This window comes from Kitasatospora sp. NPDC033851, from assembly GCF_055576085.1.
In genome coordinates this window covers 1-57,158 of record NZ_JBVIRL010000021.1, presented here as the reverse complement: position 1 = coordinate 57,158, position 57,158 = coordinate 1, and the positions used below count along the sequence as shown (strand labels likewise).

General features: G+C 73.6%; 43 protein-coding genes and 3 pseudogenes (1 of these 46 running past the window's edge). 14 read left to right on the top strand and 32 right to left on the bottom strand.

Features of this window, described 5'->3' with window-relative positions; genetic code table 11:
* The 7 genes and pseudogenes from ACZ51D_RS32090 to ACZ51D_RS32060 form a co-directional block, all read right to left on the bottom strand.
* On the bottom strand, positions 1–611 hold the 5' portion of the coding sequence (locus ACZ51D_RS32090; RefSeq protein WP_465664250.1) for a maleate cis-trans isomerase family protein. Its footprint begins 148 nt before the window's first position; the window shows 611 of its 759 coding nt (coding positions 1–611); it begins with the start codon at positions 609–611; its stop codon lies beyond the left edge, outside the window.
* Positions 612–627: 16 nt separating this feature from the next.
* Positions 628–1,521 (bottom strand): fumarylacetoacetate hydrolase family protein, encoded by an 894-nt coding sequence (locus ACZ51D_RS32085; RefSeq protein ID WP_465623358.1) that lies wholly within the window; start codon positions 1,519–1,521, stop codon positions 628–630.
* A gap of 17 nt (positions 1,522–1,538) precedes the next feature.
* Complete coding sequence (locus ACZ51D_RS32080) at positions 1,539–2,693, bottom strand: cupin domain-containing protein (RefSeq protein WP_465623360.1); 1,155 nt, start codon at positions 2,691–2,693, stop codon at positions 1,539–1,541.
* Positions 2,690–3,661 carry a carbon-nitrogen hydrolase family protein gene (locus tag ACZ51D_RS32075; protein WP_360503240.1) on the bottom strand — a complete coding sequence of 324 codons (972 nt, stop codon included), beginning with the start codon at positions 3,659–3,661 and terminating at the stop codon, positions 2,690–2,692. The genes ACZ51D_RS32080 and ACZ51D_RS32075 overlap by 4 nt, the downstream gene beginning before the upstream one ends.
* A gap of 9 nt (positions 3,662–3,670) precedes the next feature.
* Entirely contained in the window at positions 3,671–6,097 is a 2,427-nt protein-coding gene (locus ACZ51D_RS32070; protein WP_465664249.1) for an oxidoreductase, read from the bottom strand.
* A pseudogene (locus tag ACZ51D_RS32065) lies at positions 6,094–6,438 on the bottom strand (acyl-CoA thioesterase); the annotation flags it as partial. The pseudogene ACZ51D_RS32065 and the gene ACZ51D_RS32070, both read right to left, overlap by 4 nt.
* Before the next feature lie 72 nt (positions 6,439–6,510).
* Positions 6,511–8,121, bottom strand: a pseudogene (locus tag ACZ51D_RS32060) (AMP-binding protein); the annotation flags it as partial.
* A 249-nt stretch (positions 8,122–8,370) separates the two neighbouring features.
* Between ACZ51D_RS32060 and ACZ51D_RS32055 the strand changes: the two are divergent.
* Complete coding sequence (locus ACZ51D_RS32055) at positions 8,371–9,678, top strand: sensor histidine kinase (RefSeq protein WP_465664248.1); 1,308 nt, start codon at positions 8,371–8,373, stop codon at positions 9,676–9,678.
* Positions 9,663–10,310, top strand: a complete 648-nt coding sequence (locus tag ACZ51D_RS32050; protein WP_360503245.1) for a response regulator transcription factor — start codon at positions 9,663–9,665, stop codon at positions 10,308–10,310. Before ACZ51D_RS32055 ends, ACZ51D_RS32050 begins: the two co-directional genes overlap by 16 nt.
* Positions 10,311–10,349: 39 nt before the next feature.
* Here ACZ51D_RS32050 and ACZ51D_RS32045 read toward each other — a convergent pair whose 3' ends face one another.
* The 4 genes from ACZ51D_RS32045 to ACZ51D_RS32030 form a co-directional block, all read right to left on the bottom strand.
* Positions 10,350–11,381, bottom strand: a complete 1,032-nt coding sequence (locus tag ACZ51D_RS32045; protein ID WP_465664247.1) for a hypothetical protein — start codon at positions 11,379–11,381, stop codon at positions 10,350–10,352.
* Positions 11,382–11,670: 289 nt separating this feature from the next.
* Positions 11,671–12,993 (bottom strand): hypothetical protein, encoded by a 1,323-nt coding sequence (locus ACZ51D_RS32040; RefSeq protein ID WP_465623368.1) that lies wholly within the window; start codon positions 12,991–12,993, stop codon positions 11,671–11,673.
* A gap of 153 nt (positions 12,994–13,146) precedes the next feature.
* Positions 13,147–13,644 carry a GNAT family N-acetyltransferase gene (locus ACZ51D_RS32035; protein WP_465664246.1) on the bottom strand — a complete coding sequence of 166 codons (498 nt, stop codon included), beginning with the start codon at positions 13,642–13,644 and terminating at the stop codon, positions 13,147–13,149.
* A complete protein-coding gene (locus ACZ51D_RS32030; RefSeq protein ID WP_465664245.1) occupies positions 13,641–15,050 on the bottom strand; it encodes a DUF6271 family protein in 1,410 nt (469 codons plus the stop codon). Before ACZ51D_RS32030 ends, ACZ51D_RS32035 begins: the two co-directional genes overlap by 4 nt.
* Positions 15,051–15,411: 361 nt before the next feature.
* On the opposite strand from ACZ51D_RS32030, the gene ACZ51D_RS32025 reads away from it, so the two are divergent.
* From ACZ51D_RS32025 to ACZ51D_RS31995, 7 genes are all read left to right on the top strand, one after another.
* On the top strand, positions 15,412–16,596 hold the full coding sequence (locus tag ACZ51D_RS32025; RefSeq protein ID WP_465664244.1) for a peptidoglycan-binding protein: 1,185 nt from the start codon (positions 15,412–15,414) through the stop codon (positions 16,594–16,596).
* Between the two features lie 334 nt (positions 16,597–16,930).
* Positions 16,931–17,440, top strand: coding sequence for a DUF2269 domain-containing protein (locus tag ACZ51D_RS32020; protein WP_465664243.1), 510 nt, complete (start codon positions 16,931–16,933; stop codon positions 17,438–17,440).
* Positions 17,441–17,550: 110 nt separating this feature from the next.
* Positions 17,551–18,579, top strand: a complete 1,029-nt coding sequence (locus tag ACZ51D_RS32015; RefSeq protein ID WP_465664282.1) for an LLM class flavin-dependent oxidoreductase — start codon at positions 17,551–17,553, stop codon at positions 18,577–18,579.
* 670 nt (positions 18,580–19,249) lie between these two features.
* Positions 19,250–19,633: a hypothetical protein gene (locus tag ACZ51D_RS32010; protein ID WP_465664242.1), complete on the top strand. Its 384-nt coding sequence runs from the start codon at positions 19,250–19,252 to the stop codon at positions 19,631–19,633.
* 139 nt (positions 19,634–19,772) lie between these two features.
* Entirely contained in the window at positions 19,773–20,849 is a 1,077-nt protein-coding gene (locus ACZ51D_RS32005; RefSeq protein WP_465664241.1) for a hypothetical protein, read from the top strand.
* Positions 20,850–20,931: 82 nt separating this feature from the next.
* Positions 20,932–21,327: a roadblock/LC7 domain-containing protein gene (locus tag ACZ51D_RS32000; RefSeq protein ID WP_360503266.1), complete on the top strand. Its 396-nt coding sequence runs from the start codon at positions 20,932–20,934 to the stop codon at positions 21,325–21,327.
* 88 nt (positions 21,328–21,415) lie between these two features.
* Positions 21,416–21,790 carry a hypothetical protein gene (locus tag ACZ51D_RS31995; RefSeq protein ID WP_189917531.1) on the top strand — a complete coding sequence of 125 codons (375 nt, stop codon included), beginning with the start codon at positions 21,416–21,418 and terminating at the stop codon, positions 21,788–21,790.
* A gap of 36 nt (positions 21,791–21,826) precedes the next feature.
* Here the strand turns inward: ACZ51D_RS31995 and ACZ51D_RS31990 are convergent, their stop codons facing one another.
* From ACZ51D_RS31990 to ACZ51D_RS31955, 8 genes and pseudogenes are all read right to left on the bottom strand, one after another.
* Positions 21,827–22,270 (bottom strand): DUF6188 family protein, encoded by a 444-nt coding sequence (locus ACZ51D_RS31990; RefSeq protein ID WP_465623377.1) that lies wholly within the window; start codon positions 22,268–22,270, stop codon positions 21,827–21,829.
* 171 nt (positions 22,271–22,441) lie between these two features.
* Complete coding sequence (locus tag ACZ51D_RS31985; protein ID WP_465664240.1) at positions 22,442–23,572, bottom strand: NUDIX hydrolase; 1,131 nt, start codon at positions 23,570–23,572, stop codon at positions 22,442–22,444.
* Between the two features lie 146 nt (positions 23,573–23,718).
* Complete coding sequence (locus ACZ51D_RS31980) at positions 23,719–24,603, bottom strand: SGNH/GDSL hydrolase family protein (RefSeq protein ID WP_465664239.1); 885 nt, start codon at positions 24,601–24,603, stop codon at positions 23,719–23,721.
* On the bottom strand, positions 24,578–25,774 hold the full coding sequence (locus ACZ51D_RS31975) for a glycosyltransferase (RefSeq protein WP_465664238.1): 1,197 nt from the start codon (positions 25,772–25,774) through the stop codon (positions 24,578–24,580). The genes ACZ51D_RS31980 and ACZ51D_RS31975 overlap by 26 nt, the downstream gene beginning before the upstream one ends.
* Entirely contained in the window at positions 25,771–27,084 is a 1,314-nt protein-coding gene (locus tag ACZ51D_RS31970; RefSeq protein ID WP_465664237.1) for a glycosyltransferase family 4 protein, read from the bottom strand. Before ACZ51D_RS31970 ends, ACZ51D_RS31975 begins: the two co-directional genes overlap by 4 nt.
* A gap of 134 nt (positions 27,085–27,218) precedes the next feature.
* On the bottom strand, positions 27,219–27,407 hold the full coding sequence (locus ACZ51D_RS31965; protein WP_360503282.1) for a YegP family protein: 189 nt from the start codon (positions 27,405–27,407) through the stop codon (positions 27,219–27,221).
* Positions 27,408–27,589: 182 nt separating this feature from the next.
* Positions 27,590–27,869: pseudogene (locus ACZ51D_RS31960) on the bottom strand (hypothetical protein); the annotation flags it as partial.
* 196 nt (positions 27,870–28,065) lie between these two features.
* Positions 28,066–29,448: an amino acid permease gene (locus tag ACZ51D_RS31955; protein WP_465664236.1), complete on the bottom strand. Its 1,383-nt coding sequence runs from the start codon at positions 29,446–29,448 to the stop codon at positions 28,066–28,068.
* 461 nt (positions 29,449–29,909) lie between these two features.
* On the opposite strand from ACZ51D_RS31955, the gene ACZ51D_RS31950 reads away from it, so the two are divergent.
* On the top strand, positions 29,910–30,143 hold the full coding sequence (locus ACZ51D_RS31950) for a hypothetical protein (RefSeq protein WP_360503287.1): 234 nt from the start codon (positions 29,910–29,912) through the stop codon (positions 30,141–30,143).
* Between the two features lie 115 nt (positions 30,144–30,258).
* On the opposite strand, the gene ACZ51D_RS31945 is transcribed toward ACZ51D_RS31950, so the two are convergent.
* Together ACZ51D_RS31945 and ACZ51D_RS31940 are read right to left on the bottom strand one after the other, a co-directional pair.
* On the bottom strand, positions 30,259–32,355 hold the full coding sequence (locus ACZ51D_RS31945) for an MMPL family transporter (RefSeq protein ID WP_465623384.1): 2,097 nt from the start codon (positions 32,353–32,355) through the stop codon (positions 30,259–30,261).
* Between the two features lie 172 nt (positions 32,356–32,527).
* On the bottom strand, positions 32,528–33,469 hold the full coding sequence (locus tag ACZ51D_RS31940) for a deoxyribonuclease IV (protein ID WP_465623385.1): 942 nt from the start codon (positions 33,467–33,469) through the stop codon (positions 32,528–32,530).
* 200 nt (positions 33,470–33,669) lie between these two features.
* On the opposite strand from ACZ51D_RS31940, the gene ACZ51D_RS31935 reads away from it, so the two are divergent.
* From ACZ51D_RS31935 to ACZ51D_RS31925, 3 genes are all read left to right on the top strand, one after another.
* Positions 33,670–35,046 (top strand): cytochrome P450 family protein, encoded by a 1,377-nt coding sequence (locus ACZ51D_RS31935; protein ID WP_465664235.1) that lies wholly within the window; start codon positions 33,670–33,672, stop codon positions 35,044–35,046.
* Between the two features lie 372 nt (positions 35,047–35,418).
* Positions 35,419–36,501, top strand: a complete 1,083-nt coding sequence (locus ACZ51D_RS31930) for a right-handed parallel beta-helix repeat-containing protein (protein WP_465664234.1) — start codon at positions 35,419–35,421, stop codon at positions 36,499–36,501.
* Positions 36,502–36,563: 62 nt separating this feature from the next.
* On the top strand, positions 36,564–37,598 hold the full coding sequence (locus ACZ51D_RS31925; protein WP_465664233.1) for a methyltransferase: 1,035 nt from the start codon (positions 36,564–36,566) through the stop codon (positions 37,596–37,598).
* 153 nt (positions 37,599–37,751) lie between these two features.
* Here ACZ51D_RS31925 and ACZ51D_RS31920 read toward each other — a convergent pair whose 3' ends face one another.
* The 9 genes from ACZ51D_RS31920 to ACZ51D_RS31880 form a co-directional block, all read right to left on the bottom strand.
* Positions 37,752–38,441, bottom strand: a complete 690-nt coding sequence (locus ACZ51D_RS31920; protein WP_465664232.1) for a class F sortase — start codon at positions 38,439–38,441, stop codon at positions 37,752–37,754.
* A 105-nt stretch (positions 38,442–38,546) separates the two neighbouring features.
* Positions 38,547–38,972, bottom strand: a complete 426-nt coding sequence (locus ACZ51D_RS31915; RefSeq protein ID WP_360503305.1) for a hypothetical protein — start codon at positions 38,970–38,972, stop codon at positions 38,547–38,549.
* Positions 38,973–39,294: 322 nt separating this feature from the next.
* Positions 39,295–39,624, bottom strand: a complete 330-nt coding sequence (locus ACZ51D_RS31910; RefSeq protein WP_360503308.1) for a TcmI family type II polyketide cyclase — start codon at positions 39,622–39,624, stop codon at positions 39,295–39,297.
* A complete protein-coding gene (locus ACZ51D_RS31905) occupies positions 39,621–40,076 on the bottom strand; it encodes an SRPBCC family protein (protein WP_465623392.1) in 456 nt (151 codons plus the stop codon). The genes ACZ51D_RS31910 and ACZ51D_RS31905 overlap by 4 nt, the downstream gene beginning before the upstream one ends.
* A gap of 1 nt (position 40,077) precedes the next feature.
* Positions 40,078–40,338 carry an acyl carrier protein gene (locus tag ACZ51D_RS31900; RefSeq protein ID WP_360503352.1) on the bottom strand — a complete coding sequence of 87 codons (261 nt, stop codon included), beginning with the start codon at positions 40,336–40,338 and terminating at the stop codon, positions 40,078–40,080.
* Between the two features lie 46 nt (positions 40,339–40,384).
* A complete protein-coding gene (locus ACZ51D_RS31895; protein ID WP_465623393.1) occupies positions 40,385–41,626 on the bottom strand; it encodes a beta-ketoacyl synthase N-terminal-like domain-containing protein in 1,242 nt (413 codons plus the stop codon).
* A 5-nt stretch (positions 41,627–41,631) separates the two neighbouring features.
* The gene (locus tag ACZ51D_RS31890) at positions 41,632–42,888 is read right to left on the bottom strand and encodes a beta-ketoacyl-[acyl-carrier-protein] synthase family protein (protein WP_465623395.1); all 1,257 of its coding nucleotides are present in this window, start codon (positions 42,886–42,888) and stop codon (positions 41,632–41,634) included.
* On the bottom strand, positions 42,885–43,310 hold the full coding sequence (locus ACZ51D_RS31885; protein ID WP_360503320.1) for a cupin domain-containing protein: 426 nt from the start codon (positions 43,308–43,310) through the stop codon (positions 42,885–42,887). Before ACZ51D_RS31885 ends, ACZ51D_RS31890 begins: the two co-directional genes overlap by 4 nt.
* A gap of 39 nt (positions 43,311–43,349) precedes the next feature.
* Complete coding sequence (locus tag ACZ51D_RS31880; RefSeq protein ID WP_360503323.1) at positions 43,350–44,525, bottom strand: SchA/CurD-like domain-containing protein; 1,176 nt, start codon at positions 44,523–44,525, stop codon at positions 43,350–43,352.
* Between the two features lie 207 nt (positions 44,526–44,732).
* Between ACZ51D_RS31880 and ACZ51D_RS31875 the strand changes: the two genes are divergently transcribed.
* Positions 44,733–46,454, top strand: a complete 1,722-nt coding sequence (locus tag ACZ51D_RS31875) for an FAD-dependent oxidoreductase (RefSeq protein WP_465664231.1) — start codon at positions 44,733–44,735, stop codon at positions 46,452–46,454.
* A gap of 64 nt (positions 46,455–46,518) precedes the next feature.
* Here the strand turns inward: ACZ51D_RS31875 and ACZ51D_RS31870 are convergent, their stop codons facing one another.
* Both ACZ51D_RS31870 and ACZ51D_RS31865 read right to left on the bottom strand, forming a co-directional pair.
* On the bottom strand, positions 46,519–48,180 hold the full coding sequence (locus ACZ51D_RS31870) for an APC family permease (RefSeq protein ID WP_465623398.1): 1,662 nt from the start codon (positions 48,178–48,180) through the stop codon (positions 46,519–46,521).
* 362 nt (positions 48,181–48,542) lie between these two features.
* On the bottom strand, positions 48,543–57,158 hold an 8,616-nt coding region (locus tag ACZ51D_RS31865; RefSeq protein WP_465664230.1), incomplete at its 5' end, for an amino acid adenylation domain-containing protein.

Here is a 57,158-nt window from a genome sequence, read left to right as displayed (position 1 = left end):
GACAACGAGGGCATCTGCACGCATGCCGAGAGCACCACGGCGTCCGCCTCGGCGTACGCGAGACCGCGGGCGATCGCGGGCAGCCGGGCCGGGTCGTGGGCGGCCACGTCCAGGTTGTCGGCGATCTCCAGGGCGGCGTGGTCGAGCACCTCGATGCTCTCCTCGGCGAGGTAGTCGACCACCGTCCGGGCCAGCGGCCGCAGGTACGGGGTGACCATCGCGACCTTCTTGGCGCCGAGCGTCCGCAGCCCGGCGACGAGGGCCCCGGCGCTGGTGACCACGGGCGCGGGCGCGCCGTTCTCCACCGTGCGCCGGTGCAGCCGCTGCTCGGCCTCGCGGTGGTAGCCGGGGCCGGTGGCCATCACGGCGACCAGGCAGGCGTAGCCGATCACGTCCACCCGGGCGTCCGAGAGCTCGGCGGCGCAGCGGTCGGACTCGCCGTCCATGGCGCGCAGTTGCTCGGGGGTGACCCTGGTCATCCGCATCCGGCTGGAGTGGAAGGTGAACCGCTCGGGGGCGACCGCCTCGCGGGCCCGCAGCAGGGCGGGGACCTCGGTTTCCATGGTGACGTTGGAGCTCGGGACGATCTGGCCGATCCGGTACGTCGGCATCAGCGGGGCGCTCCTCTCAGCGGGCGTCGATCACGGGGTTGGCGAGCGTGCCGATCCGTTCGATGGTGGCCTCGACCAGGTCGCCGGGCTGCAGGAACTGCGGCGGCACCATGCCGGCGCCGACGCCCGAGGGGGAGCCGGTGGCGATCACGTCGCCCGGTTCCAGGGTGACGCCGGAGGAGATGTCGGCGATCAGCCGGGCGATGCCGAACAGCATGTGGCGGGTGTTGGAGTCCTGCCGCGGTTCGCCGTTGACCTTCAGCGAGAGGTCGAGCCGCTGCGGGTCGGGGATCTCGTCGGCGGTCACCACGGCCGGGCCGAAGGGCGCGTAGCTGTCCTGGCCCTTGGAGAAGAACCACTGCCCGGAGCGGCGCTGGTCGCGGGCGCTGATGTCGTTGACGATGCTGTAGCCGAACACGTGCCGCAGGGCGTCCCGTTCGGCGACCTGGAAGGCGGGTTCGCCGATCACCACCGCGAGTTCGCACTCCCAGTCGAGCTGCTTGGTGAGGCTCGCGTTGTGCCGGATCGGCTGGCCCGGGCCGGTGACGGCGGTCGACGGCTTGCTGAACAGCACCGGGCGGTCGGGCAGTTCGCGGTCGGTGTCCAGGGTGCGGTGCGACTCGGCGACGTGTTCCACGTAGTTGAGGCCCACGCCGACGATCTTGCCGGGGCGCAGCGGCGCGCGCAGCGACACCTCGGCGAGCGGCCGGGTGTCCGGCGCCCCGGCGATCAGCTCGCGCGCGGTGGCCAGCGCCGGCGCCCCGGCGCGGATCAACCCGAGGAGGTCGCCCGGCAGTTCGGCCCCGGCGGCGGTGGCGAGGGCGGTGAGGTCGGCGACCTTGTCCCCGGCGAGCAGTGCGCCGAGGCGCGGGGTGTCGTCGCCGTCCGCGCAGTAGGTCAGCAGGTGCATGGTGGTGGGTCTCCTGGTCAGGTGGCGGGGGTGGTGGGCTGGTGCCCGTCGTGGTCCGGGTAGGCCTCCTCGCGGTGCAGGCCGAGCGAGTGCGTCACCGGGAAGTCGTTGAAGGAGAACAGGCAGGCGTCCTCGCCTTGATCGAGGTTCGCGTGCTCGTGCCAGGCCCAGGACGGGACGACGAAGATGTCCCCCTGCTGCCATTCGAAGCGCTGTCCGGCGATCACCGAGACGCCGCGCCCCTTGGCCGCCGTGTAGACCACCGAGCCGGTGTGCCGGTGGGCGCGGGTGGCCTGGCCGGGACGCAGCAGCTGCAGGTGGGCGGCCATGGTCGGCATCACCGAGCCGCCGGTGACCGGGTTGGTGTACTCCATGATGACGCCGTCGTACGGCGATCCCTCGCTGGCGCGGGCGAGTTGGCACAGCGCGTGGTAGCTGGGCTCCCAGGGCCAGCCGAGCAGCGGCGAGTAGGGCCGGGTCCACTTCTCGGCGCCGTACGGCAGCAGGTTGCCGCCGTGGCTGAGCAGTGAGGAGTTCACCACCGGGCCGGGGCGCTGGTACAGCTCGGGGTGGACCTCGTAGAAGTTGGCGTCGAGGGTGTTGACCAGCGGGATGTCCAGACCGTCCTGCCAGATCACCGGGGCGTCGTCGGCCTCGTTGCCGTGCTCGTGCCAGGTGTTGTTGGGGGTGATCGCGAAGTCGCGCGGGCCGACCTTGAGCTTCTGGCCGTCCACGATGGTCCAGGCACCGGTGCCCTCGTGGACGAAGCGCAGCGCGGAGGCCTGGTGGCGGTGCGCGGTCATCGCCTCGCCGGGGCCCATGATCTGCAGGCCGGTGTACAACAGGCCGACGGCGGCGCTCAGTTCGCGGCGTCCGGGGTTCACCAGCATCACCACCCGGCGGCCGGCGTCGTCGCCCTTCACCAGGGGCAGCGCCTTGCGCACCAGTGGGCGCAGGTCCGCGTAGCGCCAGAGCACCGGGACGGACTTCGGCTGCGGGTACCAGGGCTCGATCTCGTTCGCCACGGTCCACAGCGCGCCGGCCTCGTGCTTGGCCAACTCCTCGTAGTAGGCGAGAAGTTCCGGGCTGTCGGTGACCCTCGCGCGGCCGATCCGGTCGTCGTCGTAGCTGTTGTCGCGGCCGTCGTTCCGGTCGTCGTCGTGGCTGGTCATGACTCCTCCTCGGGGAACACCAGGGGCCGCAGCGGGCGGTCGTTCACGTGCAGCCGGAAGACGTCGAAGCGGTTGTAGTGGCCGACGATGTCGTGCATCTGCTTGGGTTGGATGCAGCGGCCGAGGTCGATCTCGGCGTAGACGATGCCCTCCTCGTCCACCAGCGGCTCGGTGACGGCACGCCCGTCCGGGCCGAAGATCCCGGACAGCGCGCTGCGCGGGCGGGCGAGCTGCTTGCGGACCTGCTGGTCGTCGCCGGCGATCAGGTCGACGATCTCGGGCGAGACGGTGGAGCAGGAGACCACCGTGAACAGCTTGCCCTCGAAGCAGTGCGCGGCGGCGCGCACCGCGATCGCCTCCGCCATGTCGTAGTCCTCGGGGCCGACCGGCAGGGCGATGTAGCAGGCGGCGTGGACGAGTTCACCCTGGGCCAGCAGGGCGAAGCGGGCGAGGGTGTTGGTGTTCTCGCCGCAGGCGAGCGCGCCGAGCGGGCCGACGGTGGTGGGATGGACCTTCAGGGTGCTGCCGTCGCCCTGGGTCCAGGTCAGCTTCTCGGCCCAGGTCGGCACCAGCTTGCGGTGGACGCTGAGCAGTTCGCCGTCCGAGTCGATGATCAGCAGGGTGTTGTAGAGCGCCCCGAGGCTGTGCCGGCCGCGCTCGTTGACGCCGATCACCAGCACCACGCCGGCCTGCCGGGCGGCGGCGCGCAGGGTGTCGACGTACGGGCCGGGGACGTCCACGGCGGCGCGGTACAGGCGCTCGTACCAGGGCGAGCCCTGCACCGGGTTCATCGTCCAGTTCCAGTACGGGTAGCCGGGCACGAAGACCTCGGGGAAGACCACCAGCTCGGCGCCGTGGCCGGCCGCCTCCTGGATCAGCGCGACGGCCTTGTCGACGGTGGCGGCCGGGTCCAGGTAGACGGGGGCGGCCTGGACGGCGGCGGCGGTGAAGCGGGGCAGATGGGGCATGGGTCCTCGTCACTCCTCGGGCGGGGCCGGCAGCCACCGGCGGTGGACGGGGGCGGGCGGCTCGCGCAGCAGGTGCAGCCGTGGGGCGACCCGGTCGGCGCCCGGGCCGGGCGGTTTGCGGCTGCCCGCCCGCCAGGGCTCGGGCCAGCGGGCGCCCGGCCCGGTGTAGCCCTGCTCGGCGGCGGCGTGCAGCGTCCAGAGCGGGTCGTACAGCTGGGCCCGGCCGACCGCGACCAGGTCGGCCCGCCCGGCCAGCAGGACGGAGTTGGCGTCGTCGGGCCCGGAGATCGCGCCGACCGCGACGGTCGGCAGGCCGGTGGCGGCGCGGACCAGCTCGGCGAAGGGCGTCTGGTAGCCGCGCCCGTACGGCGGCCGCTGGTGCGCCACGACCTCGCCGGTGGAGACGTCCACCGCGTCCGCCCCGGCCTCGGCCAGCGCGCGGCAGATCGCCACGGCCTCGGCCTCGGTGGTGCCGCCGGGCGCCCAGTCGCTCGCCGAGATCCGCACCAGCAGCGGTTGCCCGGCCGGCCAGGCGGCGCGCACCGCCGTGAGCACCTCCAGCGGCAGCCGCAGCCGGTGGGCGAGCGGGCCGCCGTAGCGGTCGGTGCGGTGGTTGGTGAGCGGGGAGAGGAAGGAGGAGACGAGGTGCCCGTGGCCGAACTGCAGCTCCAGCACGTCGAACCCGGCCCGCGCGGCGCGCTCGGCGGCGGCCGCGAAGTCGGCTGTGATGGCCGCCAGTTGGATGTCGTTGGCCTCGTGCGGCACCGGGCTGTCGGCGTCCCACGGGATCGGCGAGGCGGCCGTCAGCGGCCGACCTTCGACGAGCGGGCGCCCGATGCCGTCCGGCCCGGGGACGGTGGTGGCGCCCCGGCGTCCGGCGTGGGTCAGCTGGATGCCGAGCGGGGTGTCGCTCACCGCCCGTACGGCGCGGAGGAGTTCGCGCCAGGCGGCCTCCTGGCGGTCGGTCCACAGGCCCGGGCAGCGGTCGGTGGTCCGGCCCTCGGGGCTGACCGCGGTCATCCCGGCGAGGACCAGCCCCGCGCCGCCGAGCGCGTGCCCGGTCAGCTGGGCCCGGTCGAAGACGCTGGGCAGGGCGTCGGGGGAGGTGAAGGTCGCGAGCGGCGGCACCACGACGCGGTTGCGCAGCTCCAAGGCGCCCAGCTTCAGCGGCCGGAACATCGGCGGCACCCCGGGCGAGCCGCCGAAGGCGGTGTCCACGGCGTCCACGAAGGCGGCGTCGCGGGCCCGGAGGTTGCCGTAGGTGACCCGGCGGCTTCGGGTGAGCAGGTTGAAGGCGAACTGGTCGATGCCCTGTCCGGTGCGCCGCCCGACGGTCTCGAACCACTCCAGGCTGGCCTGCGCGGCGCGCTGGGTGGACTCCACCACGGGGCGACGCTCGGCCTCGTAGGCCGCCAACGCCTCTTCGGGGGAAGGGTTTTCGCTCAGCGCGGCGGCCAGGGCGAGGGCGTCCTCCAACGCCAGCTTGGTGCCCGAGCCGATCGAGAAGTGCGCGGAGTGCGCGGCGTCGCCGAGCAGCACCACGTTGCGGTGGTGCCAACTCGCGTTCCGCACCGTGGTGAAGCGGATCCAGCGGGAGGCGTTGGGGATCAGCCGGTGGCCGTCCAGGTGGCCGGCGAGCAGCTCCGCGCAGCGCCGCACGCTCTCCGTGTCGCTCTCGCCACGCGCGAACTCCCGGGCGGCGAAGGCCTCGAAGCCGGCGCGGCGCCAGGCGTCCTCGGCGATCTCGACGATGAAGGTGGAGCGGGTCGCGCTGTACGGGTAGGCGTGCACCTGCAGTACGCCGAAGTCGTACTGCTCGACGATGAAGGTGAACGCCTCGAAGACCTTGTCGGTGGCGAGCCAGATGTAGCGGCAGCGCCGCTCGTCCGACTCGGGGCGGAAGGCGTCCGGGTAGGCCGCCCGGGTGCCGGAGTGGATGCCGTCGGCGGCCACCACCAGGTCGTACTCGGCGGCGAGCCGCTCGACGGGCGGGGCGGGCGTGCGGTAGCGCACGTCCACCGCCAGCTCGGCGCAGCGCTGTTGCAGGATGGCGCGCAGCCGGTTGCGGTCCAGGGCGGCGAAGCCGTGGCCGCCGCTGGTGCGGACCCGGCCCGCGTAGCGGATGTCGATGTCGCTCCAGCGGGCGAACTCGGCGCTGATCGCGGCGAAGACCTGCGGGTCGGCCTGGGCGATGCCGTCCAGGGTCTCGTCGGAGAAGACCACGCCGAAGCCGAACTCGTCCTCCCGGCCGTCCCGTTCGAAGACGGTGATCTCCCGGTCCGGCGCCAGCTGCTTGGCCAGGGCGGCGAAGTAGAGCCCGCCGGGGCCGGCGCCGATCACCGCGATCCGGCGCGCCCGGGTGCCGGTACCTGTGTCGGGGCCGGGGCCGGGGCCGGGGCTGGTGTCGGGGCCGGGGCTGGGGCCGGTGCCGCTCATGCGACCACCTCCGGCTGCTGCGGCCCCGCCTCGGTCAGCGCCCGGCGCACCCGGTCGGGCCACGGTTCGGCGCCCTTGCTGTGCGGCGCGGCGTGCACCACCGACATCCTCCCGCTCGCGGCCAGGCCCTGCGGGCCGTGCACCTCGAAGGCGTAGTGCAGCGAGGAGCCGCCGACCCGGACCACCCGCAGCTCGGTGCGGACCACGTCCCCGAACCAGAGCCGCTCGCGGTAGTCGGCCTCGAAGTGCACCCGGGGGATCCGCCCGAACAGCTCCGCCAGCCCGAGCCGGCGCAGCAGGGCCGCCTCCGCCGCCTCGGCCCAGCGCTGCACGGCGGAGAAGTGGTAGTGCCCGGCCGCGTCGGTGTCGGACCACTCGACCCGGCGCTCGATCGCGACGCTGGCCGGGGCGAGCGAGGCCCGCCGCCGCAGTTCGGCGCGGTGCAGCTTGCCGGTCGCGGTGCGCGGCAGCCCGGTGACGAACTCCACCACCCGCGGGTACTTGTACGGCGCGATGGTGCGCTTGACGTGCTCCTGGAGGGCACGCACCGTGTCCGGCCCGGCCGGGACGCCCGTGCGCAGCACCACGTACGCCGTGACCACGCTGCCGCGCCGCTCGTCGGGCGTGCCGACCACCGCGCAGTCGGCCACGTCGGGGTGGGCGGCGAGCGCCTGCTCGACCTCGGGCCCGGCGATGTTGTAACCGGCTGAGACGATCATGTCGTCGTTGCGCGCCTGGTACCAGAAGTAGCCGTCCCGGTCACGGACGTAGGTGTCGCCGGTGAGGTTCCAGCCGTCCCGGACGTAGCTCAGCTGGCGCTCGTCGTCCAGGTAGCGGCAGCCGGTCGGGCCCTTGACGGCGAGCAGCCCGGGTTCGCCGTCCGGCACCGGACGGCCCTGTTCGTCCAGTATCGCGGCGCGGTAGCCGGGGACGGGCCGACCGGTGGAGCCGGGGCGGATGGACTCGTCGGCGGCCGAGATGAACACGTGCAGCAGTTCGGTGGCGCCGATCCCGTCGATCAGCCGCTGCCCGGTGGCCGCGTGGAAGGCCCGCCAGACGGCGGCGGGCAACGGCTCGCCCGCCGAGACGCAGCGCCGCACCCCGGCCAGCCGGTCGGCCAGCCCGGCGGCCAGGATCGCCCGGTAGGCGGTCGGCGCGGTGAACAGCACGCTGACCCGGTGCTGCCGGACCTGCTCGGCCAACTGTTCGGGTGTGGCCTGCTCCAGCAGCAGGCCGGCGGCGCCGGCTCGCAGCGGGAAGACCAGCAGGCCGCCGAGGCCGAAGGTGAAGCCGAGCGGCGGGGTGCCGGCGAAGAGGTCGTCGGGGGTGGGGTGGAGCAGGTGGCGGGAGAAGGTGTCGGCGTTGGCGAGCACGTCGCGGTGGAAGTGCAGGGTGGCCTTGGGCCGGCCGGTGGTGCCGGAGGTGAAGGCGATCAGGGCGACGTCGTCGGCGGCGGTCGGGACGGCGGCGAAGCCGGGCGGCTTGGCGGCGCAGCGGGCGGTGAGGTCCTCGGGTCCGCTGCCGCCGTAGGCGACGATCCGCAGGCCGGGGGTCCGCGCTTGCCGCAGCTCGGCCAGGAAGCGGTGGTCGCACAGGGCGAGGACGGGTTTCGCGATGCCGGTCAGTTCGGTCAGTTCGGTGGCGCGCAGCAGCGGCATGGTGGTCACGACCACCCCGCCGGCCTTCAGTACGCCGAGCCAACAGGCGGCCAGCCATGGGGTGTTGGGGCCGCGCAGCAGCACCCGGTTGCCGGTGGCGAGGCCGAGGTCCTCGGTCAGCAGGCGGGCGATCCGGTCGGCGTGGTCGCGCAGTTCGCCGTAGGACCACTGCTCGGTGGGGGTGAGCAGGCAACGGCGGTCGGGTCCGAGGCGGTCGATGGTGTCGTCGAGCAGGGCGGAGGCGCAGTTCAGGCGATCCGGGTAGGCCAACTCCGGGAGTTCGAAGAGGAGTTCGGGCCACTGCTCGAAGGGCGGGAGGTGGTCTCGACAGTATGTGTCCACGTGCGCTGAGGGAGAGAGCTCCATGGGCGGGCACCTCATCGTGCGAGCGGGAGTGAGGCCAGTATGGCGCGTTGGTGACGCCAGTCAAGAGAGCGATACATGCATTCGGGCGACGGGCCCTGCCGATGGTGGCGGTGCGGGGCCTGAACGTGCGGAGGTGAGGGGCTGGACGTACGGAGGGGTGGGCCTGGGCGTACTCCTGCGCTGACCAGCACATCCGGGGCTCCGGTCGGTGCAGAGTGGGAGCATTCGAACGGAGGTCGAGGAGCGGGGATGCTGAGACAGCTGGCTTCATGGGGTGCACGCGTCGGTGTGGGGTTCGCCCGGGCGTGCGCGGTGGCGGTCGTCACCCTGCTGATCCCGGCGGTGTGGGCCGCCGCCGTGGCGCTGGGGATCCGGTGGGGGCCGGCGAACCCGTGGTCGTGGCTGCTGCCGGTGGTGCTGGTGGGCACCGGCACGCTCGCCCTCGCCCCTCCGGTCTGCCGGGCCGTCCGCTTCCTGGTCGAGCGGTGGACCGGCACGGCCGTCCCCGCCGGCTACCGGGAGCCCGGGCCGGTCACCCGGATGTCCACCGGCTACTGGTGGAACGGGCACTCCTACGAGCGCAGCCGCCGGGACGCCGTGCTTGACCAGGCGTGGCGTACCTGGTGGGGCGACCCGGCCACCTGGCGCGACCTGCGCTTCACCGGCATCGCGCCGTTCACCGCCGGCCTGGCCGCGGCCGTCCCGTCGGCCGGGGTGGCCGCGGCGGTCCTCGGGTCGGCCCGGCCGGAGCCCCTGGCCCGCCTGGTCGGGGCGCTCGCCGCGGTCGCGGCCGTCGCCTCCGCCCCGTACGCCTGGCGGCTGGTCGAGCCGGTGGCGGTCCGCTTCCTCGGCCCGTCCGCCGCGATGCTGCTGGCCGAGCGGGTAGACGAGCTGACCGCCCAGCGGGCGGACGCGACGGTCGCCCAGGCTGCCGAGATCCGCCGGATCGAACGGGACCTGCACGACGGGGCGCAGGCGGGCCTGGTCGCGCTCGGGCTCTCCCTCGCCACCGCCGAGAAGCTGATGGAGACGAACCCGGAGCGGGCCAGGGCCCTGATGCGGGCGGCGCGGGCCGGCGCCGCGAGCTCGCTGGCCGAACTGCGCGACCTGGTCCGGGGGATCAACCCGCCGGTGCTGACCGAGCGCGGCCTGGTCGCCGCCGTCCACGCGCTCGCCCTCAACAGCCCGCTCGACGTGGCCGTCACCGTGGCCGGCGCCGCCGTCGGCGCTGCGACCGGCACCTTGTCCGGCACCGCCGACCGGCCGTTCCGGTGGGAACCGCCGATCGAGTCCGCCGTCTACTTCGGGATCGCCGAACTGCTCGCCAACGCCACCAAACACGCCCGGGCGACGGCCGTGCGGATCGACATCGCCCCCAACGAGACCGGCATCGTCGTCGATGTCGAGGACGACGGCCGCGGCGGAGCCGTGCCGCGCGAGGGCGGACTCGCGGGCCTGCGCCGCCGACTCGCGGTGTTCGACGGCACCCTGGAGATCACCAGCCCCGAGGGCGGGCCGACGCGTGCGACGATGATGGTGCCATGCGAATCGTCGTAGCCGAGGACCTCTACCTGCTCCGGGACGGAATGGTCCACCTCCTGGAGGCCTACGGGCACCAGGTGGTGGCCACGGCCGCCACCGGCCCCGAAACCCTCGACGCCCTGCTGACCCACCGTCCGGACGCCGCCGTCGTCGACGTGCGCATGCCGCCGACCCAGTCGGACGAGGGCCTGCAGGCGGCCCTCGCCGCACGCCGGGAGGTACCCGGACTGCCGGTGCTGATCCTCTCCCAGCACGTCGAGCAGCTGTACGCCCGCGAGCTGCTGGCCGACGGCACGGGCGGCATCGGCTACTTCCTCAAGGAGAGCGTGTTCGACGGCGAGCAGTTCGTCGACGCCCTGGAGCGGGTCGCCAAGGGCGGCACGGCCATGGACCCGGCCGTCATCGCCGCGCTGGTCTCCTCCGCCCCCTCGAACCGGCGGCTCGACCGGCTCACCGAGCGCGAGCTGGAGGTGCTCGGCCTGATGGCGGAAGGGCTGTCCAACCAGGCCATCGCGCAGCGGCTGTTCCTCAGCGACAGCGCGATCAGCAAGTACACCACCTCGATGTTCGGCAAGCTCGGGCTCATCGACGACGAGAACGGCAACCGGCGGGTCCTCGCGGTCCTCGCGTACCTCAACAAGCCGTGAAACGAGCCGTGAAACAAGCCGTGAAACAAGCCCTGACCGTCAGGTGGTTGCGGTCTGTGCGGCCGCGTCCGGGGTGTGGCCGTCCTGCGCCTGCCGGGCGCGATCGGCCAGCAGCCGGGCGAACATCGTGAGCCAGGGTGCGGTGACGGCGGCACCCGGCCCGTTGTCGTGCACCGTGAGCACCACGCCGCCGACCCGGACCAGCGCCACCGCCGCCGACGAACCGCGCGTCCGGACGGCGCTCTGGTCGCCGATCCGGGGGAGGGCCATAGCCCCCGAATCCTCGCCGGCGGTGCGGTCGAGCGTCGTGTCGAAGGCCCGGGCGGCGGCCTCGGGGGAGACGAAGGTGACCGCGGTGAACTCCACACTCTGGATGTCCGCCGCACTGAACCGCACGGTGGCGTAGGCAAGTTGCTGATCACAGGAGTCCGGCAGCAGACACGGCACCTCGCCGTTCGTACCCGACCCCGACTCCGGCCCGCTCTGCACCTGCCACCCGCTCGGCATCGCCCGCGCGTCGGGCAGCACGCCCTGCACCAGCGCCGGGTCGCGCAACGGCTGTGCGGCGTGCGCCAGACCGGGCCCGCCCGGCTTCAGCAGCGGGCGCGAGCCCAGGTGGATGCCGATTGCGACCAGGGCGGCGATCAGCACCAGCGCCAGGGCCACCACGATCCCGGCGCTGCCACGGCGCGCGGCGAGGGCCTGGGCCCGGGCGTCCGCCGGGCCGACCCGCAGCTGGACGGTCGTCGGGCCCGTCGTCGGCGGCGCGGTGGGCGGCCCGGTCCGCAACTGGACGGTGCTCGGCCCGGTCCGCAGCTGGACGGTCGACGGATCGGCGGGCCGCCCCAGCCCGGTCGTCGTCAGGTACTGCGCGAACGCCTCGTCGGAGGCCAGCAGATGGGCGACCGCGGCGGTCAGCTGCGCCCGCGCCCCCACGTCCTTCGGGCTCGCCTCGGCCGAGGCCAGTGCCCGCGCCCCCTCCGGCACCATCCGCAGCCGCGCCCGCACCACGTCCGCCACTGCCTGGTGCGGCCCGCCGACCAGCAGCGCCTCCACGACATCGGGTACCATCCCGCGGCCGTCCCCCATGGCAACTCCCCTTGCCGGACCAGTCGTTGCCTCCACGATCCCGGACCGGCCGGTACTTCGTACGCCCGCCGAAACGGAATGGAGACGCAACTGCAACCGCTCCCGGACGATGACGGGGCCGGTGGGGCGGGTGTGGTGCGTGGGGCACGGTGAACGGGGCCGTGGTGCGTGGCGGCGCGGACCGGCCGCCGTGGCCGCCTCGGCTACCGTCCGCCGGAGGAGCGCCGCCGACGCGGACCGGCAGGGCAGGGCGGCTTCGCGGGCGTCCCCGTCACCGGGGGATGACGGCCAGGGCGGCGATGACCTCCGGCGGCAGGGCCGGGTTGCTCGCGGCGGCTTCGGCGGTGCGGGGGTCGGGCGAGGCCAGGCAGCGGGTGAGGGCCTCGGGGCCGGCCTGGGGGTGGGCCGCGATGGCGCGCAGGGCCTTGACCGGTACCGGTTCGGTGGTGGCGATGCGGTCGAGCAGGGCGGTCGGGGTGTCCGGGTTGGCGGCCACGGCGGTGGCGACCTTGGTGCCGAACCGGTCGAGCAGGGCGGCGAGTTGCGCGGGCCTGAGGCCGGGGTGCGGGGCGACGGCCTTCGCCACCGCGGCGTCCGGGTCGGCGGCGAGCGCGTCCCGTACGGAGGCGGGCAGGTCGCGGTGCCGGGCGACGAGCATCCGCACCCGGGGCTCCGAGGAGCCTGCGAGGTGGGCGAGTTCGGCCGGATCGGCGGTGGCGATCCGGGGGAGCAGGGCCGGCCCGATCCGGACGGCGACGGCGAGCCGCTCGAGCAGGTCGAGCGGTATCCGCGGGTGGAAGGCCAGCCGTCGTCGCACGTCGTAGCCGTCGTCGGTGGCGAGCCGGTGCATCAGCGGCAGGTCGATGCCGGGGTTCTCGGCGAGGTTGCCCCGGATCCAGGGGGTGGGGTCCTCGGCGAGCCGGTGGTAGGTCTCCGCGGACAGCCCCGGGTGCTCGGAGAGCTGGCACCGGACCGACAGGTGGTCGTCGACGTGCCGGGCGGCCGCAGCGCCCGGCGTCGCGGGGTTGCCCGCCGCCTGGCCGCGGACCCGGTCGTCGGCGTCGGCCAGCAGCGCCGTCAGCAGCTCCGGCGGCGCGGCCTCGTTCGCCGCGACCCACCGTCGCACCTCGGCCTCCGGGTGTCCCGCGAGCCGGGCCGACAGGTCGGACCGCAGGGTGTGGCGACCGAACTCGGCCAGCACGTCGGTCTCCTCGTCCTCCGCGAGGAGGTCGGCCACCTCGTCCGGGAGGCCGGGACACGAACCGAGCCGCATCCGGACGTACGGGTCCGGGTCCCGGACCAGCTGCCGCGCCCAGGCCGGATCCCCGCGACCTTCGTCCAGCAGGGCGAGCGCGACGGCCGGCCGGGCGACCGGATCGATGTCCTCCGCGCGCAGCTGCCCGCCGTAGGCGAGCCGGACGGCGGCGTCCTCGTCGCGTTCGGCGAGCCGTCGGACCTGCTCCGGCGCGAGGTCGGCCCGGTCCGCGAGAGCACAGGCCAGCTCCTCGTCGGCGTCGGTGGCGCGGATGAGGTACCCGAGGAGGTCGCGGGGCAGCGCGGGGTTGAGGGCGACGGCGTACAGCAGGGGCGGCATCCGGGCATTGTGCCCGCTGCCAGGCCGGTCCGCCGCCGATTTCCGGCGGACCCGGCCTGGGGCGGTCGGCCCCCGCCGGGGTGCGGTCAGGCCGTCGGAAGCCGTCGGGGGCCGTCGGGGGCCGTCGGGGGCCGTCGGGGGCCGGCGGGGGGCTCAGGCCACCGGCATGGACATGTACACCGCCCGCCGCCCGTAGCTCGCCGGCACCCCCACCTCCCGGTGCGCCCGGTAGCCGAGCAGCCGCAGCAGGATGTCCGCCCCGCGCACCGCGACCATCGAGATCCGCTCGAACCCCTGCTCGCTCGCCTGCTCCCGGAAGTGCCGCATGAACCCCAGCGCGACGTCCCGCCCGCGCAGGTCCTCGGCGATCACCAGGTCGTGTACGTGCAGGTTTCCCGACTCGTACACCGCCTCCTCCGACCGGCGGAGGTCCGGGCAGCGCAGCGGCGGGTACGGCAGGCTCAGCAGGTAGCCGCGCACGACGCCGCGCTCCTCCAGCACGAAGCAGGTGTCGGGCGAGCTGCGGGCCCGGGACTGCAACGCCTCCCGGCCCTCGGACAGGCCGTCGGCCGCGTAGGCGGCGTGTTCCAGGTCGACCACGGCGTCCCAGTCCTGCTCGGCCAGCAGCCGGATCCGGAGATCCTCGCTCACTCGGCCGGCCCCTCCGCGCCGGCGCCGATGCCCTCCGCGCGGGCGCCGATCCCTTCTGCACCGCCGCCGATGCCCTCCATGCGGGCGCCGATCCCTTCTGCACCGCCGCCGATGCCCTCCGCGCGGGCGGCGGCCACCAGCGCCGCCCAGGCTTCCATCAGCACCGCCCACCGCTCGGCGTCCTCCTGTGCCTCGTCCAGGAGCTGCCGGCGCCGCCCGGCCACCACGTCCGCGAGCTCGGCGTACTTGCCGCCCAGCTTGCGGTAGGAGCGGTCCAGGACGTCCAGGCAGTGCTCGTTCCCGGCCCGGTCCCAGTCGACGCTGCCCCGCACCAGGCCGAGGATCGGCTCGACCTTCAGCCCGTGCCGCTCGTCCAGCATCCCGCGGCCGAGGTCGATCATCCCGCCGTAGACCGGGTACAGGTACAGCATCGAGAGCAGGAACTTGACGAACCGCATCTGGTAGGAGACGAAGCCGGCGCCGGTGCGGCGCTCGGACGTGTAGTAGTTGACGATGTGGCGGTTGTGGGTGACGCCGGGCAGCCGGGAGTGGACCATGGCGTGCAGCAGGGCGTAGTCGCTGCCGATGGTCTCGATCGAGGGCAGCAGCGGCAGCACCTCGTAGGCCCGGTGGTCCAGGGCGATGTTGCACATGTAGACGTCCCAGATGTCGGGCACGCCGAGGACGGAGTGGTCGGTGCCGAACGGCTCGGCGCCGGCGCCCTTGAAGGAGACGTCCACCATCGCGTCCCGGTCCTCCTCCGACCACACCGGCGGGGTCCACAGGCGCACCACGTCGCGGTAGACGGCCGGGTCCAGCTCGTGGATCTCGCTGATGTCCACGTTGAGTTCGCCGATGAAGGAGCCGCTGACCAGCATCACCGGCTTGTCCGCGTCGGCCGGGTCGAGTTCGGAGCGGGACACGCCGGCCGCCGCCTCGCCGGCCGGCCGGCCGATCGAGAGCAACTCGTGGTGGATCGGGAAGACCTTCCGGCCGTCGAGCTCCTGGAAGTCGGCGTCGTCGTTGCGCAGGTGCGCCGAGGTGCAGCCCAGGGCGGCCGCGCCCAGGAACAGCCGGTTGACGCAGGAACCGTACGCGACGGCCTGCGGGAGCATCAGGTCGAGCAGCAGCTCCGGGTCGGGGGCACCGGAGCGCTCGGCCACCCGGCGCAGGAACTCCCGCTGCTGCGCCTCGCCGAGGTGGTGGACGACCACGCTGGGGGTGGGTGCGAGTGCGCTGACGGCGCCCGCGTTCTCCGCGAATCCGGCGGCGTCGGTGGTGTCGAGGATGAGCAGGTGCACCTCGACGTCGAAGGTGGCGACGGCGTAGGCCGCCTCCTCGGCGAGGTCCGCGATGGTGGCGGCGCAGGGGCGCATGGTGGGCAGGGCGAGGCAGACTCTTTGCATGGCGCGGGTGTCTCCGTCGGATCGTCAGATTCGGTGTCACGGAAGCGAGTTGGGCGCACAGGGAGGCCCTGGGGCGGGCTTCGACCGGTCCGTCGGACTACCGTGGACTAGACCATTTGTGATGTCAACGATTGACAGCCGGGCCTCGGCGGGGTGGAATGCGCCCTCCTCGCGCGGCCGCGGGCCCGGCAGCGTGTCCGGGCCCGCGGCTCGCACGCGAGAGCGAAATCCCCTCGCCGAGTCGAACGGCCGGGCGAGTGTGGGCGGTTCAATGCCGCGTATTGAGCCGTCGGGGTCAATCCGGACCGCCGATGTGCCGATACCGGAAGCGATGTCCTCATGCCGTTGGGAGGAGACCGCAATGCCCGACCCGTGGCTGCCCGGTGCCGAGGTCCACGACCTCGGCGACCACGCGCCGACCGACCAGCAGTACCCGCCGAAGGCCATCGCGCACATCACCTGGGACCGCAACGCGACCGCCGCCGCGCCGCAGGACTGGTGCTCCTACGAGGACCTGGTGAACTACTTCACCGGCAGCGGCGCCGGCGACGCGCCGCACCTGGTCTGGGACCCGTTCAGCGGCCGGACGGCGCAGCTGTTCCCCGCCGACTCCCGCTCGAAGAGCCTGCTCAGCCCGACCGGGAGCCCGACCCGCACCAACCGGGCCGGCCGCGTGGTGATCCAGATCGAGGCGGTGTTCTTCCCCTACTGCCGCTACGGCGGAAAGGTCTACCCGCGGCTGGTCGACACCCCGTGCGCGGGCTGGGACCGGATCCACGCCTGGATCGCCTCCTGGGGCGTCCCCGACGCGTGGCCGATGGGACGCCCGGTCGACTTCTCCGGCCACCGCGACGAGCACGTGTGGGAGACCTGCGGCGGCTGGTACGCGCACGCCCACGTACCGTTCAACGACCACACCGACCCCGGATCCTGGCCCGACCTCACGGCCGGCCCCGGCTCCCCGGACACCCCGCCCTCGCAGCAGCACCCGGTGCCCCCGGCCCGCTACCAGGTCTCCATCAACGGCCTGCCGTACGGCTACGGCGCCCAGGGCTACCAGGTGACGGTGGTCGGGCGGGCGCTCGTCTCGCGCGGCTTCGGCGCCCACTACCACTCCGGCCCCGGGCCGACCTGGACGGACGCGGACACCGAGAACTACGCGGACTACCAGGTGAGTCTGGGCTACTCCGGCCAGGCGGCGGACGGCGTCCCCGGCGAGGGCTCGCTGAACCGGCTGCTCGGCTACATCCCCGGGCAGCGGTCGGTGTCGGTCGCCCACGTGGTCTCCGCCGCGCGGACCGACCCGGGCGCCGAGCAGGGCCACCGGACGTACGGGGCCGAGGTGGCGATCGTGGAGCAGGCGCTGGTGGACGAGGGACTGCTCGAACAGCGCTGGGCGGACGGCTCGTTCGGCAGCCGTACGGTCACCGCGTACGCGGCCTGGCAGCGGCGCTGCGGGTACGAGGCGGGCGCGGCGGACGGCATTCCCGGACAGGCCTCGCTCCACCGGCTGGGCGCGGCGCAGGGCTTCGCGGTGACCGACTGAGCGACGCGGTTCTCCGGGGGTGGTACTCCTGGGGAAGGTGTGTCGGCGCGTCCGGACGAGGGAGCGTACTCGCCCGGGAGTAGCCGAGGTTACTTCCGTCGTCAGATGCCCGATGAGGGGCGGGCGGGAGAGTCTGGGGCCGTTCGCGTGGCCAGACTCGAAGGAGGTATCCGTGCGCTCGTCCAGCGGAGTCAACGGCGCCGGCGGAGCATCCGGCGGCGGGGCCGCCGGATCCAACCGGGTCGTCGGAGCTGTCGCGACGCCCGAACCGGTCCCCGGTGGCAGGCGGCGATCGGCGGATCGCCGCCTGCCACCGAGGGCGCGCAAGCCTCTGGTGGTCCTGCACGTCGTCGCCTCGGTGAGCTGGCTGGCACTGATGCTCTGCCTGCTCACCCTGGCGGTGACGGCGCTGACGACCGGGGACGCCGACCGACTGCGCACCGCCTACCGGGCGATGGGCATGCTCGGCGACGCGCTGGTGCTGCCGCTCAGCCTGCTCACCTTCCTGAGCGGGGTGGCGCTCGGGCTCGGCACGTCCTGGGGCCTGTTCCGCTACTACTGGGTGAGCACCAAGTTCTGGCTGACGCTCGCGGCGATGGCGGCCTCGGTCTTCGCCCTCACCGCCCGGCTGCACGATGCGGTGCGCGTGGTGGACGCGCACCCGTACGGCCCGATCCCGGCGGCGGCGCTCGGCTTCGTCCGCTACAACACGGTGATCGTCCCGGCGGTCGCCCTGTCGCTCTACCTGGTGAACGTCATCCTGTCGGTGTACAAGCCCTGGGGTCGCCGTCGCGCCGCCGTCGCGGGTGCGCGTCAGGGCCGAATACCGGGGGCGGGCGCCTGAGTCGCGGGCCGACGGGTCGCCTGAGCCACGGGCCGCCGACTCCGGGCTCCGGGCTCCGGGGCCCGGCCCGGCGGGAATGCCCGCCAGGTGGGCGCGCGTTGTCCAGCCATGTGACCAGTGCTACGCCCGCCGTCAGGCTCTCCGTGCTCGACCGCTCCCGCACCCGACAGGGCGAGGAGTCGGCCAGGGCGCTGCGGGACACGGTGGACTTCGCCCGCGAGGCCGAGCGGCTCGGATACCACCGGTTCTGGGTCTCCGAGCACCACGGCGTGCCGGGGGTGGCCGGTTCGGCGCCTACCGTGCTCGCCGCGGCGGTGGCGTCGGCCACCTCGCGGATCCGGGTCGGCACCGGCGGGGTGATGCTGCCCAACCACCGGCCCATGGTGGTGGCCGAGCAGTTCGGGGTGCTCGCCGCGCTGTTCCCCGGCCGGATCGACATGGGCCTCGGCCGCTCGGTGGGGTTCACCGACGGTGTCCGGCGGGCGCTCGGGCGGGAGAAGGGCGCGGCGGACGACTTCGGCGCCCAGCTGGCCGAGCTGCTCGGCTACTTCGACGGCTCACAGCAGGTGCACCGCGATGTCCACGCCCGGCCCGCCGAGGGCCTGCACGTGCCGGCCTTCGTGCTGGCCACCGGCGCGGGCGTCGACCTGGCCGCCGACGCCGGGCTGCCGCTGGTCATCGCCGCCGCGCGCGGGGACGACCGGATGCTCGCGGCGATCGACCGCTACCGTGCCCGGTTCCGCCCCTCCGCGCGGGCCGCCGAGCCGTACGTGGTGGTCGCGGGGACGGTCGCGGTCGCCGAAACCGCCGAGCGGGCCCACGAGCTGTTGGTCCCGGAGGCCTGGTCCGGCGCGTACTCCCGCACCCACGGCGAGTTCCCGCCGCTGGCCCCCGCCGACGAGATCCGCGCCCGGTCGATGACGGCGCGGGAGCGCGCCGCGTACGAGCAGTCGCTCAAGGGCCACATCGCGGGCACTCCGGAGCAGGCCGCCGCCGAGCTGGCCGCGCTGGTGGAGCGCAGCGGCGCGGACGAGTTCCTGGTCACCACCAGTACCTACGACCGCACCGCGCTGCTCGACTCCTACCGCCTGCTCGCCGAGGCGGTCGGCCAGGCCCGAACCGGGATGCACGATTTCTGACCAGGCGTGATGACCTGCTACTGTTCTTCTCGTCGAGAGGAAGTGATCTTCCGGAGAGCGAAACTCTCGAGCAGGCGTCAGCGGTGCTACCAGAGCACGTCCTACTTTCAGTAGGAAGAGTCCGTGCAACCCGGGCCTGGCGCTCCACCCGAAGGGGCCCGTTCCGTCCAACGGAACGGGCCCCTTCGTCATGTGCGGTACTCATGACTCTCGCCATGTGCGGTACTCATGACTCTCGCCATGAGCGTTCCTCATGACTCTCGCCATGAGCGTTCCTCATGACTCTCGCCATGAGCGTTTCTCATCACCTTCGCCATGAGCGTTCCTCATGGCCGGGGCCGCATGTGTTCGCTTCTCGTGGATGTCCCTTTATCGCACTTCGGGGCTCGAAACCCTCCGTGGCGGCCTGGTATCGGCCAAGGTCCCGTGCCAGGTGGCCGAGGAATGCCGCTTCCGAACGATCGACCGGCCAGCGGGTATGCCCATCGGGCAGGTCTGACGCATCGTCATACCTTGGCCGGAACTGGCCGCTAATGATGTGAATATGCCATTGGAATGTTCGTCATACGGAATCCGGCAGTAGCCTTCCGTGTCGAACCTGCCACTGCTGGTGGCGATCCGGCCGGTGCCGCGCAGCGCCCGGCCGCCCAGACCCCGCGAAGGAGCCGGTGTGCCGGGTATCGACGAATGCCTATCCGGAGCGATGGCGATCGCCGGAGCACGCGCCGCGAGCCTCGTCGACTGGAGTAGCGGGCTCGCCCTCGGCAGCCTCGGAGGCAGCCCGACGGGCGAACACGAGACCTCCGCCGCCGAGGCAACGGACCTCGTGCGAGCGGCTGTTGAGAGCCAGACCTTCACGGTGGCGGAGGACCGGCGATCCCCGCTGGAGGACATCATCGTCACGGCCGGCCGCAGCTACCACCTGATCCGCTTCATCGACACGGTCTTCGACAGCCGGCTCGTCCTGCACCTCTGGCTGGACCGTACGGAGGGCAACCTCGCCGTCGCCCGCTTCCGCCTCCAGGCGCTGGCCGAGGAACTGGTGCTGGGGTGAACTCGACGTCCGTGACACCCGATCCGCGCCGGCCGCCCGTCGCATTTCGGCCGCCGGCCCGCCCTTCTGCCACCCCCGGAGCCGCCCCCAGGGCTGTGCCCGGAGCCGTTCCCGGAGCCGTTTCCCGGCGGTGGACCGCGTGACCGCCGCCACCGGCACCGCCCCGCCCCCGGAGTGCGCCGCGCCGACGACCCCGGGCGAGGCGCTCGCCCTGCTCGCCGACCGCCGCGCCACTGGCACCCTGCACGGCCCGCTCGGCACCCTCCACCTCGTCGACGGCCAGGTGGTCGGCGCCGAGTCCCCCAGGGCGCCCGGTCTGGCCGACCTGCTCACCGGCTGCGGCCGGATCACCCCCGAGGGCTGGGCGGAGCTCCTCCACGTCCACGGCCCGCGGGCACGGGTCGGGGACGTGCTGGTCGAACGCCGGCTGCTCACCCGGGGAGAGCTCGAACTCGGCCACCTGGGAACGCTGTTCGACGCCGCCTTCTTCGTCCTCGCCGATCCGGGCGGCGGCCTGTGGCGGTTCGAGTCCGACGCCCGGCACTGGCTCGGAACGGTCGCGACGGTCGATCCGGACCGGCTCCGCCGCGAGGTCGAACGCCGACGCCGGCTCCTCGACCGGATCTGGCCCTGGGCGCAGCTCGACACCGCGCCGGTCCGCCCGGTCGAGCACAACCGCCGACCGTCCCACCGCCCGCCCGGCCGTCGGAGCCGCGAGCTGCTCGACCACGCCGACGGTCGAAGAACCCCGGCGGACCTGGCCCGCCTGCTCGGCCGCTCCGGCTTCGGTGTCACGGCGGACATCCGCCGCCTGGCCGCCGCCGGACTGCTCGACGCACTGGGGCCTGCCGCACCACCGCACACCACTGCGCCGCCGGCCGTCGTACCGCATGCCACCGCGCCGCCGGCTGCGGGCCCTGCCGCCACGAGCGGGAGGCCGCCCGGCGGCCTGCACCGCCGGATCCCCGGCGCCACCCTGCGCGGTGTCACGGCGACCGGTGCTCCAGCCGCCGACGCAGCCCAGGTCGGCACTCCGTCCGCCGTGCCGACCGGCCCTCCGTTCGCCGCCCAGGTCGTCGCCCCGATCGCTCCGATCGCCGCTCACGCCCGCCCCGAACGCCAGCCCACCCCGGCAGCGGCCCACCCGCTGACCGTCCCCGACCCGGACATCGCGCTGCTGACCCGGGTCCGAGACCTTCTGGAGGCCCGACTTTGACCCACTCCCCGCCCGCGACCCCGTCGTTCCGGCCATGAGGCGGGCGCTCAAGCAGCGTGTCGGAAGGAGACAACTGATCGCCTTGGAGACCGAGCTGCTCGCCGAACTGCGTGCCTGCAAGCACCGCGTCCCGCACCTCGCGGGCGGCCTGGTGGCCAGCGTGGACGGCCTGCTCGTCGCGCACGACACCCATGGGGTCGAACCCTCCGGCCTGGCCGCGATGACGGCGGCCTCGCTCTCGCTGGCCCAACGGCTCGCCGACACCACCGGCCAGGGCGAGTTCCGGGAGTCGCTGGTGCGTGGCGAGTACGGCTACGTGGCCACCTACGCGGCCGGCGGCAGCTGCGTGCTGACCCTGCTGGCGCACCCGGACGTCAACGTCGGCCGCCTCCACCTGGAGGCCCGTCGCAGCGCCCAGCGCATCGCCGGGCTGCTCAACGACACCCTCCTGCCCAAGGACCCGCGCGACGCGGGCTGACCCGAACCGCCCACGCCACCACCTCGCCACCCCCCGACCTCACGACTTCACCACCCCACAGCCCAGCCACCGAAAGGGAGTTACCCAGATGACCGACGCAGCCGGCGCGCTCAAGCAGGCCATGACCAGCATCGAGGGCGCCATCGGCGCCGCCCTGGTCGACTACAACAGCGGCATGGCGCTCGCCACCCTCGACGGCCCCGGCGGCCTGGACCTCAACGTGGCCGCGGCCGGAAACACCGACGTGGTCCGCGCCAAGATGCGCACCATGGACATGCTCGGGCTGCAGGACGGGATCGAGGACATCCTGATCACCCTGTCCAGCCAGTACCACCTGATCCGTCCGCTCACCGGCCGCACCGGCAAGGGCCTGTTCCTCTACCTCGCCCTGGACAAGGCCCGCGCCAACCTGGCCATGGCCCGCCACCAGCTCGTCAAGATCGAGGCCGACCTCGAGGTCTGACACCCACCGGGCACCGGAGGAGTCCCCGGCGGCGGCTCAGGCCCCGCCGGGCTCCGTCCCCCGCGTCCCCTGGGTCCCCTGCGTCGCGGGCGGCTCGGTCCATCGGACCTCGCCGCCCGGCAGTGCCGCACACGCCACACCCCCGGCGGTCAGCACGCTCCATGGCGCCAGCTGCGCGTGCGGTGGGACGGACAGCGCACCGCCCCCGGCGAAGCCCAGCTCGAGTCCGCCGGCCAGGGTGATCCGGGCGGAGTCGACGGTCCGCCCGACCAGCGCCAGTAGCGCGGTGCTCGGCTGGAAGGTCAGTGCCGGGAAGTAGTGCCCGACCTCCTCCGGCGCGGCGAACGACGGCGCCGCGAAGCGGAATTCGTGCGCCACCCGGACGGTCACCTCGCCGTCCAGCAGCAGGTTCAGCCGCCCGCCCCCGCTGACCGACTCCACCCGACGGCCGGCCAGCACCTCCGTGATCGCGTTCTGCATACCCCCAGTCTGTCCCAACCGGCCTGTCCCAACCGGCCTGTCCCAACCGATCTTGTCCCGACCGGGTCGCAGCCCAGGCACCTGCCCGTCCGCCATCCAGCAGCCCGGACGGCCGGCCGCCCGCAGCCCGCCGGCCGCTCGCTGCCCGTCTGCTCGCTGCCCGTCTGCCCGCTATCCGGCGGCCCGGCCGCGCACCAGCTCGACCGGTCCGCCCGTCCCCTCCCGGGCGGCCAGGGCCCCGGCCGTACGGTCCCAGGACGGTCCGCTCAGCAGGGCCCGTGCCTCGGCCGGACCGCAGAGCCGCCACTCCACCAGCTCCGCCTCCTGCAGCACGATCGAATCGAGCATCCCGTCGGTCACCGTGCCCCCGTCGTAGACGTACACCAGCACGGCGGTGTCCCGGCCAGTCGCCGGGTCCGCCCCGGGGTCGGCGGCCGCTCCGGGCTGCCAGTCCAGTGCCAGCAGCGGCCCGGGTTCGACCTCCCACCCCAGCTCCTCGCGGATCTCCCGGCGGGCGCCCGCCCGGGGCGTCTCCCGGTCCGCCTCGACCCCGCCGCCCGGCAGCGTCCAGTACGGCTCCTGTCCGCGCGGCCCGTCCCACGGCCGCAGCCGCACCAGCAGTACCCGCCCGGCGGCGTCGGTGAACAGCGCCCGAGCCTTCGCCCGGATCCGCGGCCGGGTGGCGTAGTAGGTCTGCGGGTCGAGCGGCGGCTCGGGCCGCTGCTCGACCTCCGGGTGCAGTCCGGGGGCGGCGGCCAGGCCGAGGTACTCGGGTACCGGCCCGTCGGCGGGCAGCTCCCGCAGCGTGTGTCCGACCGGCCGGCTGTCCTCCAGCTCCAGCGGCCCGGCCGTGCGCGGTGCCCGTAGGCAGGCCGTCACCCGGCGGGACAGCAGGGGCGGCAGCGCCTGACCCGCCCGTTCGGTGGTCAGCCACGTCCACCCGCCGACCTCGGCCGCGTCCGGCCGGATCGCCGCGGCCTGTCGCTCCGTCAACGGCTCGGCCCAGTACAGGTACGCCACGATCGGCGGACGGCCGTGGCGGAGTACCCAGTCGACGCAGGCCAGCGGCCCCAGGCGGGGCGTGAAGCCGAGTTCCTCGGCGATCTCGCGCAGCGCGGTGTCCCGGGGTGAGCGGTCCGTCGGCTCCCACCCGCCGCCGGGAATCGCCACCGGGTGCTTACCGTCGTACGGCAGCCGTACGACCAGCAGCCGCCCGTCCCGGTCCGGGAACAGCACCCCGGCTGCCGCCAGGATCCCCCGACCATCCGTGTCCGCGTTCGCCACCCCGACTCCCTCCGTCATGATCTCCCCGGTTACGACAACTCGGGCCACCTCCATGGTTCCCCCCGAGCCGCCGTGCCGATCACCGGCGGGCCGATCACCACGGGGCCCCGCCCCGTCCGCCGGCCCGCCCGTCCGCCCGCCCCGTCTGCCCGCCAGTCCGCCCGTCACCCCAGGGACGCCAGCGCCTGCGCCGTCGCCCGCGCCATCTGCTCGTCGTGCCGGCCGCTCGCGCCGCGCAGGCGGGCGGCGGTCTCGGCTGCGGCGAGCGCCAGCAGTCCGGGTAGCAGGTCGGTGCTGCGGGCGGCGACCCAGCGGGTGCCCTGGGTGGCCATCCACCACAGGTCGGCGGCCGGGCCCGGCGGGGGCTCGGCCGGTGTGGCGGTGGGCGGCGGTCCGAGGGGGTGTCCGGCCTCGGCGAGGAGCTCGTGGAACCGGCGGGCGATCAGATGGTGGCCCTCGGCGCTGGGGTGCAGGCGGTCCACGCTCAGCAGGCGCCGCTCCTCCAGCCACGGCAGCTCGGCGAGGTGCAGGTGCACTGCCCGGTGGCGAGTGGTGAGGGCGTGCACCACGGTGTTGACGGCCCGCATCCGTCGGGCGAGCGGGCGGGCGAGCGGCGTCGGGAGGCGGAGCAGGGTGCCGGGGTCGGGCAGGCAGGCGGTCAGCAACACGGCGCCGTGTCCGGACAGTTCACCGAGCGTGGCGTCCAGCTCGAGCGTCGTGCGCCGGATGTCGAAGCCCGCCCGCAGGGTGTCGTTGCCGCCGACCAGCACGGCCGCCAGCTGGGGTCGCAGGATCAGCGCGGCCGGTAGTTGACGGTCCGTCAAGTCAGTGGTGAGCGCACCGCTGTGGGCCAGATTGGTGAACTCGACGTCCCTGCCCTCGGGTGCCAGTGAGCGTGCCAGGACGGCGGCCCAGCCGCGCCACCCTTCGCCCACCGCGTCCCCGACCCCTTCCGTCAGCGAGTCCCCGAGCGCGACGAACCGCGCCAGCTCGCCCGCCGGTGACCGTTCTTCCGCCACCCGGTCAGGGCCGGTGCCGAGCATGCTCATCCCAACCCCCCTCCATCGTGCCGCCGTTCCGCACGCCGTGCGCCGCCAGGAACGCGGCCACCGCCGCGGGCCAGCCGTACCGCTCAGCCTGGGTCCGGGCGGCCGCCCGCCGTACGCCTTCCGGCCGGTCCAGCAACTGGCGTACCGCGGTGGCGAATCCGCCTCCGGTGTCGGTGGCCGCCACCCCGGCGAGCCCGACCAGTCCGGGCAGCGCGGAGGAGCGGCTCACCGCGACCGGTGTCCCGCAGGCCAGGGCCTCCATGGCGGCGAGCCCGAAGGTCTCCACCGGCCCGGGTGCGAGCACCACGTCCGCGCAGCCCAGTAGCCGGGCCAGTGCCGCGCGCCCGTTCAGGTGCCCGAGGAAGCGCACCGGGAGTCCCAGCCGCGCGGCCCGGTCCGCCAGGCGTCCCCGTAGCGGGCCGGTCCCGGCCACCGCCAGGACGGCGGGCACCCGTCGCGCCCGCAGCGCGGCCAGCGCCTCGACCGCCCGCTCGGGCCGCTTCTCCGCCGAGAGCCGCGAGCAGAGCACCAGCAGCACCTCCTGCGGCGCGGCGTACCGGGCCCGCTCGACCGCCCGTTCGGCCTGCGGCAGCGGCCGCATCGCCTCCAGATCCACTCCCAGCGGCGCCCGGGCCAGGTTCGGCGTGCCGATTCGCCGGAATTCCGCCGCCGCCCAGTCGGTGGTGCACACCACCGAGTCGTACCCACGGGCGGTCGCCGCGTTGAGCCGGTCGGCGGCCGCGCTCGCCAGCGGCCCGGGCACGCCCCAGGTGCGCAGCACCCCGGTGGCGCTCTCGTGCGACACCATCACCGAGCGCACCCCGTGCCGCCGCGCCCAGGCGCCGGTCCAGCGCAGCGTGGTGCGGTCGGACACCTCCAGTCGGTCGGGCGAGATCCGGGTCAGCTCGGCGGCCACCGCCCGGCGGTCGGTGAGCAGCCGGTAGCCGCCACTGGCCGGCAGCACCGGCCCCGGCAGGGTGACCACCAGGCCCTGTTCGGTCTCCTCCTCGGAGCGCCGCTCCCCGGGCACGATCAGCACCGGCCGGTGCCCGGCCGCCCGGTACCCGGCGCCCAGGTGCCGCAGCGCGGTGCGCAGCCCGCCGGAGACCGGGGTGACGAAGTTGGCGAGCCGTACGATCGTCAGCGCCTCGCCGTTCTGGGCGGAGCTCATGCCGGCAGCTCCTCCGGCATGGTGTCCGCAGCCGCCGAGTCCTGCGGGGCAGCCGAGTCCTTCGCCGCCGCTGACTTCTTCACGGCCGGTGCGACCGGCTCCGGCGCGAGGGACCCCGCCGGTACGCCCCGGTGCTCCGCCGGTACGCCCCGGTGCTCCGCCGGCGCCCCCCGGTGCTCCGCCAGCACCTCGGTGTAGTGCCGCAGCAGCAGGTCCCCGACCGCCTCCCAGGTGCGCGCGGTCACTTCCGCCCGCCCCGCCTGCCCGTACGAGGCCCGCCGCGCCGGGTCGGCGGCCAGCTCGGTCACCGCCCGGGCCACCGCTGCGCCGTCCCGGGGCGGTACCAGCAGGCCGGTGCGGTGGTGCGCCACCAGGTCCAGCGGGCCGCCCGCCGCCGGGCCGATCACCGGTACCCCGCTCGCCATCGCCTCCTGGATGGTCTGACAGAAGGTCTCCAGCGGGCCGGTGTGCACGAACACGTCCAGCGTCGCGAAGCAGCGCGCCAGTTCCTCACCCGTCCGGCGGCCCAGGAACACCGCGCCGGGCATCGAGGCCTTCAGCCCGGGGGCGGACGGCCCGTCCCCGACGATCACCACCCGTACCCCGGGCAGCGCCGACGCCGCGGCCAGCAGGTCGACCCGCTTCTCCGGCGCCAGCCGGCCGACGTACCCGACCAGCACCTCCCCACCCGGCGCGAGCGCCCGGTGCAGCGCCTCGTCCCGGTGCCGGGGATGGAACCGCGCCGAGTCCACCCCGCGCGGCCACAGCTGCACCCGGGGCACCCCGTGCGCCGTGAGGTCCTGCGCGGCCGGGGTGGAGGGCGCCAGCGTACGGGCGGCCGCCCGGTGCACGGCCCGGATCCGCCGCCACGCGGCGGCCTCCCCGAGCCCCCGCCCGGCCCGGTAGGCGTGCGCGTACCCGGCGAGGTCCGTCTGGTACACGGCCACGGCGGGCACCCCGAGCCGCGCCGCCACCTGCCCCCCGCGCGCCCCGAGCACGAACGGACTGGCCAGGTGCACGATGTCCGGCCGGTGCCCCGCGACCGCCGCCGCCAGCTGTCGGCTCGGCAACGCGATCCGCACCTGCGGATACCCCGGCAGCGGCATCGACGGAATGCGCACCACGGGGATCTCCGCCGCCTCGGCACTCCCGAAGGACTCCGGCGGGCACTCCGCGCCCCGCGCCGGCGCGGGGGTGACGACAAGGGGCTGATGGCCCCGGCGGACCAGATGCTCGGCCGTCCGCAGCACGCTGTGGGCGACCCCGTTGACCTCGGGCGGGAAGGATTCGGTGACGATGACGACACGCATGCCAGTGTTCTGTCCGGGTCCGGCGTGCACCCGGCCAAAGGGATCTGTCGTACAAGCGAACGCGGGTCGGCGATTTGCACCGCCGACCCGCGTCCCCTGCTACTTGCTACCTGCCACCCGCTGCAGCCCCGGCCTCACATCGACCCGGCCGCCTCCTTGAGCTCCGCGTACGGGGCGAGCTTGCGGATCGACTCGATGCTCCGCAGGCAGTCGTCCTTGCTCTCCTCCGGGTCTCCGGTCACCACGACCGACCCGTTGCTCGCCTTGAGTCGGAACCGGTGCATCCCGCTCTCGTCCGTGTACAGCTCGAATCTACCCGCCATGCCGGTAACTGCCTTTCGCTCGGTTGACCCCCTGGCACCGCACCGTAGGCGCGACCTCGTCGCGCCGCCCGTCAGCCGCGCCGTTCGAGTGGGCGCGGAATCGACGGCGCGGCAGGGTGCAGGGGGCGCAGCGGTGGCCCGGCGCGGGGTGCGCCGGGCCAGCGGGGCGGAGCGGGGGTGGGTCAGCAGCCGTTGAGGATGCCGGTGAGCGCGGTCTTCTCGGCGCTGTCGACGCCGAGGCCGTAGTACTGCTTGACCTGCACCCGGGCGCGGGCGTAGGTGCAGCGGTAGGAGGCCTGGAGGAGCCACTCGGCGGGGTCGCGGTCGCCCTTGGAGCGGTTGCTGCCGGCGGAGACCAGGAGCAGTTGGGGGCGGGTGACGTCGTTGGCGAAGGCCTGGCGCCTGGCGCCGGGCGGTGGTCCAGGACCAGGCGCCGGAGGCCCAGGCTTCGGCGAGCGGCACCGGCGTGTGGACGCGGTGGGGGCCATGGCGAACGCTCCATCATCTCATCGGATGAGTCGCTGAGTTGCGTGCGCCAGTGTGGCGAACCCGCCCGTCGCCTACGCGGGTGGACCAGGGACGTGGAATCCTCGTGGACATCGGACACGTGCCGGACAAGTCCAGTGCCCGGTAAGGGCGTTCACCGCCGTTCCCGGGTTCAGCCGCGGCGTCGGCCCGCCATCCAGACGTAGACCAGGATCCCCGCGAAGAGGAACAGGACGCCCTGGTAGACGGCGGCGTAGCCGGCGCCGGCGAGGAGCCAGAGGGAGAAGGCGAAGGCGCCGAGCCCGAGGACGGCGTCCCGGACGAGCCGGCCGTTGTCCACCTTGTCGGTGGCGCCGCGGACCAGCCAGTACAGCTGTGCGGCGGTGGAGAGCAGGTACGGGACGGTCGCGGTGAAGGTGGTGACCAGCACCAGGAGTTCGAAGGCTCCCTTCGCGCCGCTGGCGAAGTTGAGGACGGTCAGTGCCGAGGCCAGGGCGACGCTCACCACCACACCGAAGGTCGGCACGCCGCGCCGCTCCTTTCCGAAGGCGGCCGGGAAGAGGCCGTCCTTGGCTGCCGCGTACGGGGCCTGGGCTGCCAGCAGGGTCCAGCCGTTGAGGGCGCCGGTCATCGAGACCAGCGCGGCGACGGCGATCGCCGTGCCGCCCCAGGAGCCGCCGAACATGGCGTCCACGGCGTCCGAGAACGGCGCGGTGGAGTGGACGAGCCGCTCGTGCGCGACGCTGCCGAAGACCGCGAGCGTGCCCAGCAGATAGACCACCGCCGCACCGGCGGTGCCGAGCACACTGGCCCGGCCGACGTTGCGCTCCGGGTCGCGGACGTTGCCCGCGCTCATCGCGGCCGACTCCACGCCCAGGTAGCTGAACAACAGGATCGCCGCGGCGGCGGTCATGCCGCCCGCCCAGCCCTGGCCGTTTCCGTCGAAGGGGCCGAGGTTCTTCGGGTCGAAGAAGAACAGGCCACCCACCGAGACCAGCAGCAGCGGGATGAACTTCAGGACGGTGGAGACGAGTTGGACGGCCCCGACGTACCGGGTCCCGGCCAGGTTCGCCAGCGCGGGCAGCCACTGGAAGGCCAGTGCGGCCGTGATGCTGAACGCGGTGGAGTGGCCGACGGGCAGCAGCACGTCCAGGTAGCCGACGGCGGCCACGGCGAGCGCGGCGTTGCTGACCCAGGTGGTGATCCAGTACGACCAGGCGGACAGGAAGCCCGCGAAGTCCCCGAAGGCCTCGCGGGCGTAGACGTACGGCCCGCCGGTGCGCGGGGTGCGCCGTGCCAGCTGCCCGAAGACCAGTGCCAGCGCGATCGCGCCCACGGTGAGCACCGCGAAGGAGACCAGGCTGACGGTCCCGTACGGGGCCACGGCGGCCGGGATCATGAAGATGCCGCCGCCGATGATGTTGCCCATCACCAGGGCGGTCGCGGCCGCCGGCCCGAAGCGGCCGTTCTTCGAAGCGGTGGGGTCGACCGGGGCCGGGGTCTCCGGGCGGCTCGGTCGGGTCGCCTGCCGGGTCGCGGCGGGGCTGGTCTGCATGAGGGTGGTGCGCCTTTCGTGGTCCTGCCCGTGCTCCGGCGGCGCGCTCGGTGGAGCGTGCGGAGTGTGCGGAGCGGCCGTTCATGCTCGGACCGGGCGGTACCTTGCACCAAATCGACGGGATTTGTTCAGTTTGTCGAGTGCCTCACCGCAAGACTTGCGGTCGCACGGCGGCCTGACGGGCACTCGTCCGGCGCGGTCCGTCCGCCCGCTCGACCGCCTGCTCGACCGTCTGCTCGACCCCGCTCGCCCACCCGCCCGCCCGCGTGCGCGAACGGCCCCCCGGTTCGTCCGGCAGGGGGAGTTGCGTCATCCGAATGCCTCAGTCGTGTTGCGATGAAGGCGGGTTCGTGCGCGTTCGTGTGCAAACCTGTGCCGGTGCCGCGGGCTGGCCGGGTGTGCTTGTGGCCGGCTCCGGGGCGCTTCTCCTTCCATGCCAGAGACCACCCAAAGGACATCTGATGTCGCTTCGTGGAAACGTCCGCAAGCTCGCCGTGATCGCCGCCGTGACGGGTGCCGCCGCCTTCGCCGCGCCGGTGCCGGCGATGGCCGGTTGGCACGCGTCGGACTCGTCGAGCTCGTCGACCTCGGCGAGCCTGGAGTCGGGTTCGGCCGGTGTCGGCCTGTTCGGCCCGCACGCCAAGTGGCTCAACGCTCACGAGCACACCGACGACAAGTGCACCGGCGACTGCTGATCGAGGGCTGATCGACGGCTGAGCCCGGGAACCGCCGCGACGGTTCCCGGGCTCACCGCTGTCCTCTCACTGCCGTCTGCTCACCGCTGTCTGCTCACCGCCGTCTGCGCACGGCTCACGGCTGTCTGGTCAGCCGAGCCTCCGGGACCAGGGCGGGCCGGGACAGCTGCCCCGGCCACCACATGTGCCGGTCGAGGTCCATGGTGAGCGCCGTGACCAGCACCGAGCGCACCACCAGGGTGTCGAGCAGCACGCCGAGGGCCACCGCGAAGCCGATCTCGGCGAAGCCCACGATCGGCAGGGTGCCGAGGACGGCGAAGGTGCTGGCCAGGATCAGGCCGGCCGAGGTGATCACCCCGCCGGTGGCGGACAGCCCGTTCAACGCCCCCTGCCGGGTGCCGTGCTGGGCGGACTCCTCGCGGACCCGGGTCGTCAGGAAGATGTTGTAGTCGATCCCCAGCGCGACCAGGAAGACGAAGACGAACAGCGGGAACGCGTTGTCCTGGCCCTGGAAGTGGAAGACGTTCGCGAAGAAGAACGCGCTGATCCCGAGCGCCGCCGCGTACGACAGCACCACGGTCGCGATCAGCACCAGCGGCGCCGTGACGGCCCGCAGCAGTACGGCCAGGATCAGCAGCACCACGCCGAGGATGAGCGGGATGATCGCCCGGTTGTCGTTCCCGGAGGCGCGTCCGGCGTCCAGGACGACGGCGGTGTTGCCGCCGACCTTGGCGTCCGCGTTCGGTACGGCGTGCACGGCGTCGCGCACCCGGTCGACGGTGTCCTTGGCGGCCTGGCTGTCCGGCGGGTCGGTGAGGGTGGCCTGGAACAGGGCCTGCCCGTCGTGGAGGACCGGCGGCGTGGTGGCCGCCACCCCGGTCGTGGTCCGGGCCGCTTCCCGGACGGCGGGGGCGCCGGCGCCGGTGGAGATGATGGTGAGCGGCGCGCCCGTCCCGCCGGGGAAGTGCTGCTGCAGCACCTGCTGGCCGACCACCGAGTCCGGCTTGCCGGTGAAGGTCCCGGCGGTGCTGAGGCCGTTGGCGTCGAGCGAGACCAGCCCGACGCAGCACGCCGCGAGCGCCAGCGCCGTCCCCACCCACACCTTGCGGGGCCGCCGGCCGATCCATCCCCCGATGTGCGCCCAGCGGCCGGTCCTGGTCGGCTCCGGCGTGCCGTACCCGGGCCGGACCGGCCAGAACACCCAGCGGCCGACGATCACCAGCAGCGCCGGCAGCAGGGTGAGCATGGCCACGAGGGCGACCAGGACGCCGATCGCGCAGACCGGGCCGAGGCCGCTGGTGGAGTTCATCTCGGCGATGAGCAGGCAGAGCATGGAGGCGATCACGGTCGCGGAGGAGGCCAGGATGGCGGGCCCGGCCCGGTGCAGGGCGAAGGCCATCGCCTCGTGCCGGTCCTGGTGGCGGCGCAGCTCCTCGCGGTAGCGGGCGGTGATCAGCAGCGCGTAGTCCGTCCCGGCGCCGAGCACCAGGACGATCAGGATGCCGGCGCTCTGCGCGTTGACGGTCAGGCCGGCGTGCTTGGCGAGCAGGTAGATGAACGCCTCGGCGACGGTCAGCGCCCCGGCCGCCGAGACCAGCGGCAGGATCCACAGCACCGGGCTGCGGTAGGTGAGCAGCAGCAGGATGATCACGACGCTGATGGTGGCGACGAGCAGTGAGCTGTCGATGCCCGCGAAAGCCTTGGCCTGGTCGGCGGCGACGCCACCGGGGCCTGTCACGTGGGTGGTCATGCCGTGGCTGCCGGCGGCGGCGGTCTGGCGCAGCTGGTCGACGGCGGGCTTCAGGTCGTTCCAGCCGTTGGTGCCGATGTCGATCGGCACGATGGTCTGCATCGCCTGCCCGTCGGCGGAGAGCACGGGGCCGATCACCGGTCCGACGACGTGCGGTACGGCGGCGAACTCGACGGCCTCACGGGTGGCCTCGGCCCGGTCGAGGGGGGTGATGCCGCCGGTCCGCTGGTACACCACGACGGCCTGGGCGGTGTCCACCGGTTGGAAGGTGCGCTGCTCGTTCAGCACCCGGGTGGACTCGGCGTTGCCGGGCAGCCAGCTGGACGCCTGGTTGTCCTCGGCGCCCATGAGCTTGCCGGCCAGCGGGCCGACGGCCACCAGCAGCACCAGCCACAGGGCGAGCACCACCCATTTGCTGTGGCGTCCGCACGGCAGCGCGGCGAGTTTCCGGGTCGGAGACATGGACGACCCCCAGGAAGGCCGGCGGCAGGGACTCGGATCAGCCTCGCACCGGCCCCGGGATCCGGCAGCTCCAGTCGCGGCCATGTGGCGGTCACACGCGACCCCGCCGAGTGGCGGTCACACGCACGCGATCCGCGGCGTGGCGGTCACATGCGACGTGCCGCCCGCGCCCTCAGAGGCGGACCGCCGCCCGCTCCCGCAGCTCCTTCAGCACCGCGATGTCCAGCGCGTGCCCGGTGCCGTCCCCGCCGTGCTTGCGGTCCGGGGTCTCCACCAGCAGTGGCACGCCGGCCGTCTCCGGGTGCTCGAACAGCTCGCGGAACGGCTCCGCGCCGATCATCCCGGCGCCGATGTTGGCGTGCCGGTCCTTGCGGGCGCCGACCACGTCCTCGGAGTCATTGGCGTGGATCAGCCGCAGCCGGCCCGGACCGGCGGCGGAGGCCAGGGCGTCCAGCGCGGCCGTCACCCCACCGGGTACCGCCAGGTCGTGCCCGGCCGCGAAGGCGTGGCAGGTGTCCAGGCAAACTCCCACCTTCGGGTGACCGTCCAGCGCCGCCACGTACTCGGCCAGCTCCTCCAGCCGTGAGCAGAGCGAGCTGCCCTGGCCTGCGGTCGGCTCCAGCAGCAGCCACGGCGCGTCCTCGCCGAGCGCGTCGAGTTCGTCCAGCAGCGGCCGGACGTCCGCGCGGACCTGCGCCATCGCCTCGGCCCGGCGCGAGCCGCCGCCGGGCGCCGTGCCGACCGCCGAGCCGGTGTGCAGCACGACACCGAGTGCGCCGATGGAGTGGCCCCGGCGCAGCGAGTGGCGCAGCGAGTCGGCCGAGCGCTCGCGGGTGGCCGGGTTGTCCGAGCCGAAGTTGATCAGGTAGGGCGCGTGCACCCAGGCGGGGATGGACCCCTCGGCGCAGGCGACGCGGAACTCCTCGTCCTGCGCCGGGTTACCCGGGGGAGTGGCCCAGCCGCGCGGGTTGGCCACGAACACCTGCACCGTCTCGGCGCCGACCCGCCGCGCGTACGCCAGGCCCGTCCCGGCCAGCCCCCGAGCGGCCACCGGGACGTGGGCACCGATCGGGTTGCGGGCGGTGGCGACGGGCGGTACGAGCGCGGTGGTCATGGCCCCGAGCATGTCACGCGACCGGACGACGGTGTCGGGCAGGCCGGAACGGGCGCCCGACGGCAAGGCTTCCCGAGGCCTGGCGAAACGATCCTCTGTACTCCATCGAGTGAATTGTGCGCCGAAAGGACGGACCACGACGCCCCAACTCCGTCACGATCCGTGACCACATGGACTCCGCGCCCCCTGAGGAGGCAGCCGTGACCACCGCCGAACCCGCCGAGACCGTCGACCTGCGCGCCGACCACCTGATCCGCGACCCCTTCACCGCCTTCGCCGAGCTGCGCGAACGCGCCCCGCTCGCCCGCGCCACCATCCCCGGCGTGGACCCGTTTTGGATCGCCGTCCGCTACCAGGACGTCCGCACCGTGCTGTCGGACCCGCGCTTCGCCAACAACGTGAGCACCGTCGACCACCCGGCGGACCCGGCGGACCCGGCGGACCCGGCGGAAACGCCGGCCCCGGCAAACGCGCAGGACCCGCAGGACGCGCAGGTCCCGGCCGAGGCGCTCACCCCCGCCCACCGCACCGAACAGGTCTGGCGCGCCCGCGGCATGCCGCCCGAGTGCGCCAAGTACCTGCGCGCCGGCGTCTTCGACGCGGACGGCGCCCGGCACCGCCGGATGCGCGGCCTGGTGCACCCCGCCTTCACGGCCGGCGCGGTCGAGCGCCTGCGCCCCCGGATCGAACGGCTCGCCGAGGAGTACGCCCGGGCGCTGGCCGAGCACGCCGATCGGGACGGCGTGGTCGACCTGGTCGCGCATTTCGCCTACCCGCTGCCCGTCACGGTGATCTGCGAGCTGCTCGGCATCCCCGAGCCCGACCGCCCGCAGTGGCGCCGCTGGAGCTCCTACCTCGGCCGGGGCGCCGGGCCCGGCCTGGACGAGGCGCTGGGCGCCATGGTGGCCGCCGCCCGCGAGCTGATCGAGCGCCGGCGCGCCGAACCGGCCGAGGGCCTGCTCTCCCGGCTGGCCGCCGCCGAGGGCGACACCGTCGACCCGGTCGAGACCGTCTCGCTGATCCTCAACCTGATCGTGGCCGGGCACGAGACCACCGCCACCCTGATCGGCAACGGTACGGCCGCCCTGCTCGCCCACCCCGAGCAGCTGGCACTGGTCCGCGCCGACCCGGGGCGGCTGCCCGCCGCCGTCGACGAGCTGATGCGCTGGTGCGGCCCGACCATCGGTGGGGTGCCGCGCTACGCGACGGAGGACCTCACCCTGGCCGGCACCCTGATCCGCAAGGGCGAGGCGGTGATGCCGATCCTCGCCGGGGCCAACCACGACCCGCGGGTCTACGCCGAGCCGGAACGCCTCGACATCTGCCGGGCGGACGCGCCGGACCACGACGGACACCACGACGCGCACCTCGGCTTCGGCCACGGCACCCACCGCTGCCTGGGCGCGGCACTGGCGCACGAGGAGGCGGTGGTCGCCTTCGGCGCGCTGCTGCGCACGTACCCGCAGCTGGCCCTCGCGGTCGGACCGGAGGCCGTCGAGCGCGGCCCGAACCCGGCCGCCTGGCACCTCGCCGCCCTGCCCGTACGGCTCGGCCCGCGGGCCCCGGCCGAGGGCTGAGCGGACCCCGGAGCCGGAACACCCCGCGCCCGACCCGTCCCACGCGTGACCGCCTCGCGCCCGACCACACCCGCGGTCGGGCGCGTCGTCATGTCCGCCCGCGGCGCGCCACGCCGGGCCGTCCCACTCCCGGCCGACGCCCCGTCAGTCCCGCAGCCCAGCCCTGGTGGCGGCCCCACCCGGGCGACCGTACCGTCGACTCGGCCGCACCCACCGGCCGTCACCGCCCGCACACGGCGCGTCAGCCCGTACCGCCGGACCGGGCCGCACACCGCGACACCCCGACGACACCACCCGACGACACAGCCCCGACGACACCCCACCAAGCCATCACCACGAACACCGCGCGCGCCGAAAGACAGGTCACCACTCATGCCCACGCGACGGATCCACCACCTCGCCGCGGCCACCGCGGCCGCCACCGCCCTGACCACCGCCCTCACCACGCTGGCCGCCGCGCCCGCGGCCCACGCCATCGACATCGGCCCGATGCACCTCGTCCGGCCGGGCGAATCGATTCAGCAGGCCGTCGACGCCGCCCACTCCGGCGACACCGTCCTGCTGCTCCCCGGCACCTACCGGGGCAGCGTCCGCATCACCACCCCCGGCCTCACCCTGCGCGGCTCCGGCCCCGACAGCGTGATCACCCCCGGCAGCGGTACGGAGAACGCCTGCGCCACCGCCGGGCACGGCGTCTGCGTGGTCGGCACCGAGGCGAAGCCGCTGCCCGACGTCACGATCGAGGCCCTCGCCGTCACCGGCTTCGCCAAGAACGGCATCGACGCCAGCGGCACCACCGGCCTGACCGTCCGCCGCACCTACGTCCACGACAACGCCCAGCAGGGCATCAGCCAGGAGATGTCCACCCGGGCCGCCATCCTCGGCAACCGCTCCACCGACAACGGCCAGTCCGGTGTCTTCCTCGCCAACTACGCCTACCGCGAGGGCGGCGCGCCCGACACCGGCGGCACCGTGGTCGAGGGCAACGAGCTGACCGGCAACCGGGTCGGCGTCACCGTCCGCCGGCTGCGCGGGCTGGCCGTCCAGGACAACGACATCAGCGGCAACTGCGGCGGTGTCTTCGTCGTCGGCGACGAGGGCGTGCCCCGCGCCGGAAACCTGGACGTGCGGCGCAACAAGGTCGTCGCCAACAACAAGTTCTGCGCGGCGAACCCGCGCCTGGGAGCAATCCAGGGCGCAGGCATCGTGCTCACCGGGACCGAGGACACCCGGGTCACCGACAACGAGGTCCGCGACAACACGGGCACCTCGGACTTCTCCGGCGGCATCGTCCTCTTCAAGAGCGTCGTCGGCATCTCCAACGCCCGGGCCGTGGTCACCGACAACCACCTGCGCGGCAACGGCCCCGCCGACCTCGCCGACCGCGACGCCGGCGCGGGCAACACCTTCGCCCGCAACACCTGCGAACGCTCCGAGCCGTCCGGCCGCTGCTGAGCACCCCGACCCGCCCGCCGCTCACCCCGACCTCTCGCCGCCCACCCCCCCAAGGACCGCCCATGACCACCGCACCCGCCCACGCCAGTCCGCAGGCCGCGATGCGCCTGCGCGAGCTCGTCTTCGGTGCCGCCTGCGCCGCCGCCGTCCGCGCGGCCGCCCGCCTCGGTGTCGCCGACGCGCTCGGCGACACCCCGACCGCCGTGACCGACCTCGCCGCCGCGCTCGACACCGAGCCCCGCCAGCTGCGCCGCCTGCTGCGCGCGCTCACCTGCTACGGCATCTTCGCCGAGAGCGGCGACGACCGCTTCGAGCACACCGAGATGTCCCGCCTGCTGCGCGAGGACGCCCCCAACTCCCTGCGCTACATCTCCCTCTGGTGCACCGAGCCGTGGACCTGGGAGGCCTGGCCGAAGCTGGACGAGGCGGTCCGTTCCGGCCGCAACGTCTTCCCGGAGCTGTTCGGCAAGGAGTTCTTCGACTACCTGCACAGCGACGGCGGCGACTCGGCGAAGGTCTTCGACAAGGCGATGACCACCTCCAGCCGCCAGTCCGCCCAGGACTTCGCCGAGTACCTGGACCTCACCGGCGTCGACTCGGTCGTCGACATCGGCGGCGGCCAGGGCCACGTGCTGGCCAGCCTGCTCGAGAAGCACCCGGCACTGCACGGCACGCTGCTCGACCTGCCCAAGGTCGTCGCCGGTGCCGACCCCCGGCTGCGAGACGGCGGCGTCTTCTCCGCCCGCGCCCGTCTGGTGCCGGGCGACTGCCGGGTGGACATCCCGGTCCGCGCCGACCTCTACATCATCAAGAACATCCTGGAGTGGGACGACGAGAGCACCCGCCGCACCCTTGCCAACGTGATGAAGGCGGCCCGCCCCGGCGCCCGCGTGGTGGTCGTGGAGAACCTCGTCGACAACAGTCCGTCGATGCGCTTCACCACCGCCATGGACCTGCTGCTGATGCTCAACGTGGGCGGTGCCAAGCACTCCGAGGAGAGCATGGTCCGGCTGATGGAGGAGGCCGGTCTGACGGTCACCGAGGTCTGCCCGGTCAACCCCTACCTGCACGCCTTCGAGGCCACCGTCCGCGGCTGACGCGGACGCCGTCACGCTGCACCCACCGCACACGCCGACCGCCGGCCCCCGCATCCCGGGGCCGGCGGTCGTCGTCTGCGTGCGCGGCCTCGGACTTTCAGCGCTGCCGGTCTTCACCGCTGCAGGCCTTCACCGCTGCAGGCTTTCGGCGCTTCAGGCCTTGTGCGAGGACTCCAGGTGGGCGAAGACCACTACGTTGTCCAGGTAGTCCCGCCGCTTCTTGTCGTACACGCCGCCGCAGGTGATCAGCCGCAGCTGGGCGTCGGGCGCCTTGCCGTACACCTTCTGGTCGGGGAAGGCGTCCTTGGCGAAGGTCTCCACCGAATCCACCGTGAAGACCGCGACCGTGCCGTCCGCGCGGCTCACCTCGACCTTGTTGCCCGGCAGCAGCAGGCTCAGCAGCAGGAACACCGCCGGGCCCTTGGTGGTGTCCACGTGTCCGGCGACGACCGCGCTGCCGCGCTCGCCCGGGGTCGCGCCGTCCCGGTACCAGCCGACCAGGTTCTTGTCGTCCGGCGGCGGCGCGTTGAGCTGGCCGGCCGGGCCGAGGGTCAGCTCGGTGAACGGCGCGTCCACGGCGATCTGCGGGATCCGCAGCCGGGTCGGCTTGGCGCGCTTGAGTACCGGAGCCCCCGGCGCGGCCGCCGCGGGCGGCGGGGAGGCGGCGGCCGGCGGCCCGGGGACGGCCGGCGCGGTGGCCGCCGGGGGAGCGGCCTGGGTGGCCGCCGCGTCCGTGGTCGGCTCGGTGTCCACCGAGTTGTAGATCAGCAGCAGCCCGACCGCTGCCGCGCCCATCCCGGCGCGCAGCAGCCGGGGCATTCCAGAGGCGGGACCGCCCGTCATTCCTGTCCTCCGCTCAACCGGTTCCGAACGGCCCGCCGCCCCCGGTACGCCTCACCCCGGCCGGGGTGAGGCGCCCGGAGGCGGCGGGAAGCAGCGCGTCGGGCCTCAGGCGACCGCGCCGGAGGCACGGCGGCCGCGGCGCAGGGCGTAGGCGCCGGCCCCGAGGCCGCCGAGCAGCAGCACCGCGCCGGAGGCGAGCCCGCCGCCGGACAGCGCCAGACCGCCGCCACCGGTGTGCACGCCGCCGTGCGGGGTCTTGTGGTCCTCGTCCTTGGCTTCGGTGCCCTTGTGCTCTCCGGAGCCCTTCGGCTCCTCCATGCCCTTGTGCTCCTCGGAGGCGGCGCCCTTCTTGTCGTCCGCGGCCTTCGGGGCGCTGTCGGATGTGCCCTTGTCGGCGGGCTTGTCCTGCTTCTCCTGCCAGGTGAGGTTCTTGCCCTGATCGGAGGAGCCGTCGGCGAAGGCCAGGGGGGCACCGACGGTGAGGACGGCGGCGACGGCCGCCCCGGCGAGCAGCGTGCGTGCAGAACGCATGAGGATGATCCTTCCGGCGCGCGGACCCGCGACTGCCGACACGGTGCCGGGCAAGGGGGCTCGCGGGTGGTGCGCCTGATCCACCGTCAACCACCGTGGCGCCGCCTGCCACCGGAGCGTGGCAGTGTCGCTGCGGACTGTGCGCCCTTCGGGTGGAGTCCCGGGTGTGTTCACCCGGCTGCCCGGGCGATCCGGGTGAATCCGGGTGAGCCCGGGGTGAATCCGGTGACGAGCCGACATGGGAGCACGCCCAGGGGCGGGGCGGCGCACGTGGGCCCGCCCCCGGCGCACGGCCGGGGGCGGGCCCATCGGGACACGCTGGTCAGCGGTCCCAGCGGTAGAACTCCCGCGCCATCGCGTCCTTCGGCTCGCGCCAGGTGGCCGGGTCGTAGGCCTGGACGAAGGCGGTCAGCCGGTCGCTGACGGTCCGGAACTCGGGGTGCCCGATGACCTTGGCGACGGCCGGGCCCGGCGGGCGGTCGGCCTCGATCAGGTGCAGGTAGACGTCGCCGAACTGGAAGAGGCTGCGGCCGGTGACACCGATCAGGTGCGGCAGCTCGCCCTGGTCGGACTCGGCGAACACCTCGGCGATGTCCGGCGCCGCCTCGGGCTTCATCCGGGCGACGATCAGGGCCCGGTGCGGGCCGCTCACAGCTCCGCCGCCCGCTTCTCGACCTTCTCGCGGATCAGCTGCATCTGGATCCGCGAGTTCTTGTTGATGTGGTTGACCATGCCGTCGTCGTCGACCGGGGCGGTGGGCTTCATCGCGAAGTCCTGGACCCAGCGCATCCTGGTGCCGGCCGGGACCTCCGCGTACTCCCAGCGGATGTCCATGAACTCGAACGGGCCGGGCTCGACCCGGCGGGCGTTCACCGCCAGCGAGGACTTGTCGGTGGTGCGCTCGGAGACCCAGCTCCACACCTGGCCGTTCTCGTCCGGGTGCATGGTGAGCCGGAACTGCACGCGGTCGCCCTCGCGCTCCAGGACCTCGACCGAGGCGTACTCGCTGAACAGGTCCGGCCAGTTCTCCAGGTCGTTGGTGATCTCCCAGACCAGGTCGAGCGGCGCGGCGATGACGATCTCGTTGTCGGTGTGTCCGGGCATCTCAGGCACCAGCCTTCGCGGAGAGGGAGGAGTTGACCAGCTCGAGGAACTCGGCCGGGGTCTTGGCGGATTCGGCGCCGGAGGTGACCTTGAGGTTGTGCCGGTTCTCCAACTCGCCGACGACGCCGAGCAGTCCGAGCGAGTCGACGCCGAACGCGTCGAACTGCGCGCCCGACTTCGCCAGGGCGTCCGGGTCGACGCTGACGCCTGCCCGGGCCTGCAGCAGGGCGGCGAGTTCCGGATAGCCGAGGGTGTTGCTCATGGGGGTGTCGCTCACGGGGTTTCCCTTCGGGGTGTGACGGAGTTGTTCAGGAGCCCTCCCCGCGCCGGAGCACCAGCGCGGAGTTGGAGCCCATCAGCCCGCGGCTGAGCACCAGGGCGGTGCGCAGCTCGGCCGGGCGGGCGCGGCCGGTCACCAGGGCGAGGTCGTGGCAGACCTCGGTGACGTTGGGGGTGGGCGGCAGGACGCCGTCCTCCATGGCCAGCACGGCGGCGGTCACGTCCAGCATCGGGGCGCCGCAGTAGGCCCGGCCGGTGCCGGTCTTGGGCACGGTGACCGGGACGCGTTCGGCGGCCGGGCCGAGCGCGTCGGCCAGCGCCAGCGCCTCCGCCCGGTCGGCGGCGGGCACGCCCAGCGCGTCCGCGAAGACCACGTCGATCTCCTCGGGCGCGATCCGGGCCTCGTCCAGCGCGATCCGGATGGCGGCGGCCAGTCCCTCCCGGGACTCCTGCCAGCGGGAGGCCCCGGTGAAGGTGGCGCCGTGCCCGGCCAGGTGCGCGCGGACGGTGGCGCCGCGCCGCAGGGCCGTCTGCTCGTCCTCGAGCATCAGCATCGCGCCGCCCTCGGCGGGGGCGAAGCCGCAGGCCCGCGCGGTGAACGGCAGGTAGGCCTCCTCGGCCCGCTCGGCCAGGCTCAGCTCGGGGTAGCCGAGCTGGCAGACCATCGAGTACGGCGCCAGCGGGGCCTCGGCGGCGCCGACCACCACCGCGTCGGTGCCGCGCGCGATCGAGCGGGCGGCGTGTGCGAGGGCGTCCAGGCCGCCGGCCTCGTCGCTGGCGACGACCGCGCACGGGCCCTTGTAGCCGCCGCGGATCGAGATCTGGCCGGTGCTGGCCGCGTAGAACCAGGCGATGGACTGGTACGGGCCGACGAACTTCGGCCCCTGGCCCCAGAGTTGCTGGAGCTCGCGCTGGCCGAACTCGCCGCCGCCGGAGCCGGCCGCGGTCACCACGCCGACCGCGAAGGGCTGTTCGGCGTCGGGCCGGAAGCGGGCGTCCGCCACCGCCAGGTCGGCGGCGGCCATCGCGTAGTGCGTGAAGCGGTCGGTCTGCACCAGGTAGCGGTTGTCGATCGCCGACTGCGGCTCGAAGTCCCGCACCTGGCCCGCGATCCTGAGCGGCAGCTCGGTGCAGCCCTCGCGGGAAATCCGGTCGAGGACGCTCACGCCCTGCCTGGTGGCCTTCCAGAAGGCGTCGGCCCCGACGCCGTTCGGAGCCACCACGCCGAGGCCGGTGACCACCGCCCGGCGGCCCTGCTGACGTGACGTCATGGAACTCACCCCGTTCTGTTGAGCACGACGGCGGACTGGAATCCGCCGAATCCGCTGCCGACCGAGAGGATGTGGCTCAGTGGCAGCTCGCGCGCGGTGCGCGGCACGTAGTCGAGGTCGCACTCCGGGTCCGGAGTCTCGTAGTTGGCGGTCGGCGGCACGACGCCGTGGGCGAGCGCCAGGGTGCAGGCGACGACCTCGATGGCGCCGATCGCGCCGAGCGAGTGCCCGACCATCGACTTGATCGAGCTCATCGGGGTCTCGAAGGCGTGCCCGCCCAGCGAGCGCTTGACCGCGGCGGTCTCGTGCCGGTCGTTCTGCTTGGTGCCCGAGCCGTGCGCGTTGACGTAGTCGACGTCGGTGCGGTCGACCCGGGCGTGGGCGAGCGCGTGGTCGATCGCCCGGGACATCTCCAGCCCCTCCTTGGTGAGGCCGGTCATGTGGTACGCGTTGCCGAAGGTGGCGAAGCCGCCGACCTCGCCGTAGATCCGGGCGCCGCGGCGGCGGGCGTGCTCCAGCTCCTCCAGCACCAGGACGGCGCCGCCCTCGCCGAGGACGAAGCCGTCGCGGTCGGCGTCGAAGGGGCGGGAGGCGTGCTGCGGGTCGTCGTTGCGCTCGCTGGTGGCCTTGATGGCGTCGAAGCAGGCGACGGTGATCGGCGAGATCGGGGAGTCGGAGGCGCCCGCGATGCAGATGTCGGCGCGGCCCTCCTCGACCGCCTGGAAGCCGTAGCCGATCGCGTCCAGGCCGGAGGTGCAACCGGTGGAGACGGTCTGCACCGGGCCGTGCGCGCCGTTCCGCTCGGCCACGGCGGAGGCGAGCGTGCTGGGCGCGAACGCCCGGTGCAGCTGCGGCTCCGCCTGCCGGTGGTCCACGTCCCAGCGTGCGCCGGCGGCGCTGACCAGGGCGTAGTCGTGCTCCAGCCGGGTGGTGCCGCCGACGGCGGTGCCGAGCGAGACGGCGATCCGCCACGGGTCCTCGGCGGCGAGGTCCAGGCCGGCGTCGGCGACCGCCTCGTCGGCCGCGACCATCGCGAACTGCACGTAGCGGTCGGCCCGTTGGACGTCCTGCGGGCTCAGCCCGTGGGCCGCCGGGTCGAAGTCGACCTCGGCGGCGATCCGGGAGCGGAATCCGGTGGGGTCGAAGAGCGTGATGCCCCGGGTCGCGGTGCGGCCGGCCGTGAGGAGGTCCCAGAACGCCCGGACCCCGACCCCGCCGGGCGCGACCACACCGACCCCGGTGACGGCGACCCGCCGGGTCACGAGGCCACCTTGGCGTGTTCCGGCGGGCCGGACGCGGCGGACTCCTCGGTGGTCACGTGGCCGAGGTCGGGGCGCGGGGCGAGCGGGCCGAGGTGGAAGACCATCCGGGCCTCGGTGTCGCCGACGTTGCGGAAGCGGTGGCGCATGTTGATCGGGATCATCAGGCCCTGGTCGGGCTTGAGCGGATGGGGCTTCCCGTCCAGGTCCACCTCCAGCTCGCCGCAGACGACGAACACGAACTCCTCGGAGTAGGGGTGGTAGTGCTCGCCGATCCGCTCGCCGGGCTTGACGATCGCCAGGCCCATGAAGCCGCTGGTCGCCCCGCAGCTGGTCGGGGTGAGCATGGTGCGCAGCTCCGCGCCGTGCCGGCGGTTCTCCGGAGCCTCGTCGACGTTGACGATCCGTGGGTACTGCGTGGTCATGGTGGTCTTCCTCCGGTGCAGTCGGGAGTTGACGGAGCGTCAGTTGTCGCGGGGGTCGCTCGAGCGGCGGTCGGTGACCGGGTTCATGGCGCGGGCGGCGAGGAACGCGCTGAGCCCGGCGACGGTGCGCAGGTCGCCCTGCGGGCCGAGGTCGAGCAGCCGGGCGAGGGTGGCCGCCTCCTGGTCGTCCGCCACGCCGAGGGCGGCCGCCGGGTCGGCCTCGGCCGGAACCCGCAGGTCGACCAGGCGCACCACCACGTCCTCGCGCTGGAAGACGGTGGCCGCCGCGACCGGCCCGGTCGGGTCGGCGGTGGCCATGTTGTCGTGCTCGGCCAGCAGCTCGGCCACGGACCGCCCGTGGCCCGGACGGATGGGGTAGAGCACGGCGTGCCGGTGCAGCCGTCCGGAGGCTGGGGAGCTGGCGATCGCCTGGTGCGTGGCGGGCAGCGCGGCCTTGGCGAAGAAGGCGCGGGCGGCCTGCGGGTCACCGAGCTGGCGGGCCTCCTCCAGGTACGGGTTGATCGCCTCCTCGACGGCCCGCACCTCGGGCTGCATCGCCACGTGGCGCAGCGCGTCGCCCAGGTTGCCGACCACCTCGACGGCCCGCACCACCCGGTTGCCGTGCATGAACAGCGAGGTGCGCTGCAGCCGGGTGTGCTCGTCGACCTCGGCCCTGGGGGAGGCGTAGCCGGAGAGGATCCGCGCCACCTCGGGCTCGCTGCCGGGCTTGACGGTGAAGGTCAGCGCGTGGCGGACCACACCGTCCGGGCCCGGCTCGGCCTTCGGCGGGCCGACGTGGCCGGCGGGCGTGGTGGGCGGCAGCCCGGGCGGCACCTCCATCGGGGCCCGGGTGCCGGTGGTGCCGGCCGCCGAGGTCTCGCGCAGGACGGCGTAGCGCAGTGACCGGAAGTTGTCGCTGACGCAGCCGTGCATCGGCTTGACCATCTCGCGGTGGGCCGGGCTGTCCACCCACTGCAGGAAGGTCTCCTGGTCCTCCCACTCGCTGGTGATCAGCCACTGGCGCGGGTCGTTGATCGACTGGCACAGCTGGTCGCTGACGTGGCCGGGGACCGAGGCCACCTGGTGGCGCAGCTGTTCGTAGACGTCGAGGAAGCGCTGCTGGGCGCCGTCCTGGATCTCCAGCATCAGTACCACCCGCAACCGGGTGTCGGACTCGGCCTGCTGCCTCGGCTGGGGTTCGGACAGAGTTGTCATGATCCACTTTCTGCTCTTGGCCGCACGCTGCGGGCCGTGTCGGCCGCGCCCGGCGGGTGCTCCCCGGCGTGGGAAGGCGGTGCGACGGCGGTCGGCCCGGGCGGTCGGCGCCAGGCCTGAGGTCGATCGTGGGCGGCGCACAGGGTGCGGCGCGAGATTTGCGGGCCATCCGGGCGAAGGGGCGGCACAGGGGGCCCCGGGCGGGGGATGGAAGAGCGGGGCCCCCGGCTGAGCGGGCCCGTCGAGGGCGGCGCCGAGCCCAGTCTTCGGGCCGCCGGATCCCCTGACAGGGTGGAGCAATTGATGAATCCGAAGATCGACGACCGGGTGCCGGTCCTGATCGTGGGCGGCTCGCTGGTCGGGCTGTCGGCCTCACTCTTCCTCGGCCGGCTCGGGGTCGGACACCTGCTGGTCGAGAAGCACGCCGACACCTCGCATCACCCGCGCGGCCGAGGCAACAACATCCGCACGATGGAGCTGTACCGGGTGGCCGGGATCGAGCCGGCGATCCGCGAGGCGGCCTCGATCCTCGCCCCCAACCACGGCATCCTGCAGGCGCCCTCGCTGACCGGCGCCGAGCAGGAGTGGCTGTTCCGCGAGATCGACCCGGGCGGCCGGCTGGCCCGGTTCAGCCCCAGCTCGTGGTGCCTGTGCAGCCAGAACGACCTGGAGCCGGTGCTCCTGCGGGCGGCCCGCGACCTGGGCGGGGACGTGCGGTTCAGCTCCGAGCTGGTCTCCTTCGAGCAGGACGCCGACGGCGTGACCTCGGTGCTGCGCAGCCGGGAGAGCGGCGAGGAGCGGGTGGTGCGCTCGGAGTTCCTGATCGCGGCGGACGGCCCGCGCAGCCCGGTCCGGGAACGGCTGGGCATCGGCCGGACCGGCAAGGGCGAGCTGTTCCACAACGTCAGCATCACCTTCCGGGCCAAGCGGCTGGCGGAGGTGGTCGGCGACCGGCACTTCATCGCCTGCTACCTGACCAACCCGGAGGCGGACGGCGCGCTGCTGCCGGTGGACAACCAGGAGGAGTGGGTGTTCCACGCGCCGTGGCACCCCGAGCACGGCGAGCCGCTGGAGGCCTTCACCGACGAGCGCTGCGAGCGGCACATCCGCACCGCCGTCGGTCTGCCGGAGCTGGACGTCGAGGTGACCGGCCGGGCGCCCTGGCACGCGGCCGAACGGGTGGCCGAGCGGTACGGCGCCGGGCGGGTCTTCCTCGCCGGGGACTCCGCCCACGAGATGTCCCCGACCGGCGCCTTCGGCTCCAACACCGGCATCCAGGACGCCCACAACCTGGCCTGGAAGCTCGCTGCCGTGCTGTGCGGCTGGGCCGGGCCGCGGCTGCTGGAGACGTACGGGCAGGAGCGGCGCCCGGTCGCCCAGGTGACCAGCGAGCGCGCCTCGGCCCGCTCGGCCGAGCACAGCCACCCGGGCTACGCGGTGGTGCCGGGCGTCGGGCGGCAGGCCGGGGTGCTCGCGGTGGCGCTCGGTTACCGCTACCCGGTCGGCGCGGTGATCGGCACCGACCGGGCGGGCGCCGTCGTCCCCGAGCAGTTCGAGTCGGCGGGCGAGCCGGGCAGCCGCGCCCCGCACCAGTGGCTGCTGCGGGCGGGCGTGAAGCTCTCCACGCTGGACCTGTACGAGCAGGCGATGGTGCTGCTCACCGGCCCCGACGGCGCGGCCTGGCACGCGGGCGCCCGGCGGGCGGCGGACAAGCTGGCCGTCCCGCTGGACGCCTTCCGGATCGGCGACGGTGCCGAGGACGACCTGGCCCCGGAGCCGGGCACGGACTTCGCCGCCCTGCACGGCATCGGCCCGCAGGGCGCGGTCCTGGTCCGCCCGGACGGCTTCGTCGCGTGGCGCTCGTCCGGTCCGGCGCTGGACCCGGAGGCCGAGCTGGGCACGGTGCTGCGGACGGTGCTGGGCCTCTGAGGCATGCGGAAGGGCCCGCCGGTCGCTCGACCGGCGGGCCCTTCCTGGTGGTCGGGGGCGGGGGTCAGTGGCCGCCCGCGTCGATCACCTCGACGTCGGCGACCTCACGCTCGATCTCCTCGGCCGGCAGGGCGACCCGGATCGCCCAGTAGTAGATGCCGAGCGCGAACACCGCGACGAGCGCCATGTCGTACCACATCGGGATCAGGCCGGTGCCGTCGCCGAAGCCGCCCTGCCAGGAGACCAGGCCCAGGCCCAGCAGGTAGACCGGCAGCCACTGGGCGGCCTTCCAGTTCAGCCGCGGCGCGTTCGCCAGGCCCTTCTTGATCGCGTACACCGCGTAGCCGCCGAGCAGCAGGTAGCCGAGCACGATCGCGATGCCCAGGCGGGACAGGATGTGCCAGCCGGACCAGTAGATGATCAGGCTGGAGACCACGAACGCGGCCGGGGAGATCACGCCGCCCAGCGGCAGCCGGTAGGAGCGCTCACGGTCGGGCAGGCGGCGGCGCAGCGCGCCGAAGGCCAGCGGGGCGCCGGCGTACATCAGCACGCTGGCGGAGGTGATGAAGCCGACCAGCTCCTGCCAGCTCGGGAAGGGCAGGAAGCAGATCACGCCGGTGATGAAGGAGATGATCAGGCCGAACCACGGCACGCCGTTCTTGTCCAGGTGCTCGAACTTCTGCGGCGCGTAGCCGTTCTTGCTCAGGCCGTAGGAGATGCGCGAGGTGGAGGTGGTGTAGATCAGGCCGGTGCCACCGGGGGAGATGATCGCGTCGGCCTTCAGGATCCAGGCCAGCCAGCCGAGGCCGACCAGGGTGGCGAGACCGGCGAAGGGGCCGTCGATGCCGGGGAAGTCGAGCTTGTCCCAGCCGTTGGCGAAGGCGCTGACCGGCAGTGCGCCGATGAAGACGACCTGCAGCAGGGTGTAGATCATGGTGCCGATGGCGACCGACCCGAGCACGGCGCGGGGGATGTCGCGCTTGGGGTTGCGGCTCTCACCGGCGATCTGGATGGCCTGCTCGAAGCCGAGCAGCGCGAAGATGATGCCACTGGAGCTGATCGCCGCGAGCACGCCCTTGGCACCGAACGGGGCGAAGCCGTGCGAGGTGAAGTTCGAGCCGTGGAAGCTGGTGATCGCCAGGATGAAGATCGTGAACAGCGGGACGAAGATCTTCAGCCAGGTGGTGGCGGTGTTGGTCCGGGCGAGGGCCTTCACGCCGAGGAAGTTGACGGCGACGAAGACGCCCATCAGCAGGGTGGCGACGATGAACCCGCTGGTGGTGAGGGTGCCGTTGGTGTTCTGGAGCCCACTGGCCCAGGGCATGTCCTTCGCGTAGCCGATCATCGCCTCGACCTCGATCGGCGCGACGGTGGCGGCTTGGAGCCAGGAGAACCAGCCGAAGGACATGCCGGCCAGGCCGCCGAAGGCGTAGTGCGGGTAGCGCGCGGTGCCGCCGGCAACGGGGAAGAGCCCGCCGAGCTCGGCGTGCACCAGTGCGAGGAGCACGATGGCGACCGCGCCTATGCCCCAGGAGATGACGGCCGCCGGTCCGGCGACGACGACGCCGTTCTTGGCGCCGAACAGCCAGCCGGAGCCGATGATCGAGCCGACCGAGGCCCACATGAGGCCGACGAGGCCGATGGAGCGGTTGAGCGACCGGGTGGTGGTGCCGGATTCGGTGCCGGTGCTCTGCCCGGGCGGCGAGATCTGGTTGAGGGAAGCCATTGGCGATCTCTCTGTGTGTGGGGGCTCCGGGGTGGGCGGAGCGCGGAGAGTTGCCACACAGTAGGGCTATTCATAGACCTCTGCACAGATTTCATTACTGAATGTTTACTTTCTTTGCCGGATATCCGTGCTGGTAGGAGGCATTCTGTTCAGTTGTCTGTTACGTTACCTGTGGGTAGGTCCAGGATTTGAGCGTCGATTGAGCTTCGCTCCGCGAGCCTGCAATATGGACACCCTCGGTGATTCATGGAAATGGCGATCCCCGCATAGCGATGCACGGGAAGGCGGCAGCCGCGGTGACCGGGCCGGCTTCTCCGGCGTCGGTCACCGCGGCTGCGGGGGTGCGGGGGTGCGGGGGTGCGTCAGGCGGTGGCGTCCCGACCGGCCAGCCAGGCCGCGGTGAGGTCCCAGACCTGACGCAGGGCGTCGGGTCGGGCCATGTCCTCGTGGCGGCAGTCCAGCGGGTGCTCGGTGAGGTCGCCGGTGATGTGCGGCGTCCAGACGTCCCGGTGCGGGACGCCCCGCCCGCGGTCGTCCCGGGCCGACACGAGCAGCGCGTCACCGTCGAAGCGGCGCGGGCGGTGCGCCCGCAGCAGACGGAAGTTGTTCGCGATCACCCGGGAGGCGGTGGCGAGCTCCTCGGCCGTCAGCTCGATGGACAGCGTGCTCTGGTCGATGAGCTCCTCGAACCCCTCCGGCTCGGTGTCCTCGGCCGGCTCCGCGCCTGCGGCCGGGCGGGTCGGGAGGTGGGCGTCGAGCAGCACCAGGGCGGCCACCCGCTCACCGGCCTCCCGCAACTGGGCGGCGATCTCCTGCGCCACCACGCCACCGAAGGACCAGCCCAGCAGGTGGTACGGCCCGGCGGGCTGGACGGCGCGCATCCGCTCGACGTACTGCGCGGCCATCTCCCGGATCGATCCCGGCAGTTCACCGCCGCCGTCCAGCCCGGCGGCCTGCAGGCCGTAGAGCGGGTAGTCCGTCGGCAGGTACCTGGCCAGCGGCGAGTAGCACCAGCTCGGGCCGCCGACCGGGTGGACGCAGAAGAACGGCTCCCGGCTGCCCGTCGTGCGCAGCGGCAGCAGCAGGCCCAGCGCCTCGCGGGTGTCGGGCAGGCCGAGCCGCTCCGCCAGCCCGGCCACGGTGGGCGCGGTGAACAGCGTCTGGATGCCCACCTCGACGCCCAGCACCGCGCGGATCCGGCTGACCAGGCGGGCGGCCAGCAGGGAGTGCCCGCCGAGCTCGAAGAAGCCGTCGTCCACCCCCACCCGCGGCAGCTCCAGCACCTCGGCGAAGATGCCGCAGAGGATCTCCTCCTGCACGGTGCCCGGGGCGCGGCCGGCCGTCGTCGTGCCGTACGCCGGGGCGGGCAGGGCCCGCCGGTCGAGCTTGCCGTTGACGGTGAGCGGCAGGACGTCCAGGAGCAGGACGGCGGACGGCACCATGTAGTCCGGCAGTCGGTCGGCGAGGAACTGCCGGAGCTGTCCGGGCAGGTCCGCGCCGTCGTCCGCCGGGACCGCGTAGGCGACCAGCCGCCGGTCGCCCGGGGTGTCCTCGCGGACCAGGACGGCCGCCTGGCCGACCCGGGGATGGGCGGCGACGGTCGCCTCGATCTCGCCGAGCTCGATCCGGAAGCCGCGGATCTTCACCTGGTCGTCGGCGCGGCCCACGAACTCCAGCTCCCCGTCGGCGCTCCAGCGGACCACGTCGCCGGTGCGGTACATCCGCTCGCCGGGCTCGCCGTACGGGCAGGCAGTGAAGCGCTCGGCGGTCAGACCGGGCCGGCCGAGGTAGCCCCGGGCCAGGTTGGCGCCCGCCAGGTACAGCTCGCCGGCCACGCCCGGCGGCACCGGGCGCAGGGCGGCGTCCAGCACGTAGACCCGGGAGTTGCCGAGCGGGCGGCCGATCGACGAGGCGGCCTCGTCGGACGCCCCGGCGGATCGGACCGCCGACGGGATCGGCGCGCTGCCACGGGAGTTGACGGGCTTCCCGGTGACCCAGACGGTGGCCTCGGTGGGCCCGTACATGTTGACCGTGGCCGGGGCCCGCTCGGCCAGGCGCCGGTACCAGCCGTCGAGCCGGCTCACGTCCAGCGCCTCGCCGCCCAGCACCAGGGTGCGCAGCGGCAGTCGGGCCCGGTCGGCGTCGGCCGGGTCAGGGTCGGCGGGGTCGGCCGGGTCGGCGGGGCCGGGGTCGGCGTGGGGGCCTTCCTGGGTTGCGGCCTGAGTCAACTGGTAGAAGGCGGAGGGTGTTTGGTTGAGGACGGTGACCTGTTCGCGGAGCAGCAGGTCGAGGAAGGCCTGCGGCGAGCGGGAGGTCTCGAAGGGGACGATCACCAGGCGGCCGCCGTGCAGGAGTGCACCCCACAGCTCCCAGACGGAGAAGTCGAAGGCGTAGGAGTGGAACCAGGTCCACACGTCGTCCGGGCCGAAGTCGAACCAGTCGGCGGTGCCGGCCAGCAGGAAGGCCACGTTCTGCTGCGGGACCACCACGCCCTTGGGGCGGCCGGTGGAGCCGGAGGTGTAGATCACGTAGGCCGGGTGGGAGGGCAGCAGCGGTGCGCGGCGCTGGGCGTCCGACAGGTCGTCGTCCGCCAGGCCGGCCAGCCGCCGCTCGGTCGCCCGCTCGTCCAGCAGCACCACCGGGAGATCGGTCCCCGGCACGGCACCGGCCGTCGCCGTGGACGCCAGCACCACGGCGGGAGCGGCCTCGCCGAACACGTAGGCGATCCGGTCCGCCGGGTAGTCGGGGTCGATCGGCAGGTAGGCGCCGCCGGCCTTGAGCACCGCGAGCAGGGCGACCACCAGCTCCGCCGAGCGGTCCAGGCAGACCGCGACCAGCGACTCCGGGCCGACACCGAGGTCGACCAGCAGTCGAGCCAGCCGGTTGGCTCGGGCGTTCAACTCGCCGTAGCTGAGACGCTGTTCGCCGAAGGCCACGGCTTCGTCCTGCGGGCGGCGGGCCGCCTGGGCCTCGAACAGCTGCGGCAGCGTGGCCGGCGGCACCGGCAGCGCGGTGTCGTTCCACCCCTTCAGGATCCGGTGCCGCTCCTCGGCGTCGAGGACGTCCACCGTGCTGACCGGGGCCTGCGGGGCCGCCGTCAGCGCGGTCAGCACCCGCACCCAGCGCTCACCGATCAGCTCGACCGTGGCCCGGTCGAAGAGGTCGGTGGCGTAGGTGATGCGGGCGGTGAGGCCGGCGGGGGTGCCGGTGGGGTCGTGTTGTTCGCTGACGTCGAGTTGGAGGTCGAACTTGGCGGCCGGGGCGCCGGTGGGCAGTGCCGTGACGGTCAGGTCGGGCAGGTCCAGGACGGCTTCGGCGTTGTTCTGTACGGCGAGCATGACCTGGAAGAGGGGGTGTCGGGCCATCGAGCGTACGGGGGCGAGTTCTTCGACGAGGCGTTCGAAGGGGATGTCCTGGTGGGCGAAGGCGGCGAGGCCGGTTTCGCGGACGCGGCCGAGCAGTTCTTCGAAGGTGGGGTCGTCGGTGAGGTCGGTGCGCAGGACGAGGGTGTTGACGAAGAGGCCGACGAGGTCGTCGAGGTTTTCGTCGGTGCGGCCGGCGATCGGGGAGCCGATGGGGATGTCCGGTCCGGCGCCGAGGCGGGAGAGCAGGACGGCGAGTGCGGCCTGGAGCACCATGAACATGGTGGCGCCGTTGCTGCGGGCGACCTCGGTGAGGGCGGCGTGCAGGTCGGGGGCGATGGGCAGGTCGACCAGGGCACCGTGCTGGGTGGCGACGGGCGGGCGCGGCCGGTCGAAGGGCAGCTCCAGCTCGGCCGGGATGCCGGCCAGGGCCTCACGCCAGTAGGTGAGTTGTTCGCTGAGCAGGCTTTCGGGGTCGTGGTCGTCGCCGAGTAGGTCGCGCTGCCAGAGGGTGTAGTCGGCGTACTGGACGGGCAGGGGCTCCCATTCGGGTGCCCGGCCGTCGAGGCGCGCGGCGTAGGCGGTGGCCAGGTCGCGGGCGAGCGGACCGAAGGACCAGCCGTCACCGGCGGTGTGGTGGACCGCCAGGGCGAGCACGTGGTCCTGCGGCGACAGCGTGAACAGCTCGGCCTTGATGGGGAGTTCGCTCGCGAGGTCGAAGGTGTGCCCGGTGGTGCGGGCCAGGGCGGCGGCCAGTTCCGGTTCGGAGGTCTCGGTGACGGTGAGCCGGAAGCCGAACCGGTCGGCGGGGAGGACGAGTTGGCGGGGCCGTCCGTCGACGGCGGGGAGGAGGGTGCGCAGTGCCTCGTGGCGGGCGATCAGGTCGGCAAGGGCGGCCTGGAGGGCGTTGCGGTCGAGGTTGCCGGTGAGACGGAGCGCGGTGGGGATGTTGTAGGCGGCGCTCGGCCCGGTCAACTCGCCGAGGAACCAGAGGCGTTGCTGGGCGAACGACAGCGGGACGGTTTCGGGCCGGGCCTGGGTGGCCGTGATCGGCGGGCGGGCTTCGGTGGTGGTGTCGAGTCGCCGTGCCAGGGCGGCGGGGGTGGGTGCTTCGAAGAGGGTGCGCAGGGGGAGTTCGGTGCCGAGGGTGGTGCGGATGCGGCTGGTGAGGCGGGTGGCGAGGAGGGAGTGTCCGCCGAGGTCGAAGAAGCTGTCGTCGAGGCCGACCGAGGGCAGGCCCAGGACCTCGGCGAAGACGGTGCAGAGCAGCTCTTCGCGGAGGGTCGTCGGGGTCCGACCGGCGCCGGTCGAGTACACGGGGACGGGCAGCGCCCTGCGGTCCAGCTTGCCGTTGACGGTCAGCGGGAGGGCGTCCAGGACCAGGATCGCCGAGGGCACGAGGTACTCGGGCAGCCGCTGGGCGGCGTACTGACGTATCAGGGCGGCGAGTTCATCGTCGCTGTGGCGGTCGGTGGCGGCCGTCTTGGCGGCCGGGACGAGGTAGGCGACGAGTCGCCTGTCGCCGGGGGTGTCCTCGCGGACGGTGACGGCGGCCTGGGCGACGGCGGGGTGGCCGGCGAGGACGGCCTGGATCTCGCCGGGCTCGATGCGGAAGCCGCGGATCTTGACCTGGTCGTCGGCGCGGCCGACGAACTCGAGTTCGCCGTCGGTGGTCCAGCGGACCACGTCGCCGGTGCGGTACATCCGCTCGCCGGGCTCGCCGTACGGGCAGGCCACGAAGCGTTCGGCGGTCAGACCGGGCCGGCCGAGGTAGCCCCGGGCCAGGCCGGTGCCCGCGATGTACAGCTCGCCGGCCACGCGCGGGGGTACCGGGCGCAGCGACTCGTCCAGGACGAAGACCTGCGTGTTGTCCAACGGGCGGCCGATCGGCGGGATCGCCACCGGCAGCGGCGCGGCCGGGAGCCGGTGCCCGCTGGCGTAGGTGGTGGTCTCGGTCGGCCCGTAGACGTGCGACACCACGGTGTCCGGGCAGGCCGCCAGCACCGCCGCCATCGCGGCGGGCGAGGCCGCCTCGCCACCCGTCAGCAGCTCGCCCAGGCCGGCCAGCGCCTCCGGCTCGTCCTCGGCCAGCAGGTTGAACAGCGCGGTGGTGAAGAACGCGCCCGTCACCCGCTGTTCGGTGAGTACCGACCGGAACACCGCGGGGTCCGTCTCACCGACGGGCGCGAGCACCACCGTGCCGCCGGACAGCAGCGGCACCCACAGCTCGTAGGTGGAGCCGTCGAAGGCGAGCGGGGAGTGCAGCAGGACACGGCGGTGCGCGACCGGGTGGAACATCCGGTCGGCGGCGAGGGCCGCGACGTTGCGGTGCGTCGCCATGACGCCCTTCGGGGCGCCGGTGGAGCCGGAGGTGTACATCGCGTAGGCCACCTGGTCGGGGTGCGCCGCGACGGCCGGCGCGGTGCCGGGGAACTCCGCCACTGCCGCCGGGTCCGTGCTCAACAGGACCGCCCCGGCGGGAAGTTCGACGTCCTGGCCGAGCCGGCCGTCGGACAGCACCACTCGGGCCGAGCTCTCCCGGAGGATCTGCTGGATCCGCGCGGCCGGATACCGGGTGTCGAGCGGGATGTAGGTGCCGCCGGCCTTGAGCACGCCCAGGATCGCGACGATCAGCTCCACGGACCGCTCGCCGAGCAGCACCACTCGGCTCTCCGGGCCGACGCCGGCGGCGATCAGGCGGTGGGCGAGGCGGTTGCTGCGGGTGTCGAGCTCGGCGTAGGTGAGCTGCCGGTCCTCGTCGGTGAGGGCGACGGCGTCGGGGGTGCGGGCCGCCTGGGCCGCGAAGAGGGCGGTGAGTGACTGGGCGGGGTGGTCGGTGGTGGTGTCGTTCCAGGTGGTGAGGAGGTGGTGGCGGTCCTCGGGGGTCAGCAGGTCGATGGTGTGGACGGGGGTGGTGGGGTCGGTGGCCAGGACGCCGAGGAGGTGGGTCCAGTGGCGGGCGAGCAGTTCGATCGACGCCCGGTCGAAGAGGTCGGTGGCGTAGGTGATGCGGGCGGTGAGGCCGGCGGGGGTGCCGGTGGGGTCGTGTTGTTCGCTGACGTCGAGTTGGAGGTCGAACTTGGCGGCCGGGGCGCCGGTGGGCAGTGCCGTGACGGTCAGGTCGGGCAGGTCCAGGACGGCTTCGGCGTTGTTCTGCAGGCTGAGCATGACCTGGAAGAGCGGGTGCCGGGCCATCGAGCGTACGGGGGCGAGTTCTTCGACGAGGCGCTCGAACGGCACGTCCTGGTGGGCGAAGGCGGCGAGGCCGGTTTCGCGGACGCGGCCGAGCAGTTGCTCGAAGGTGGGGTCGTCGGTGAGGTCGGTGCGCAGGACGAGGGTGTTGACGAAGAGGCCGACGAGGTCGTCGAGGTTTTCGTCGGTGCGGCCGGCGATCGGCGTGCCGATGGGGATGTCCGGTCCGGCGCCGAGGCGGGAGAGCAGGACGGCGAGTGCGGCCTGGAGCACCATGAACATGGTGGCGCCGTTGCTGCGGGCGACCTCGGTGAGGGCGGCGTGCAGCTCGGCGGGGAGGACCAGGTCGGTGGTCGCGCCGCGCTGGGTGGCGACGGCCGGCCTCGGGTGGTCGTACGGGAGGGCGAGTTCCTCGGGCACCTCGCTCAACGCCTCGCGCCAGTAGTCGAGTTGTTCGCTGAGCAGGCTGTCGGGGTCGTGGTCGTCGCCGAGTAGGTCGCGTTGCCAGAGGGTGTAGTCGGCGTACTGGACGGGCAGGGGCTCCCATTCGGGTGCCCGGCCGTCGAGGCGCGCGGTGTAGGCGGTGGAGAGGTCGTGGCCGAGTGGGGCGAGGGACCAGCCGTCGCCGGCGATGTGGTGGATGGTGACGGTGAGGACGTGGTCGTCCGGTGCGAGGGTGAACAGTGCGGCGCGGATGGGGAGTTCGGTGGTGAGGTCGAAGGCTCGGGTGGCGGTGCGGGTGATCGCCTCGGCGAGCTCGGACTCGGTGAGCTTGTGCTCGGTGGGGTCGGACTCGGTGGGGTCGTGCTTGGCGAACTCGGTGACGGTGAGCTCGAAGGCGAGCTCCTGCGGTGCGAGTAGCCGCTGGCGGGGATCGCCGTCTCCGGCGGGGAAGACGGTACGCAGGACCTCGTGCCGGGTGATCAGGTCGACCAGGGCGGCCTGAAGGGCCTCCCGGTCGAGGTCGCCGGTGAGACGCAGGGCGATCGGGATGTTGTAGGCGGCGCTCGCCCCGGTCAACTCGCCCAGGAACCAGAGGCGTTGCTGGGCGAACGACAGCGGGACCCGCCCAGGCCGTTCGATGGCGGTGATCGCCGGTCGCGCCGCCTGGCCGCTCTCCAGGTGCCGCGCCAGCTCGGCGGGCGTGGGGCGTTCGAAGAGGGTCCGGATGCCGACCTCGATGCCGAGGGTGGTGCGGATGCGGCTGACGAGGCGGGTGGCGAGGAGGGAGTGGCCGCCGAGGTCGAAGAAGTTGTCGGTGGGGGTGACTCGGGGCAGGTCGAGGACCTGGGCGAAGACGGCGCAGAGGATTTCCTCGTGCGGGGTGGTGGGGGTGCGGTCGGTCTGGGTGGTGTAGGTGGGGGCGGGCAGGGCGCGGTGGTCGAGCTTGCCGTTGACGGTGACGGGCAGCGCGTCGAGGACCACGGTCGCCGACGGCACCATGTAGTCCGGCAGTCGCTCGGCGGCGTACCGGCGTATCCGGACGGCGAGTTCGTCGTCGCTGCGGTGATCGGTGGCGGTGGGGACGACGTAGGCGACGAGGCGCTTGTCGCCGGGGGTGTCCTCGCGGGCGATGACGGCGGCCTGGGCGACGGCGGGATGGGTGGCCAGGGTGGCCTGGATCTCGCCGAGTTCGATGCGGAAGCCGCGGAGCTTGACCTGCTCGTCGGCGCGGCCGGCGAAGACGAGTTGGCCGTCCTCGGTCCAGCGGGCGAGGTCGCCGGTGCGGTACATGCGTTCGCCGGGCTCGCCGTAGGGGCAGGCGACGAAGCGTTCGGCGGTGAGGCCGGGGAGGTTGAGGTAGCCGCGGGCCAACTGGCGTCCTGCGAGGTAGAGTTCGCCCTCCACGCCCGGCGGGACCGGCTCCAGGCGCGCGTTCAGCACGTACACCCGGGTGTTGGGCAGCGGCCGCCCGATCGGGGCCGCGACGGCACCCGAAAGCGCGTCGCTCATCACCGAACCCACGGTGTTCTCGGTCGGCCCGTAGCCGTTGATCATCGTGCGGCCGACCGACCAGCGTTCCACCAGACCCGGAGGGCAGGCCTCGCCGGCGGTCACCAGGGTCATGCCGTCCGGCAGTGCGCCCTCGGGCAGCTCCGCCAGCGCGGCCGGCGGCAGCACGGCGTGCGTCACGCGGTGCTCGGCCAGGATCTCGGCCAGCTCCTTGGCGGACAGCAGCCGCTCCTTCGGCGCCGCGACCAGGCAGGCCCCGGAGAGCAGCGCGGCGTAGATCTCCCAGGCCGCGCCGTCGAAGCTCGGCGACGCGAACTGTGGCACCCGCGAGTCGGGGCCGATCCCGAACTTGGCGATCTGCCCGAGTGCGAAGTTCACGATGGCGCGGTGGGGGATGGTGACGCCCTTGGGGCGGCCGGTGGAGCCGGAGGTGTAGATGACGTAGGCGGGGTGGTCGGGGTGGAGGGTGAG

What these genes read in the sequence shown, in the direction of transcription:
- ACZ51D_RS31885 (WP_360503320.1), bottom strand. Translation starts at nt 43,310, where the DNA reads ATGACCACGCAGTACCCACGGATCGTCAACGTCGACGAGGCTCCGGAG.
- ACZ51D_RS31940 (WP_465623385.1), bottom strand. Translation starts at nt 33,469, where the DNA reads ATGACCACCGCGCTCGTACCGCCCGTCGCCACCGCCCGCAACCCGATC.
- ACZ51D_RS31985 (WP_465664240.1), bottom strand. Translation starts at nt 23,572, where the DNA reads ATGACGGAGGGAGTCGGGGTGGCGAACGCGGACACGGATGGTCGGGGG.
- ACZ51D_RS31970 (WP_465664237.1), bottom strand. Translation starts at nt 27,084, where the DNA reads ATGCGTGTCGTCATCGTCACCGAATCCTTCCCGCCCGAGGTCAACGGG.
- ACZ51D_RS31995 (WP_189917531.1), top strand. Translation starts at nt 21,416, where the DNA reads ATGACCGACGCAGCCGGCGCGCTCAAGCAGGCCATGACCAGCATCGAG.
- ACZ51D_RS31880 (WP_360503323.1), bottom strand. Translation starts at nt 44,525, where the DNA reads ATGACAACTCTGTCCGAACCCCAGCCGAGGCAGCAGGCCGAGTCCGAC.
- ACZ51D_RS32050 (WP_360503245.1), top strand. Translation starts at nt 9,663, where the DNA reads ATGCGAATCGTCGTAGCCGAGGACCTCTACCTGCTCCGGGACGGAATG.
- ACZ51D_RS32025 (WP_465664244.1), top strand. Translation starts at nt 15,412, where the DNA reads ATGCCCGACCCGTGGCTGCCCGGTGCCGAGGTCCACGACCTCGGCGAC.
- ACZ51D_RS32085 (WP_465623358.1), bottom strand. Translation starts at nt 1,521, where the DNA reads ATGCACCTGCTGACCTACTGCGCGGACGGCGACGACACCCCGCGCCTC.
- ACZ51D_RS31975 (WP_465664238.1), bottom strand. Translation starts at nt 25,774, where the DNA reads ATGAGCTCCGCCCAGAACGGCGAGGCGCTGACGATCGTACGGCTCGCC.
- ACZ51D_RS31915 (WP_360503305.1), bottom strand. Translation starts at nt 38,972, where the DNA reads ATGCGTTCTGCACGCACGCTGCTCGCCGGGGCGGCCGTCGCCGCCGTC.
- ACZ51D_RS32045 (WP_465664247.1), bottom strand. Translation starts at nt 11,381, where the DNA reads ATGGTACCCGATGTCGTGGAGGCGCTGCTGGTCGGCGGGCCGCACCAG.
- ACZ51D_RS32070 (WP_465664249.1), bottom strand. Translation starts at nt 6,097, where the DNA reads ATGAGCGGCACCGGCCCCAGCCCCGGCCCCGACACCAGCCCCGGCCCC.
- ACZ51D_RS31900 (WP_360503352.1), bottom strand. Translation starts at nt 40,338, where the DNA reads ATGAGCAACACCCTCGGCTATCCGGAACTCGCCGCCCTGCTGCAGGCC.
- ACZ51D_RS32040 (WP_465623368.1), bottom strand. Translation starts at nt 12,993, where the DNA reads ATGCCGCCCCTGCTGTACGCCGTCGCCCTCAACCCCGCGCTGCCCCGC.
- ACZ51D_RS31955 (WP_465664236.1), bottom strand. Translation starts at nt 29,448, where the DNA reads ATGCAGACCAGCCCCGCCGCGACCCGGCAGGCGACCCGACCGAGCCGC.
- ACZ51D_RS32030 (WP_465664245.1), bottom strand. Translation starts at nt 15,050, where the DNA reads ATGCAAAGAGTCTGCCTCGCCCTGCCCACCATGCGCCCCTGCGCCGCC.
- ACZ51D_RS31875 (WP_465664231.1), top strand. Translation starts at nt 44,733, where the DNA reads ATGGAAGAGCGGGGCCCCCGGCTGAGCGGGCCCGTCGAGGGCGGCGCC.
- ACZ51D_RS31945 (WP_465623384.1), bottom strand. Translation starts at nt 32,355, where the DNA reads ATGTCTCCGACCCGGAAACTCGCCGCGCTGCCGTGCGGACGCCACAGC.
- ACZ51D_RS31870 (WP_465623398.1), bottom strand. Translation starts at nt 48,180, where the DNA reads ATGGCTTCCCTCAACCAGATCTCGCCGCCCGGGCAGAGCACCGGCACC.
- ACZ51D_RS31905 (WP_465623392.1), bottom strand. Translation starts at nt 40,076, where the DNA reads ATGCCCGGACACACCGACAACGAGATCGTCATCGCCGCGCCGCTCGAC.
- ACZ51D_RS31980 (WP_465664239.1), bottom strand. Translation starts at nt 24,603, where the DNA reads ATGAGCATGCTCGGCACCGGCCCTGACCGGGTGGCGGAAGAACGGTCA.
- ACZ51D_RS32055 (WP_465664248.1), top strand. Translation starts at nt 8,371, where the DNA reads ATGCTGAGACAGCTGGCTTCATGGGGTGCACGCGTCGGTGTGGGGTTC.
- ACZ51D_RS31950 (WP_360503287.1), top strand. Translation starts at nt 29,910, where the DNA reads ATGTCGCTTCGTGGAAACGTCCGCAAGCTCGCCGTGATCGCCGCCGTG.
- ACZ51D_RS31925 (WP_465664233.1), top strand. Translation starts at nt 36,564, where the DNA reads ATGACCACCGCACCCGCCCACGCCAGTCCGCAGGCCGCGATGCGCCTG.
- ACZ51D_RS31930 (WP_465664234.1), top strand. Translation starts at nt 35,419, where the DNA reads ATGCCCACGCGACGGATCCACCACCTCGCCGCGGCCACCGCGGCCGCC.
- ACZ51D_RS31920 (WP_465664232.1), bottom strand. Translation starts at nt 38,441, where the DNA reads ATGACGGGCGGTCCCGCCTCTGGAATGCCCCGGCTGCTGCGCGCCGGG.
- ACZ51D_RS31965 (WP_360503282.1), bottom strand. Translation starts at nt 27,407, where the DNA reads ATGGCGGGTAGATTCGAGCTGTACACGGACGAGAGCGGGATGCACCGG.
- ACZ51D_RS32075 (WP_360503240.1), bottom strand. Translation starts at nt 3,661, where the DNA reads ATGCCCCATCTGCCCCGCTTCACCGCCGCCGCCGTCCAGGCCGCCCCC.
- ACZ51D_RS31990 (WP_465623377.1), bottom strand. Translation starts at nt 22,270, where the DNA reads ATGCAGAACGCGATCACGGAGGTGCTGGCCGGCCGTCGGGTGGAGTCG.
- ACZ51D_RS31895 (WP_465623393.1), bottom strand. Translation starts at nt 41,626, where the DNA reads ATGACGTCACGTCAGCAGGGCCGCCGGGCGGTGGTCACCGGCCTCGGC.
- ACZ51D_RS32080 (WP_465623360.1), bottom strand. Translation starts at nt 2,693, where the DNA reads ATGACCAGCCACGACGACGACCGGAACGACGGCCGCGACAACAGCTAC.